Consider the following 57,671-nt stretch of genomic DNA (forward strand, 5'->3'; position numbering starts at 1 on the left):
ATCATCACCAACTACCAGAGCACGTACTTTTAAACCATCTAAAAGTATGTCTTGAATAAAAGCCTCAGGCTCCATTTCAGCAAGCGCTTGGTTAAAGTGCAAACAGGCAAATTGATCTAGCTGTAGACTTTGCAGATAAAGCAGTTTATCCCGCAGTGGTAAAATACGGCTTGGTGGCGGCTGACGTAAGTATTCAGCAGGGAGTGGTTCAAAGCTAATCACCGTGGACGCCAAGCCTAAATGTGTTGCCTTGTCTTGTACTTGCCGAATCACACTTTGATGACCTAAATGTAAACCGTCAAAGTTACCAATCGTGGCGATACAGGCTTGGCTGGAATGAGTCCACGCACGTAGCAATTTCATGGCTAACTTAAGCCTACAAAGTTTTGCTGACGCAAGGCTTCATACACAACTACTGCCACCGTATTTGACAAATTCAAGCTACGGCTATCCGGTAACATCGGAATCCGCAGCTTTAAATCTTCAGGCAAGCTGGCTAAGAGGATTTCCGGTAAGCCACGCGTTTCAGGGCCAAACAGCAAGACATCCTCATCTTGAAAAGCTGTTTCTGCATACGAGGTTTTAGCTTTGGTACTGCAAGCAAATACACGCTTACCGAGTATTGCTTTATTAAAAGCCGCAAAGCTTTCATGCTCTTGCACAGCAGCTAAATCTCGGTAGTCCATTCCCGCTCTTCGTACTTGCTTTTCATCCAAGGAAAACCCTAATGGATGAATTAAGTGTAAACGACAGCCCGTATTGGCACATAAACGCATAATATTCCCGGTATTCGGCGGAATTTCGGGTTCAAATAAAGCAACATGTAACATTGCTCAGTTAGCCTCCTGAGCTTGATAAACCGTGTGACCAGCCAACAAAGTACGTTGGACTTGGCCATTAAAACTCCAACCTGCAAACGGTGTATTTTTGCCTTGGCTGAGCATTTTTTCTAGGGTGAAGTCCCAAAGGACATCAGGTTTTAATAGCACTAAATCAGCCGGAGCACCGATCGCAATACAACCTGCTTGGCTACCAATAATGCGTGCTGGATTAAACGTAATCTTTCTTAAAGCCTGTAGCAGCGGCAGAACCCCCTCTTCCGCTAAGCGCAAAGTCAAAGGCACTAAAGTCTCTAAAGACGCAATCCCTGGCTCGGTTTGCTGGAAAGGTGCAAGCTTCGCATCCAATTCATGCGGCTGGTGATCGGAGCAAATTGCATCAATTGTCCCATCACTTAAACCTTGCAGCAGTGCATCACGATCCGCTTGGGCACGCAAAGGTGGGCGGACATGGCATAGTGGGTCGAAATCTAACACATTACGTTCAGTCAAATAGAGTTGATGGGCAGCCACATCCGCAGTGACTGCTAAACCATCCCGCTTCGCTTGGCGAATTAAACGCACACTACCCGCCGCAGATAAACGACAAAAATGCACACGGCTACCAGTTAATTCCATTAAAGCAATAATCTGTGCGACAGCAACTGTCTCAGCCGCTGCAGGAATCGCAGGTAAGCCTAAGCGGGTGGACACTTCGCCTTCATGCATCACCCCTCCGGCGGCTAAACCATGCTCTAAGGGATACATGAACACGGTTAGATCATGCGTAGAAGCATATTCCATCGCCCGCCGCATCACATTTAAGTTTTCAAAGGGTTGCCAAGCATTCGTGACACCGACACAGCCGACACGCCGCAAACCACCAATATTGCACAAGCGTTTGCCTTCTAACTTAAAGGTCATATTGCCGATGACTTCGACATTCGCTAGTTGCAAACCTTGGTTAATTTTGCGGATTAAATTCACTGCAGCTGAGTTATCAATACTAGTCGCTGGATCAGGTTGATAGCAGAGTGTGGTAACTCCACTTGCGGCAGCAGCGCGCGTTTCACTGGCTAAAGTGGCCTTGTGATCTAAACCCGGCTCACGTAACCAAGCGGCAAGATCAATAGCACCAGGCATTAGCCATAAACCGCTAGCATTCACCTTTTCGGCAGCATGGAAGTTGTCTAACGTGGTTGATTGGCCGCCGATGGCTACAATAGTGCCGTCTTGAATATAGACATTCGCAATTTGATCGGTGCGTGAGTTGGGGTCAAGAACACGGGCTTGTTGGATGATTAGATTCCTCATGCTGCACTCCCACCCATAATCATCGCCATCACCGCCATGCGCACGGCAATCCCATTAGTGACTTGCTCTAAAATCACTGAGCGCACTCCATCGGCTACTTCAGTATCAATTTCCACACCGCGATTAATCGGCCCTGGATGCATCACAATTGCATCTGGTTTGGTCAGTTCTAAGCGCTTTTCATTTAAGCCATATAGTTTGGCAAACTCACGTTCAGAGGGAAGTAAAGCCCCTGCCATCCGTTCACGCTGGAGACGCAACATGATCACCACATCCGTATCACGCAAACCTTCATCCATATCATGAAAAACCTTCACGCCCATACGTTCAATATTGGCAGGAATCAAGGTTTTCGGGCCAATCACGCGTACTTCACCTGTCAAAAGAGTGGTTAAGGCGTGAATTTGCGAACGTGCTACCCGTGAGTGCAAAACATCACCCACAATCGCAACTTTGAGTGGCTCAAAAGCACCTTTCTTTTGGCGGATGGTGAACATATCTAACATCGCCTGTGTGGGATGGGCGTGACGACCATCACCAGCATTCAGGACACTAATATGGGGTGCTGCATAGCGGGCAATGAATTGCGCAGTACCCGCATGTTCATGGCGTACCACGAACATATCTGCATTCATCGCCTCCAAATTGCGCACCGTATCCAGTAAGGTTTCACCTTTAGCCGTGGACGAAGTACGAATATCTAAGTTGATAACATCAGCGCCGAGGCGTTGGGCAGCAATCTCAAAGGTCACGCGGGTACGAGTCGAGTTCTCAAAGAACAAATTCATCACTGTTTTACCACGCAGCAGCGGTGCTTTTTTTTGCTGTTTGGCAGGTAAGGTCACGAACTGTTCGGCACGATCCATAATATCGTGCAGTAATTGATAAGGTAGCCCTTCAACCGTCAGGAAATGGTTTAATTTATTACCCGGCGCGAGCTGCATGCTCAAAGGCAAAGGGCCGGGCTTCAGATGAGGATGCATGAGGCATATTCGCTAGGTGACTAAGGTGGCAGTATTTTACAAGTTTGTGCCAGCCTGATAAACCCTTCACTTAGTCTTTCCTTACCAATTCCATGCGGAGTGGGTCTTGGGAAATATGATAGATATATTCTTTACCCGGCTCTTCACGCAATACACAGACTTGTGGCTCAATCGGTAGTTCACGCCCTTGGCGCGCTACAATCGCCGCTAAAGTAATACTTGCTGGGCGGCCATAGTCGAACAATTCATTCATCGCAGCGCGAATAGTACGACCAGTGTAAATAATGTCATCGACTAAAATAATATGCCGATCCTCTAAGCTCAAAGGCAAGCGTGAAGGTTCAGTCTGCACAGCTAGACCAGTGCGATTATAGTCATCGCGATAAAAGCTAATATTTAAACTACCCAAATCTTCAGTAATCTGCAGGCGTTCATGCAACACTTCTGCTAGCCAAACACCAGAGCGCTCAATACCCACTAAAACGGGGTTAGTGATTTGGTGTTCACTTAGATAAGTTTTTAATTGCTCAGCGAGTTGGGTGAGTAAATCGGGTAAATTATAGTTGTTGTTGGTGGGCATAATCGTGCATCCAATTCTCTAAAATAATCGCTGCCGCCAGTTGGTCGATTTCTTCCTTACGAATTTTACGCTTACGACCGGCTTGGCGTGCATTTTTCAAAAGCTGTTCTGCTTCCCGCGAGGATAACTGTTCGTTCGCAGTCTGCACAGGGAGCTTAGTACGCTTTTCGAGTTCGTGGCAAAATTTTAGGATGGTTTCTTGCATACTGCTATCAGTGCCATCTAATTTGCGCGGCATGCCCACCACTAAAAGCTTAGGGCGCCATAACTGAATTAAGCGTTCAATGCCGTCCCAATCAGGCTGATTATTTTGGGAATATAAAACTGCTTGTGGAGTGGCTAAACCCGTGAGTGTATTACCCACTGCAACGCCTGTACGATTCAGGCCAAAGTCAAACCCTAGAACTGTAATCGACATTAACCGTGCCCAGCTACCGTGCCTAACAGATTAACATCAATCCCTAAAGTAGAAGCTGCACCGCGCCAACGATGTGGATACGGCATATCGAAGAGAATTGAATTTTTGGCATCGCAGGTGAGCCAAGCATTTTCTTTGATTTCTTCTTCTAATTGCCCCGGACTCCAACCAGCACAACCTAAGACAAGCAGGAACTGATCAGGCCCATCACCAGCCGCAATATCTACTAGAATATCGCGTGAAGAGGTGATGGAGAGATTCTCCGCAATATGTAGAGTACTTTCCCATGAACGATTAGTGTTATGCAGCACAAAACCTTGCTCAGCTTGTACGGGGCCTCCACTCATAGCGACTCGGTTAGCCAGCCGCACATCATTCACTTCAATATCTAATTGAGCTAGTAATTCGCCAAAAGTCACTTCAAGTGGGCGATTAATAGTCACACCAAAAGCCCCTTGCTCGTCATGCTGGCAAATTAAGGTCACCGTGTGATCAAAGTTTGGATCGTCCATGCTGGGCATGGCAATCAGCAAATGGTTGCGTAAATTAGCAATAGCCTGCATAAGCTCTATTCTGTATTGAAAGTACCGCTATGGAAAATCCAAGTGCGGGTGATATTTAATTGATCCCATTTTTTACGAATTTCGGCGGGCAAAGGTGGATAAGGGGAAGCTAAGCGCACAATGCGTAAAGCAGCCTTATCCAGTACATTGAAGCCCGATGATACGTCAATTTGACTGTCGACCACACGACCTGCATGGTCAAGTGTCACATTCAAAATCAACTTACCACTCATATTGCGGCGAATAGCTTCTTCAGGGAAGTTAATATTACCAATTCGCTCAATCTTCTTGATCCAGCTATCAATATACTCCGCTTCTACTGCGCTTTTAGCACTCACCGCATCAATGAAATGAATCCGTGGACGCCGCGCATATTGGGCTTCGGCAGCATCTACTTCTGCTAATAATTGTGCAATTTCCTGTGCACTGTCTGCGGTTATATCAGCAATTAGATTATGTGTAGTATCAGGCTGATCAGGTTCTTTACTCAGCTCGGTAAAAGTGGTTGCTTTGCTAGTTAGAATTTGTGGATCAATTTTAGGCTGTAAGTCTTCGGTACTAGCTTCTGACTGAAGTGGTGACTCCCCGTCATTATCTTGCGGTAATAAAGAAGCTAAGGGACTGCGTGGCTTATTATCTTCATCCTCAGTCCCACTGGCTTCTTGATTCGCTTGTGCTAAAAAATTGACTTCTTTCGGTGTAGCTTCACTAGGTGTTTGCACAATCGTAATATCTAAAGCAGGCGGGATGGCTAAACGTGGTAGAATGACGGGCGCGAAGGATATGCCAAAAATAACAGCAGCATGCACAGCCAGTGCTAAGGGCAGTGTCTTCATCAAGGGAGAATGATTCGGTGCGTAGATCGCCTCGTTCATGTGCATCGTCTATCTAGGTAGCTAAATGATTCTATTATTTGAGCCGTAAACAGCCCTTGGTTATTTACCCTATTTGCTTTAATACTAACATTAGACGTTTTAGATAGGTAGCTTTCCTTCAGGGCTTATTTTCTTGGCGCAGCTGATGCGTCTAAAATCTTCGCTATTCGATAACCATCATTGGCATTTAACACATGTTGTCCTTCACTAAACATCGTTTCAGTATGTCCAGTTAAAGCAAACACATTCTGCATATTTTGGCTGTGTGGAGGGACTACAAAGTCACTTGATTCAGGGCGCTTACTGTTCCGCACAATTGACACATAACGAAGGGCCGGATGGCTTTGATGATTCAGCCAATATAAAAAGTTACCGGGGCGCTCTTCGCGTAATTCGGTATAGAGCTGACGCGAACGGGGTAAATCAATCCCCATGCCTGCAGCTAGGTCAGCTAAGGGTGTATTAATAGCAACCTCGGATAAATCAGCCCAAGGTGTACCTGTATGCGGGGTGGCAATCGTGATTAAGGTTTTCACTGGTACGGTGTTGAAAGCTACTAACCAATAACGTCCTACTAAACCACCTGCCGAGTGACCGACCAAACTTAGCGGTTCTCTACGTTTAGCCGAAAGCGCTTGTAGATACTGATCTAAAATCACTGCTTGCTGTGTAATGGATAGTTGATTAGGCAGTTCCAGGGTATAAAATGCTTGTTTGGGGCGCTTAGTCAGTACTGTGCTATTCACAATTCCACGTGGGGTTAAGACCAAATTGCCTCCATCGACCCATCCTGAGGACTGTAACGCTGAGGCCACATGCTGAAAGCGCCAAGCCATCCCTTGCTCTTGAAAGCCTGGAATGAGAACTAAAGTTTCTGCTTGAGTCAGTGTGCTAAATAAGCCTAATGTCAGTACAGCTAGGTGCTTAAACAACTTCATATTCTACCCTTATCGGTTAAAGCAGCTATTTACTGCTAGTATAGAGTTTTTCTTAGTTTGACTACTGCTAATGACGATTCGTTGTATTGCCTTTGATTTAGACGATACGCTTTGGGATTGCCAAAGCGTCATCGAACATGCCGAACAAACGATGTATCGTTGGTTGCAAGCTTACTATCCTGTTATTAGCCAACGCTATCCCAGCTTAGATAGCCTAGTAGCAAGCAGGATAGCTTATGTTGGTCAATATCCTGAACTACACCATGATTTGACTACCTTGCGTACTGGTTGGTTGCAACAGCTCTTAGTAGAAAGCGCTTATGATCCAGCTTATGCTGAGCAAGCTTTCCAAGTGTTTTGGCAAGCGCGCAATCAGGTAACATTCTTTCCAGAAGTTTTACCCAGTTTAGAGCGTTTAGCACAAAGTTATTCTTTGGGTGTGATTACTAATGGCAACGCGGATGTGCACCATATTGGTATTGGCCATCTATTTGAATTTGCTTTGAATTCTGCTGAAGCGGGTGTTGCCAAGCCTCATCCGGCTATCTTTCAGCAAGCTCTAAATAAACTTCAATTAGAACCACATCAAATGGTTTATGTGGGTGATGACCCAGAAAAAGATGTAATTGGCGCTCAACAAGTCGGTTTACGTACTATCTGGTTCAATGCTCAACAGCGGGAGCGACCTTTAGGACTAAAGCCAGATGCAATTATGACGAATTTTGCTGAAATAGAAGCACTACTTAAATTATTATAAATGCTTCTTAGGGCGTTCTTACTCACTAGAATAATTTATAACTGCCAATAGCTTCATGGATGAAGACGGACAGGATATTTCAGTATGCAACACAGCCAAACCGTCAACCCTAAATCACGTGACCTAGATACTTGGGTACAACGCTTATGGGTCTCTAACCAAGAGCGTGATTTAGACTTGCTGTATAAAGCGATCAAGCCTTTATTAGATCGTGGTGAATGTGAACCGCTTCAACCTTGCAGCTTAGATGTAGCCGAAAACCTGCGCTTGATTGAGGCGGAGCAACTGACTTTATTAGCTGCTTTGCTCTCTGATCCCTTGTATGCCCATGCTTTAAAGCAAGGTGAGATTGAACGGGAGTATGGCAGTCAAGTCAGTCGCGTTTGTTTTGGTATGTGGAGTTTACACACCTTCCGTGAAAATACCGCTGCTGCTGCTGATCCCACTCAAAAGGAACAAGCTGAATTAGTCCGCAATATGCTGCTCTCAATGGTTGGCGATATGCGGGCGGTATTGATTAAGTTGGCTTGGCAGCTGCAATATTTGCGTTTGTTGGCACGCGAGGACTTAGGCCCTGTTCATACGCATGCAGCGAATTTAACCATGATGCTGTTTGCACCCTTAGCCAATCGCTTAGGCATTAGCCAAATTAAATGGGAGCTAGAAGATTTATCTTTCCGCTTTTTAGAACCGCAACAATATAAAAGTATTGCCAAAGCTTTGGCTAATACGCGCCTGCAACGTGAAAACTATATTGATGAGTTTATTCAGGTTATTCGTGGGATATTAGCCGCAGCAAATATCAGAGCAACTGTCTATGGTCGGCCTAAACATATTTATAGCATTTGGAAAAAAATGCAGCGTAAGCAAGTACCAATTGACCAACTTTATGATTTACGTGCGATTCGGATTATTGTGGATGATAACGACATTTGTTATCAAGTACTAAGCCTAGTCCATGCCCGTTGGCCGCATATTCAGGAAGAGTTTGACAATTATATTGCGCATGCAAAATCCAATGGCTATCAATCGATTCATACCGTCGTGATTGGCCCTCAAGATCGTGCGGTAGAAATTCAAATTCGTACCCATGATATGCATCAGTTCGCAGAGCTGGGGGTTGCAGCACATTGGCGCTATAAAGAGGGTAGTCGCTATGATCGTAATTTAGAGCGGGTGATTAATTCCATGCGCCGCCTCTTGGATGCGGATATTGATGACAGCGAGTTACTTGAGGATTTTCAGGCTGAATTATTCTCAGATCGAGTTTTCGTTGTCACACCCAAAGGAAAAGTCATTGATTTAATCAAGGGTGCTACACCGATTGATTTTGCTTATGCGATTCACACGGATATTGGCCATCGTTGTCATAGTGCACGCGTGAATGGCCGACTCACTTCTCTCAATTACGAACTCAAAAACGGTGATAAGGTTGAGATTATCACGAATAAAGAGCCGCGACCAAAAATGAATTGGCTGAATAGTAGCCTCAATTTTATTAAAGCGCCTCGGACTCGCCAAAAAATTAATCATTGGTTCCGCCAACAGAATCACGAGCGTAATTATCAAGAAGGTATCTCGATTTTAGATCGCCAAAAGCATTTACTTAATTTTCCTAACCTCAAACCTAATGATTTATACCAGCAGTTTGGTCGCCAAAATGAACGTGATTTTCTAATTGCTTTAGGGCGGGGGGATATTACACCCAAGCAATTTGCAGATTCGCTGATTCGCTCGCGTTCCACTGAAATTCCTCTGCGCAAAATCAAAAAAGTAGCACCGACTAAGCAAGTAGGGGGGGTCAGTGTGCAGGGGGTTTCGGATTTAGTTACTCAAATCGCGCAATGTTGCCAACCTTTACAGGGTGAGGCGATTATAGGCTATATCACGATCGGTCGAGGGGTCTCCGTTCATCGCACGGATTGCAAAAATATCCTACATTTAAACGATGAACAGAAAAAACGTTTAGTCGATGTGAGTTGGCGAGGGGGAGCGATGGATTATGCAGTCGATATTCAAGTATCTGGGGAGAATAAACCTGGCCTAGTGCGTGATGTAGCGGATGTTTTAGTTCGCCTTAACATTAATATTCACGAGATTAATACGCTGCCCCGTGAAAATGATGAGGTATCGTTTATTAATTTAACGATTCAGATTCAAGATATAGAGCAATTATCTGAAGTGTTGGAGCGCCTGATGCAATTGCCCTCAGTGCGAGATGCACAACGGCGCTCTTAGAATGCTGAGTTAGAAACTTACACGTACTGAAGTGGTTTGCCCAGCGCGTAAAATAGTCAAATCGGCGCTGGCACTATTCATTAAGCCCTGCATAGCTTGTAAGCTAGACGAGTTGCTATTTAAGGGTGTTCCGTTTATACCAGTGACAATATCACCTGCTAGTAAGCCAGTTTGTCTAAATAAAGCTTCATTCTGCCCCGGTACAACCCTGAATCCTGTTAATTGACCTTTTTCAGAAACGGGGCTAGGACGAATGACTTCTAAAAGTTTTAAATTATTTTGTGCCACCTGCTGCCGAAAACTGCTTAAATCAGAAGAACGACCTGCATTTGCTTCAGGATCAACTTGTGGTTGAGGGGGTTGTGGAGGAACGGCTCCTGGTGCTAAAGGCGCTTTTGGCGTGCCACCATCATCCTCTAACTCTTCTTGTTGTATTTTTTGTTGTTCAAGTTGTTGCTGTTGTAGCATTAATTGATCAGGTACTACTTCAGGCTCTGGCTCAGGAATATATTCCTCAGTAGGAATTTGAGCTGCTTCACCAGCTGCTCCTGCAGACTCACTTAATTTAGGCATACCTAAAGTTTCAATTTTGCCTTGCCAGCTAATTTCTACTTTGTCAGGAAATACCTTTTCTAAAGTGGCTCCATTGCTTTCAGCAATTGCCTCACCTACGCCTACTACTTTTTGATTAGCGCCACCTACTTCGATAACAGCAACCCCACTTTTATTCGGAAGTGCATAAACACCCACTAGTTTTAGAGGGATACGAGGTGCTTCTGGAGTGGGAGCAGGGGCTGGCTCAGCAACAGGAGCTGCTACAGGGGCTTGAGGTGGCTGATAAACACCCAATAAATGATAGTTTGCTAATTCTTGGCCAATATCAGTAGCACTTGCATTAGCTGGAATGACTTCAACAGCGGGGGCAATTTCAGTTTGATTGGCTGCGGTAATGGCGGCAGGATCAGCGGGGAATAAAGTCCAGGTCAGGCGGGCTAGGAGAAAACCACTGAGTATGACTAATAAAAAGGTCACATGATCAGGAAGTTTTTCCAGCATACGATCCAACAGTTGTTGTTGCTTAAGCTTTTGCATAGATCAAACCTGTGCAGTCAAAAATCAACCTTATAATATGCACGATACCAGCTTATAAACCGACTTGTGCCTTCATTAACGGAAGTGCTAGGTCGATAGCCGACAGCCTTTACTAAATCCTCAACATCGGCAAAAGTGTCAGGGACATCGCCGGGTTGCAAGGGTAGAAGATTTAGCTGCGCTTTTCTACCTAAATGTGACTCCAGTGCAACAATATAATCAAGCAGCTCAATTGGTTGCTGTTGCCCTATATTATAGACTCGCCACGGCGCAGAACTACTACTTGGATCAGGTTTTTTGCCATTCCATGCGGTATTTTTTGTGGAAGGTTGATCTAAAACACGAATTACGCCCTCCACAATGTCATCGATATAAGTAAAATCACGCCGATGTTTGCCGTAATTATAAACATCAATGGTTTCGCCCGCTAAAATAGCCTTAGTAAATTTAATGGGAGCCATATCGGGTCGACCCCAAGGGCCATAAACGGTAAAAAAGCGTAAACCGGTAGTTGGCAATGCATATAGATGTGAATAAGCGTGTGCCATCAGTTCATTGGCCTTTTTAGATGCGGCATACAATGACAAAGGATGATCCACATTATCATGCACTGAATAAGGCATGGCCTCATTCGCGCCATAGACTGAGCTAGAGGACGCATAAACCAAATGTTTAATTTTCTGCTGGCGGCAGCCTTCGAGAATATGTGCAAAACCGACTAGATTACTGTCAATATAAGCGAGCGGATTTTCTAGAGAATAACGCACACCCGCTTGAGCGGCTAAATGGACAACGGTATCGAACTGCTGATCAGCAAATAACTGCGCGATACCTTCACGATCAGCTAGATCCATTTCTACGAATTGAAAACGCTGCTCGCTATCTTCTGTACGAATCTGTTGTAAACGATCCTGCTTTAACTGAACTGAATAGTAGTTGTTTAGATTATCTAGGCCAACGACACTATCGCCACGTTTTAACAGTGACAGGGCTACATGCATTCCAATGAAGCCGGCAGCACCTGTAACAAGCACATGCATTGCTAAAATTCCTCAGTTTGACTGGGTTAGCAGTGTAGCGACTTCCCTATACTTCTCGGCAGTTTTTGCGACAATCGCGCTAGGTAAGCTAGGGCCGGGATAAGTTTTGTCCCAATCGAGGGTTTCTAAGTAATCCCGCACGATTTGTTTATCAAACGAAGGTGGATTTTTACCAACTTGATACTCGTCTGCTGCCCAGAAACGCGAGGAGTCTGGCGTGAGAATCTCATCAATCAGTACCAATTGACCTTGCTCATCTAAACCAAACTCGAATTTGGTATCGGCAATAATAATTTTATGTTCTAAAGCATACGCAGCAGCACGTTGATACAGCTCAATACTCACCTTACGCATTTGTGCAGCTAATTCGTTACCGATCTTCTCTTCAACTTGAGCATAACTGATATTGATGTCGTGCAAGCCTACATCGGCTTTCGTCGAAGGGGTAAAAATCGGCTCAGGTAATTGCTGCGCCATTTTTAAGCCACGTGGTAAGGGCAAACCGCATACCGTGCCTGTTTGCTGGTAATCTTTCCAGCCCGAACCAATTAAGTAACCACGGACAATCGCTTCTACTGGCAAAGTTTTTAAGCGCTTAACCAACATACTGCGCCCAGTGAGCATTTGCTTTTCTTCAGCACTTAAAGGCAAATCATCTAGGGTCAAATTACTTAAATGATTGGGCACCACATCTTTAAGTTTTTCAAACCAGAACAAAGCCACTTGAGTGAGTATTTTGCCTTTGCCAGCGACCCCAGTCGGTAAAACCACATCAAAGGCGGAGAGGCGATCCGTGGCTACAATCAACATATGTTGATCATCAATCGCATAAATATCACGCACTTTACCCCGCGCTAGCAGGGGTAAGTTTTGTAGATGAGTTTCAAGCACAGGTGCGGGTAAATTTGAAGTACTGACAGATTGGCTCATTGCTGCATAAAGTAGTGAGAAATGGATTAAGCCGTTATACTATCAGATTTTTCGTTTCATAAGGGTAGCAAGATGATGCAACCACTCGTAGGGGTGGTCATGGGCAGCAATAGCGACTGGAAAGTCATGTCCAAGGCCGTTGAACTGCTAGAGCAGTTTGGGGTAGCGCACGAGTATAAAGTCGTGTCGGCACATCGTACACCCGACTTGCTGTTTGAGTATGCCAGCACCGCACAGGCTCGCGGTTTGCAATGCATTATTGCTGGAGCCGGTGGTGCCGCCCATTTACCAGGTATGCTAGCCGCTAAGACGCAGATTCCGGTATTAGGGGTTCCTGTACCTTCGCGCTATCTAAATGGACAAGATTCCCTGTATTCGATTGTGCAAATGCCTAAAGGCATTCCAGTTGCTACTTTTGCGATTGGTGAGGCGGGTGCGGCGAATGCGGCTTTATTCGCGATTGCACAACTAGCTATGCAGGATGCTGCTTTAGCTAAGCAATTAGCAACGTTCCGCGAAGCTCAGCGCGAGTTTGCTTTGAATATGCCTTTGCCGCCCCCTGCGGAATAGGCGCTAGTATTTAAACTTTTATCTATATCATTGAGTGGCAAGTTAATGCTTCTTCCCGGTTCGACGATTGGTATGCTCGGTGGTGGGCAATTGGGACGTATGTTTACGGTAGCAGCACGTACTTTAGGCTATAAAGTCATTGTGCTTGAGCCGGATCCTTTAAGTCCTGCAGGTCAGTTGGCTGATCAACACTTACGTGCAGCTTATGATGATGAACAGGCTTTGCGCCAGTTTGGTGAGCAATGTGCTGTAGTCACCACTGAGTTTGAGAATATTCCTGCCCAAACTTTAGAGTTTTTAACGCAATTTTGCCCCGTGCGTCCTTCGGCAACTGCCGTGCAAGTTGCGCAAGATCGGATGGTCGAAAAAGAGTTTGTGCGTAGTTGTGGCCTGTCTCCAGTTCCCTTTGCGCCGATTCGCCAACTGGCCGATATCCCGAGTGCTTGTAGCCAGATCAACTTTCCGGCGATTCTAAAAACGGCACGGTTCGGGTATGACGGTAAAGGTCAAATCACCGTCAATCATCCCAGCGAAGTTGAAGCGGCTTTTCTACAGCTCAAAACAGTCGAGTGTGTGCTCGAACAGCGTGTTGACTTAGCTAAAGAAATATCAGTGGTGTTAGCACGTAGTGTACACGGTGAGATGGACTGTTTCCCTGTTGCTGAAAATCTGCATCGTAACGGAATTTTGCATCAAACTATTGTACCTGCTCGAATTAATGAGGCTTTAGCTGAGCAAGCTAAACAAGCGGCGCAACGCATCGCTGCTAAATTGGAGTTCGTTGGTGTGATGGCGGTTGAGTTTTTCGTTACCCGTCAAGGTGAGCTGCTCATTAATGAAATGGCACCCCGTACCCATAATAGTGGGCACTACAGCTTAGATGCTTGTATCACCTCGCAATTCGAGCAGCAAGTGCGGATGGTTTGTGAGCTACCGTTTGGCGATACGCGCTTACATACGCCGGTAGTGATGATGAATCTGCTAGGTGACTTATGGGGTAGCAGCCAACCGATTTGGGATGAGTTACTACACAGTCCAAACAGCAAATTACATTTATATGGCAAGCATGAAGCGCGTGCAGGGCGGAAAATGGGGCATTTCTGCACCCTCCATCCTGATTTGAACGCAGCGATTGCTGAAGCCGATCGTATTTTCTCCACGTTACCACAGGTTTAAAGCATGACGGATAGCAACTATTTACGTGAGATTCGTCAGGATATTCGCTTTGAGACGGAACTGTGTGGCCATCGTTTTACGTTTCTCAGTACTTGGGGGATTTTTTCGCCACGTGAAATTGATGAAGGGACAGACTTGCTCCTGAAGTATTTAGAAATTAATCCCAGCGATGATTGTTTTGATTTAGGTTGTGGTTATGGTCCGGTTGGTTTAGCGATGGCAAAGCTAGCACCGCAGGGGAAAACCTTGCTGGTGGATAAGGATTTCATGGCGGTTGAATACAGCAATCGCAATGCGCAGTTGAATAAATTACCCAATGCTCAAGCCATGCTGAGTAATGGTTTTCAGCATATTGATCCCAGCTTACGTTTTGACGTGATTGCTTCGAATATTCCTGCCAAAGTCGGTAAAGAGATGATGACAATTCTACTGCATGATATGAAAAAGCATCTGAAGCCGAATGGGCGTATTTATTTAGTGACTATCAATGGCTTACGCGAGTATATGAAGCGCAATCTGCAAGAGGTGTTTGGTCATTACAGTAAGCTGAAACAAGGTAAAAATTATACTATTTCTTACAGTGAACGACGTTAAGTGGGTTTATCGTGCATTTTTTCCATTTCGTCCTGAAGTTTAAATTATTTGCTGAACAAAATAATCTATTAACAATGCCTGAACTATACTCAAGATAGTCCACGACTTAAGTAGTGGTGTTTATTGATTTTACAATGAGGAGTATCACATGGGTGTCGTTGAAATTCTAATCATGTTAGCTATTGGTGCGGTTGCTGGTTGGTTAGCAGGTAATCTGATCCGTGGTGGTGGTTTTGGCCTAATCGGCAATATTGTGGTCGGTTTAATTGGTTCCGTGATCGGGACTTTCGTAGGTGGCATCATCAGTGGCGCACTGAATTTGAATATTCCTGGGATTGTAGGCTCTATTATTTGGGCTACAGTGGGTGCGGCGTTACTCTTGTTCATTATCAGCTTGTTTAAACGAGCTTAGTTAGATTTTTAGCTGGGCAAGCGTTAATTAATTGACTGCTTGCTCAGTTCGAAGCATTCAGTGAAAAATTCTCCAAACTTCCTAATTCCTTAGAGATAAACTCAAGTTTCATACTTCTCTCTCTTGTCTGATCGGGTTAAAGTAAAAGGCTTTCCTTAATATCTTCACCGCAGGACTATCACAATGGCTGACGAATTATCCCAAGCTGCTTTGGATTATCACCGCTATCCAATGCCGGGCAAGTTGGAAGTAACCCCTACTAAGAACATGGTCAACCAACGCGATTTAGCCTTAGCTTATTCGCCTGGGGTGGCGGCGGCGAGCTTAGCCATTGCAGAGAATCCAGCTTGCGCAGCTGATTACACCACCCGTGGGAATCTAGTTGCGGTGATTTCTAATGGCACCGCAGTCTTAGGCTTAGGGTCGATTGGCGCTTTAGCTTCTAAACCTGTGATGGAAGGAAAAGCAGTGCTTTTCAAAAAATTTGCAGGCGTGAATGCTTTTGACATTGAAGTGGATACCCTTGATGTCGACCGCTTCGTGGATGCAGTAAGCCTATTAGAGCCAACATTTGGTGGGATTAATCTCGAAGATATTAAAGCGCCCGAATGCTTTGAAGTGGAAAAACGCTTAAAAGCAAAAATGAAAATCCCCGTTTTTCACGACGATCAACATGGCACCGCGATTTGCGTAGCAGCGGCCATTCGTAATGGTTTGAAAGTTGCCGGAAAAAATCTGGAAGATATTAAATTAGTCTGTTCAGGTGCAGGCGCTGCAGCCATTGCCTGTTTGAACCTACTCGTACAGATGGGCTTAAAGAAAGAAAACATCACGGTGAATGATCGTTTCGGCATCATTTATAAAGGCCGTGTAGATGAAATGAATCCTTACAACTCCGCTTACGCCATCGAGACTGAAGCTCGTACCCTCGATGATGTGATGGATGGGGTTGATGTGTTTTTAGGCTTATCCGCTCCCCGTGTCTTAAAACAGGAGCATGTGAAACGCATGGCTCCCAATCCTTTAATCTTAGCTTTAGCCAACCCAGAGCCTGAAATCCGCCCTGAGCTAGTGCATGAAGTACGTAATGATGCGATTGTGGCGACCGGACGCAGCGACTACCCAAATCAAGTCAATAATGTTTTATGTTTCCCCTTCTTGTTTCGCGGCGCTTTAGATGTGGGGGCGACTGAAATTAATGAAGCGATGAAGATTGCAGTGGTGGAGGCCATTGGTGATTTAGCCATGCGCGAGGCTTCAGACACCGTGGTGGCTGCTTATGGTGGTAAAGCCTTCAGTTTTGGGCGCGAATATTTAATTCCTAAGCCTTTCGATCCACGCTTAATGACTATTATCCCGCCACGTGTGGCTAAAGTAGCGATGGAAACCGGAGTAGCGACCCGGCCAATTACCGATTTCGAAACTTATCAGCGTCAATTGGAAGGATTCGTATTCCGCTCTGGCATGACCATGAAGCCGGTTTTTGAGCTGGCGAAAAGTAATCCGCAACGGATTGTATTTGCTGAAGGTGAATCACAACGTGTGATTAATGCAGTACAAATTTTGGTGGATGACGGCATTTGTAAGCCCATTCTCTTGGGTGATCCGGCTAGCATCCAGCAGAATATTGATAATTACGGTCTGCGCTTAAAAGTTGGCGAAAATATTGAAGTCATTGATCCGCGTAATAATCCGGAATATCAAAAGCATAAAGTGGCTTACTATGAGCTAATGTGCCGCAAAGGGATTACGCCCTCTTATTCTAAACGTGTGATTGCTACTCGTAACACGGCTCTTGCTGCCATCATGGTTCGTTCTGGCGATGCCGATGCGATGATTTGCGGGGTTGAAGGGAATTTCATTTCGCATTTGCGTTATGTTCGCGACTTGATTGGTGCGCGGGCAGGTTTGATCGATGTTGCAGCAGTCACCATGCTCATTCTCAAGCGGGGTACCTATTTCCTCACCGATACACATGTTAGTGTCAATCCGACGGCTGCACAAATAGCTGATAATACGGCTTTAGCAGCTGAATTAGTCAGTGGTTTTGGGATGGAACCCAAGGCAGCATTATTGTCACATTCTAATTTTGGTAGCCGCCAAAATGAACATTCCGAAAAAATGCGTCAAGCTTTACAAATTCTGCGTGATAAATATCCAGATTTATTAGCAGAAGGCGAAATGCATGCCGATGCGGCGCTATCTCAAGAAATCCGTGATCGGTTATTCAAGAATTCAGCCTTTACTGGTGAAGCCAATCTGTTGGTATGCCCGTCCTTAAATGCCGCGAATATTGCCTACAATATGACGAAAATGCTGGCAGATGGTTTGCCCGTAGGGCCAATGCTGGTCGGTACCAACTATCCAGCGCATATTTTGACTGAAAGTACTACGGTGCGTGGGATTGTGAACATGGCTGCCTTTGCCAGCCTCGATGCGATGAATCGGAAACGCTAAAGGCTTAAGGGATGCTTCGGTGCTGAAGCATCCCCTACTTCTCTACACTTGTTTTAGTTTTTACATAGCGTGCTAAAAATCGATCTAATTGATTAGCGAAGGCTTGGCGATCTTGTTGGTTTAAACTGGGAGGGCCACCGGTGATAGCGCCGCTGCTGCGCAACTCTTCCATTAAATTACGCATTCTTAAGCGTTCCCGCATATTTTCCGGTGTATAAAAATCCCCACGCGGATTGAGAGCATGGGCTTGGTGATCAATCACTTGAGCCGCTAAAGGAATATCGGCGGTAATGACCAAATCACCTTCTTTCACATGTTGAGCGATGTAATTGTCGGCGACATCAAAGCCAGCGCCCACTTGCTTAGTTTTGATAAAAGCCGAGCGTGGGATGCGTAAGGGCTGATTTGCGACCAAGATCAGTTCAATCTGTTGGCGCTCCGCTGCACGGTAGAGAATTTCCTTAATGACATTGGGACAAGCATCCGCATCTACCCAAATTTGCATAAAACTTCCTTGAATGATTCGACTTATCGCGAATAATAACGCTTAAAACCTGTAACTTACTATGCACTGCTAGACAGCTTAGTTGCATAACGTACAATTCAGGCATGGACATATCACCGATTCTTAATCCCCTGAATACACCGCAACGTGAAGCTGTCGGTGCTCCCCCAAAACCTATTCTCGTGTTAGCCGGTGCTGGGAGTGGCAAAACTAAAGTTTTAGTACACCGCATTGCTTGGCTTTTAGAGGTAGAAGGGGTTTCACCGTTTAGTATTTTAGCGGTTACTTTTACCAATAAAGCAGCCAATGAAATGCGTGGGCGGATTCAGGAGCTACTAAGAGTCAATATCGGTGGCTTATGGGTGGGGACTTTCCACGGTTTAGCGCATCGCTTATTACGTTTACATTGGCGCGAAGCAGGTTTACCACAAACTTTCCAAATCCTTGATTCGGAAGATCAACTGCGGATGCTAAAACGTATCCTCAAAGCTTTAGATTTAGATGAAACGCGTTGGCCACCACGCCAAGTAGCGGGCTTCATTAATAGCCGCAAAGATGAAGGTTCGCGTGCTCAGCATTTAGATGATCGTGGTGATCCAGTACAAGCGCAATTGATTCGTGTGTATAGCCTGTATGAGGAACAATGCCAGCGGAATGGGGTTGTGGATTTTGCCGAACTACTGCTACGTTCACTCGAAGTGCTGCGGGATAATCCGGCTTTACAAAGCCACTATCGCAATCGCTTTCGGCATGTCTTAGTGGATGAGTTCCAAGATACTAATGCACTACAATATGCTTGGCTGCGTTTAATCGCTGGGCAGAAAAATCCTATTTTTGCGGTGGGTGATGATGATCAATCGATTTACGGCTGGCGGGGGGCGAAGATTGAGAATATCCGCAATTTCACCCACGATTATCCCGACTGTGAAACGATTCGTTTAGAACAAAACTATCGTTCCACCGGCAATATTCTCCAAGCTGCAAATGCGCTGATTGATCATAATCGCGGGCGCTTAGGCAAAAACCTCTGGACAGATGGCAGCAATGGCACCCCGCTTGATTTATATGCGGCTTTCAATGAGTTGGATGAAGCGCGTTATATTGCCGGGCGCATTAAGCAATGGGTTGATCAAGGTGCGCGCCGTGAAGAAGTAGCGATTTTATATCGCTCGAATGCGCAGTCGCGGGTATTTGAAAGTGTATTTAATGAGCAGCGCATTCCCTATCGGGTCTATGGTGGTTTGCGCTTCTTTGAGCGGGCTGAGATTAAAGATGCACTTGCTTATTTACGCCTGACTTTAAATCATGCCGATGATCCATCCTTTGAGCGCATTGTCAATCATCCACCGCGTGGTATTGGTGAACGCACTGTGGATAATATCCGGCAGATTGCACGCTCTGAAGGTCGATCTATGTGGGAAGTGACCGAAGAGGCTGCACGTTCGGGCGAATTTACTCCACGTGCTGCTAATTCCTTACTGCAATTTATTCATTTAATTAAACAAATGGGTGAGGAAATTCAGCGTCTGCCGTTAGCAGAGCAAGTGGATACCGTGATTGCTTTAGCCAAATTAAAAGAGTATTTCCTCGCTAAAGAAAAAGGTGAAACAGGTCAGGCACGCGTGGATAACTTAAATGAGTTAATCACTGCCGCAGCAGGTTTCATTCAAGTGCAAACCGATGAATTACCCGAAATGGATGATTTATCCTCTTTCCTTGCGCATGCCGCTTTAGAGGCGGGTGAAGGCCAAGGTGAGGCGGGTGAAGACTGCGTGCAAATGATGACTTTGCATTCTGCCAAAGGTTTAGAGTTCCCCTTAGTGTTTCTCGCTGGATTAGAGGAGGGTTTATTCCCGCATCAAATGTCGGCAGATGATCCAGGACGCTTAGAGGAAGAGCGCCGCCTTTGTTATGTCGGAATCACCCGCGCTGAGCAGCAATTAGTTTTAAGCTATGCCGAGCAACGTCAATTACATGGGCAAACTCGCGCTAATCCACCCTCACGTTTTTTGCGTGAGCTGCCAGAGGAATTACTCAATGAAGTGCGCCCGAAAGTGCGGACTTATCAAACTAGTTACCGAGCGAGTGCCCCTGCTGCTTATAGTCAGCCAAGAGGAACTAAAACTGAAAGCGGCTACAGCATTGGTCAGCGCGTGAGCCATGTTAAATTCGGTGAAGGCATTATTACGAATTCGGAAGGTGCTGGCCAACATGCTCGAGTGGAAGTTAATTTCAGTGCAGTCGGGCGTAAATGGCTAGTCTTGGCTTATGCAAACTTAGAAAAGCTCTAAGTTTTAGCGGTAAATGCCTTGTTGAATACTCAAGAGGGCATTGACGGCAGCGGCTGCAAACATAATCCCCCCCCAACGGCCTTCAATGAGAATATATTCCACCCCTAATTCATCGTAGCTCTCTTGTAAAACTTCTTTGCCATATTCGGTATTCACAAAACCAGAAGGCATGGCAATAATCAAGGAAGGCTTTTCCACTTCGCCTGCTTTTAATAATTCTAATAAGCGACATAAGGCGGTACTGGAGTAGCCAAAAACTGTAATACTATTTTTTAAATAAGGTTTCCATAAATCCACTGCAGTCATAGCGCGAGTTTGTTTAGTGCTTTTTGCCATCGAAATAACAGAGGACTTATTAATAAAACAGAGCGGCTCTTGATACAGCAAACTACTATCTAAATTGCCGCCGAGCATGTCATGGTCATACAGCATATAGGCGTATTTTTTAATGGCTTTTTTGCCAGCTTCAATGGCATGTGGACTAAATTTCACTCGCTGTGCTAAGGAAGGCTCGCCGCAAGCGCGGATTAAATATAAAACAATTTGCTGCTGATCAAGGCTCAGATCTGAAAAATCACTCAGGTCACGGATACGATCCCAAATTTGTACCTCGATTTTTTCGGGGTCACGTATATATTGCATGATGGTGCTATTCTCTAGCTCGCTTTATTGGACGACAAAGTCGAAATATTGATGCGGATAAGGTTCGTGACGCAGCGTAAAATGCCACCACTCTAGATCGAAACCTTGAAAGCCATAGCGTTCCATGACTAACTTTAAAAGTAAACGATTTGCACGTTGGTCTGGGGTAAGCTTGGGATAATTGGGCGCAGATGCTTTGCCAAAGAAATCAAATTCAGTGCCCATATCCAGTTCTGGATGCGCAGGGTTTTGTAAATTGACTAAGCCTAAATCGACTGTACTGCCTCGCGTATGACTGGAGCGCTTAGCAATATAGCCCTGAGCGAATAGCTCAGATTTGCTCAGGTCAGGATGAAAGCGGGCTGCAATCGCCTGATCTTCTGGTTTATGTTCCCAGCGTAAAAAATGGGTTACAGCCCGTTGTGGGCGATAAGCATCAAAAATTTTTAAGCCTAAACCAAATTCTGCCAAAGCAGAATGTGCTTGGACTAAGGCTTTAGCGGCTGTAGTGGTGAGGATGGCTTCATTTTTCAAATAGCCATCAACGGTTTCCCCAAGAAAATTATTGCTCCCAAAATAACGTAGATCACGAAGAATATGAGGGGCGTAAGTGGATAAGCGTACAAAGCCAGTTGGCAATGAGGTTAGGGTCACTTTACTTTACTACCTAGTAAACCATCTGGGCGAATCAGGGAGCTAATATCTTCATAAGGAATGGTGAATTCGGTAGGACCCATTACATACGGAGCAACTTCATAACTATTGAAAATAAAGCTTAAACCGTCTTTATTGACTCCATAGTTGTCATTCAAGACAAAAGCATTATTTGCAAAAGTAAAGCCATCTTCTTCAAGACTAGAATGTTCAGCAAGCTGGCGGGCTTCACGGAAAGCCCGTTCACCTTCTACATTGAGGGCTGCTTCATAGCCAGGACTCATTAAATCATCCAAAGTTACTTGGTTGCCATTGGCTAGATTCAGCACAATGAAGCGACTGCCATTAAAGGGATGTGCGCCACCGGTAAAGCCAAATTCTTCAAAAAGTAAAGTAAGTAACGTATTGGTGTTGTAAACAACTTTTATCTTGCGTTCAATTTCCCAGCTGGAAAAATTATTTGAATCATTTTGATAGTCTTGAATAAAGCTATCTGCAAACGCTTCGACTGTTTGGGGCGTTGTGGTTTGACTCGGTGCACCCTCAATCGTATCTAAGAGTTGATGTTTAATTAGCTCATTCATTTTGCTAGCTAATTCAGGCTTAGTATCTGAACTAATTTCTGGATAGCTAAAGCGTACCGACGCACACAAGGCATCCTCGGGCTTAATTCGGGTAGTTGCGCTTGGACATTTAGCTCCTCCTTGGCGTTTGAACTCGCGCATTTGATAACTAATCCCTAAGGAAGAGGCATTTGCAGTGTCGTCTGCAACTTGATTGCCACTATCACAAGCAGATAGAACAGAGGCCAACAAAAGCATTGGCAAAAAAGACACTCGCATAAATATTCTCGCTTATAATGGTGCTGCGAGTGATCTAAGCACCCACAGATAGTCTAGGGTATCAAAGATACCTAGGCTTGCGAAGCTAAAAAATATCCTGAAATAGATTCTTCATCTAAGGGGATAGACGCTCAATTTGCCAACTATTTTGTTCTGTATTCCGCCGATATTCAAAGCGATCATGGAGGCGATTCGGGCGACCTTGCCAAAATTCTACTGCTTCTGGAATGATGCGAAAACCGCCCCAAAAATCAGGCAAAGGAATCTCCCCATTGCTAAATTTTTGCTTCATTTCTTCGAGTTTAGCTTCCAGTAATTTACGCGAACTAATAATGGAGCTTTGGGCGGAGACCCAAGCCCCTAGCTGGCTACCACGTGGGCGGCTAGTGAAGTATTTTAGAGACTCAAGCGTAGAGACCTTCTCAACGCGACCAGTGATTTCGACTTGACGCTCTAATTCTTTCCAAAAAAATAGTGCAGCAACTTGTGGATTTTCAGTGATTTGCTGTGCTTTCTGACTGTGATAATTGGTATAAAATACAAAGCCTTGTTCATCGAAAGCTTTCAATAAAACGGTGCGTAATGTCGGTTTGCCTTGAGCGGTTGAAGTCGCAATCTGCATGGCATTTACTTCAGCAATATTGGCTTGATTAGCTTGTTGAAACCAAGTTTCAAATTGTGAAAAAGGATTAGCTGCTAAGTTAGCCTTGCTGAGTCCTGCTTGAGTATATTCACGTCGTAAAGCTCCGATATCCATGCTGAGTCCCTTAAGCTTAAAGTCGGGCTTTATTATAACGACTAGTGTGGGTAAATAAAAAAGCCAGACACAAGGTCTGGCTAAAAAAGCGCAAAGGAAGGGCTAGAACCTTTGCGCCAATAGGAGTCCAGTCCGGACTCTAGGGGCTAACAACACGAGTAAAAGTCATAAACCATAAAAATCAGCAATATACTGTTGCTCTTGCATCGGCACGACCATCGGTGCAGATTGCGGTTGAAGCGCATTATTGCGTGCTACCGTATAAGCTTGTGTTGCCGAGCGTTGAGGTGCGACTTGCATCCCTGGCACAGCAACCGTTCTAAAAAAGTTTGGCACGACACCATCTGCGGGGCCTGGTAGGCTTACATGATAGGCGGCGTAAGCTTGTCGTTCCCAAGTTTGGTAAACCGGATTGCTCTGAATATTGGAGCAACCTGTTAATAGCTGTGTGGCCAACACTAGCAACATCAGCCGTTTTGACGGTCTTATTCTTATTGCTTTCATGATGTTTTGGGTTTGTTTGGGTTTGTATGAGCTTATGGTGGCAGAGAATTTTTTCTTATGCACACATCATTTGGATGAATGGATGATTCTTTGGATAATTGGTTTTAATTAAGAGATTAAGGGAGGTTTAAGCTCGAAATTTCGGTTACGCATATTGTTCTAAAGCCCATACAATATGTTCCCGCACTAAAAGACTAATAGGTTGCTCGAGTTTCGCTAGGAGGGCTTGATGAGTGCGAACCTGCCTAGGTGCATTGCCTAGAGCCACAGCTAGATTGCGTAGCCAGCGTTCATAGCCAATCCGGCGAATCGGGCTACCTTCCATTTTTTCTAAAAACTCTGCCTCATTCCAAGTAAATAATTCTATTAAATAAGCACTGTCTAATTGGTGACGGATTTTAAAATCAGTTTCATGACTAATTTTAGCAAAGCGATTCCACGGGCAAATTAATTGGCAATCATCGCAGCCATAAATACGATTACCAATTAAAGGGCGAAGCTCAAGTGGAATAGCGCCTGCATATTCAATCGTTAAATAAGAAATACAACGAGTAGCATCTAATAGATACGGTTGAATAATTGCTTGGGTAGGACAAATACTGATACAAGCAGTACATGAACCACAATGCTCGACAACAGCACCTGTTTCAACTAAAGGCAGGTCAGTATATAGTTCACCGAGAAAAAAATAAGAGCCACTCTCCCGATTCAGCAAATTTGTATGCTTACCTAGCCAGCCTAAACCTGCTTTTACTGCAATGGGCTTTTCTAATACGGGTGCACTATCTACAAACACTCGATAACGTAAACTGCCTAATTCAGCTTGTAAGCGTTGCGCCAGTTTTTCTAAGCGTTGGCGTAGAACTTTGTGATAATCACGTCCTAAAGCATAACGGGAAATATAAGCTAGTTCTGGATGATTCAAGATCATCTCTGCAGGTGCGCTATCTTCTGGCCAATAATTCATGCGCACGCTAATAATGGATAGAGTGCCTTCAACTAATTCTTCAGGGCGGCTGCGTTTCGTGCCATGCCGCTGCATCCAAGCCATTTCGCCGTGATAACCTTGTTCTAGCCAAGTCCAAAGCTTTTGTTCAGCACTCGACAAGTCAATTGAGCTGATTCCCACTGCATCCAAGCCGAGTTCTGCTCCCCATACAGGTAATTTGGCGCTAATATCAGCGATTAAGGCAGCTTTTTTAGGATTATCCACAGGCATGATGCTTAGCAGTTTTTCTGACAAACTCCCAGTTTACACGATTGAGCAAGTACGCGAATTAGATCGTATTGCGATTCAAGAGCAAGGCATTCCGGGTTACGAGCTGATGCAGCGTGCTGCTAATGCTTTATTCGCAGCTATTCTTCAGTACTACCCGCAAACACGCTCAGTTTGTATTGTCTGTGGTACAGGCAATAATGCGGGTGATGGTTATGTGTTAGCAGGGTTGGCACGAGCAGCGGGCTGGAGAGTATCTGTATTAGCTGTTAGTACGCCTGTGCAATTACAAAATGATGCACAAACTGCCTACCAAGATTATTTGGCGGTTGGTGGGCAAGTTGATGTATTCACAGGCGATTTGCCATGGGCTGATTTAGTGGTAGATGCTTTATTTGGCACAGGTTTAACGCGCCCCTTACAAGCTGAATTCGCTGCAGCAGTTGAGGCCATTAATGCTTATCCGAAACCAGTTATTGCGGTCGATATTCCTTCTGGTTTAAATGGCAATACGGGTCAGCCGCTGGGCTTAGCGGTGAAAGCAGCTTTGACTGTGACTTTTATTGGTCTGAAACAAGGTTTATTAACCGGGCAAGCACGTGATTATGTAGGCGATTTAGTGTTGGCTGATTTAGCTTTGCCAGCCAATGTCCTGCAACAAATACCTACACAGACCTATACACTTTCAACAAACTTATTAACTCAGTTACTACCCAAGCGTTCGCGTTGTGCGCATAAAGGTAAATTTGGGCATGTGTTGCTAATCGGTGGGCAGGCTGGCATGGCCGGTGCGATTCGTTTAGCCGGTGAAGCGGCTTTACGTACAGGCAGTGGATTGGTCACAGTCGGTACTGATCCTAGTCATGCTGCTTGGTTGAATCTCACTCGCCCTGAATTGATGGTTACAGCTTTACAAGCTAATGAGTTAAATGAGTTATTAGCTGGAAAAACAATCATCGGTTTGGGGCCAGGTTTAGGTCAAACGGCTGTAGCTCAAGCCATTTGGGCAAATACGCTAAAAACTAATTTACCCTTAGTGTTAGATGCTGATGCTTTAAATTTGCTAGCCCAAGCTCCACAACAACGTTCTAACTGGATCTTAACTCCACATCCTGCTGAAGCAGCGCGCCTATTAGCGGGTAGTACGCAAGAAATTGAGCAAGATCGCTTTGCAGCTATTCGAGCCTTGCAGCAAAAATATGGTGGCGTGATTGTGCTCAAAGGTGCAGGTAGTTTGATTGCAGACGATGAGCAAATAGCGCTTTGTTTAGCGGGCAATCCGGGGATGTCTACTGCAGGTATGGGGGATGTTCTAACTGGGATTATTGCTAGTTTGCTTGGCCAAGGTTTAAGTTTATGGGAAGCAGCGTGTGCCGGTGTTCTGATCCATGCTTTAGCAGGGGATAAAGCGGCAAAACAAGGTGAACGCGGTATGCTGGCGAGTGATCTAATTAATAATTTGCGGGAATGGGTGAATCCATGACTCAATCAGAAGTTTATTTGCCTGATGAAATGGCTACCCTCGCTTTAGGTGCGCACATTGCACATCAATTTTCTACCGGTGGCATTATTAAATTGCAAGGTGATTTAGGGGCTGGAAAAACGACTTTTGTGCGTGGCTTATTAAGGGAACTTGGGTATGAAGGAACAGTCAAAAGCCCTACTTATACCTTGGTTGAGCCTTATCATCTAATAAATCAAACAATCTATCACTTTGATTTATATAGGCTCGCTGATCCGGAAGAGTTAGAATACATGGGGATTCGGGATTATTTAGATAAAGATGCACTCTGCATCCTCGAATGGCCTGACAAGGGCGGGGTCTATATTCCGAAGGCTAATTTACAAATTACTATTCAACAGCACTTAGCGGGACGAGTTGCTTATTTAGAATACAATTAATTTAATATTTTCAATTACTTATAAAGTATTCATAAAAAAATACTTGAAAAAATTTCGTTGCAGGTTAGTATGTGAGCATACCGTAATCTCTACTCTGCGACGGATTGTCTATTCCTCAGTGATAATTCGAAGGCTGGCTGGGTCTAAAAATCATGCAAAACCAACATTTGACACGTCGAAATTTTATTTTAAAGCTTGCAGTCGCTTCGGGCGTACTGAGCAGTAGCTTGGTGACCGGTCAATTATGGGCAGCTCCACGCGGTCGCTTAGTGGGTGCAAAATTATCGGGTAATGCCAATGCATTAAATATCTCTTTACTTCTAAGTGCTCCAGTTAAATACAAAATCTTTACTCTGAGCAATCCTGAGCGCGTCGTTATTGATCTCTATCAAACTGATTTAGATGGCAACCTCAAGCAAGGCCGCCATGACCGTCCACCTTTACAGGCCATTCGTTATGCGGTGCGTGATGATGGTAAGTTGCGGGTTGTGCTAGATATGGCAAACACGGTCAGTGTTGATGCCAATATGAGCAGTTCAGGTGGCGATAATGTCTTAACTCTCACTGTGACGAATAAAGCAGGTGGCACTAATAACCGTCGTCGTCGTCAAGCTGAGAAAGCAAGTAGCCAGGATGTAGTTCCTGATGATGAAGGCCCTGCACCCTCTAGTCGGGCAAATTTCGTGGTAGCTATTGATCCAGGTCATGGTGGGCATGATCCGGGGGCAATTGGACGTGAAGGTACTCAGGAAAAAGATGTAGTTTTAGCAGTTGCTAAGAAGCTGAAAGCACGGATTAATGGTGCTCCTGGGATGCGTGCTGTATTGACACGCAGTGATGACCGCTATGTAGATTTGCGTGAGCGCACAGAAATTGCGCGGCGTAACAATGCTGATTTGTTTATTTCTATCCATGCTGATGCAAATAATCGTGCGAATTTGCATGGGTCATCTGTATATATTCTTTCCGAGCATGGTGCTTCCAGTGAAGCTGCACGCTTATTAGCGGATAGTGAAAACTCTTATGAGTTGCGCTTGGGTAATGTACGTTTAGCTGGTAATAGCGACAAAATTGCCTCAATCCTATTAGATCTAAGCCAAAATGCTACGATGGATCGGAGTTTGTCTTTAGCAAAACGTACTCTGCGAGAGTTATCTTCGGTGAGTAATCCGCTGCGTCCACAAGTAGAGAGTGCTAGTTTCGTGGTCTTGAAAGCACCAGATATTCCGTCGATGTTGGTAGAAACAGCCTTCATTAGTAACCCAGCGGAAGAGCAGCGTTTGCGTAATCCAGACTATCAACATCAATTAGCGGATGCGATTTTTAAAGGCGTTCGCAGCTACCAACATGCTTATCATCCAAACAGCCGTCGCAGTAGTTATTCAGCAGATGCGGACACCGATGATTATGCGCAAGGGGATGAGCCTTTAGGTTAAGTGATTTTCACAAGCAAGCTGCAAAGCCAAGGCTTGCTTGGATCTCATGTTGAGGGTCCTAGTTCAGTACCTGATATCTGAACACAGAGGATCTATTTTTAGCCAGACACTGCTCTGGCTTTTTTTATGGCCGAAGATGTTCTGCTACAAAGTCCTCTCGATAAGGCAGGTGCTCATAGACGCTTTGCATATATTCAGCCACTGAGCGCTGTTCGTATAAAGTATGTTGGCGCACCGCTTGCTGGAAAGCAGGGCTGGCAAGCCAATGGCTAGAACGGGTTAAAGTCGGAATAAAGCCGCGCGGTACTTTATGTTCCCCCTGCGCACCTGGCTCAAAAACCTGTAAGTGATGCTGAATACAGTACTCAATCCCTTGGTAGTAACAGGCTTCAAAATGCAGGCTATCGAAGTATTCTGTACAGCCCCAATGCCTGCCATACAGTCGCGTATCACTGCGGAACATTAAGGAGCCGGCAATACATTCTCCATTTTTATCGGCCATCACCAGAATAACTTGATCAGGTAGCTTAGCAGCGACTTCTTTGAAAAAGCCTTCATTTAAAGTCGGAATGCCCCATTTACTTTCAAAGGTATGCTGATAAAAGAACGCAAAGCGCTCCCAATCAGTGGCTGTCGCGCTATACCCATCTAGGACACGCAATTCAACCCCAGCGTCTTTGACTTTGCGGCGTTCTTGTTTGACGTTTTTGCGCTTTTTCGAGCTGAAGGTTTCTAGGAAATCATCAAAGCTTTGATAACCAAAGTTTCGCCAATGGAATTGGCAATCATGGCGCGTAAAGAGCTGCTGTTGGCTGAGCCAATCTTGCTCTTCACCTAAAGGAAACAGCCAATGTACGCCACTCGCTTGCAAGGTTTCAGCGAGCTGCAATGCGCTTTCTAATAAGACGGGATAAATTTCCGTTTCTTGCCCTGACTTCACTAATAAGCGCTGTCCACTTGCCGGTGTATACGGAATCGCTGAAACTAATTTCGGGTAATAACGTAGCTTGTGCTGCTTATAAGCTTCCGCCCAAGCATGATCAAATACAAACTCGCCATAGGAGTTGTATTTTTCATATAAAGGCATTGCACCGAGCAATTCCTCACCTTCATAGACCGCAATATGCCGTGGTAACCAGCCAAATTGCTTACTCACACACTGGTGATGCTCTAAGGCAGCCAAAAACTCATGACGCACGAAAGGATTATTATCCTGCACTAAAGCATTCCATGCGCTGCGAGAAACTTGATCTAAATTAGAAATGATTTGAATATGCATGGTGACATTGTGCCAATTGCTGCTAGCCTCGCCAATGTCTGCGGAAAAAGTAATACAATTAAACTTGCGCCGCTCTTAAAATGAGGAGAATAAATTCATGCCCATCGCGCCTGCTCTCTTAACAAACTTTCCTACTGACTTACGCCCTAGTGCTGAACTAGCCTTGAATGCCAGCCCTTATTTGCAGGAACAATTAACCCGTTTCCCGCAATGGGTGGATGAATTATTGAGTAGTCAGGCTTATCAGCAGGGTGAATTAGTCGAGAAAGTTTCTGCAGAGATAGCAGCCATTGTTGATGAGACGAGTTTATTAAAAGCAGTACGCCAAATTCGTCATCGGGAAACGGTGCGGATTGCTTGGCGAGATTTAACCGCTGCTGCCGATTTGATAGAAACGCTCCAAACCACCTCTGATCTGGCCGATGCTTTAGTCAGTAGCGTTTTGGATTGGTGGCATAAAGAGTTGGTATCTAAGCACGGTCAACCCTTCAGTCGGGCTGGTGTATCACAGCGGATGCTGGTTTTAGGGATGGGAAAATTGGGTGGGCGTGAACTGAATTTCTCTTCCGATATTGATTTGATTTTTGCTTTCCCTGAGTCTGGTGAAACCGATGGTCGGCGGAGTTTAGATAACCAAACCTTTTTCACCCGTGTTGGGCAAAAGCTAATTAATAGCTTAGGGCAAGTGACAGGGGATGGCTTTGCCTATCGGGTGGATATGCGTTTACGCCCTTTTGGTGAGGTCGGGGCTTTAGCTTTGTCCTTTGATGCAATGGAGCATTATTACCAAACACATGGGCGCGAATGGGAGCGCTATGCAATGGTCAAAGCGCGAGTCATGGCAGGTGATCTGCAAGAAGGTCAAGAGTTGATGCAGCGCCTACGTCCTTTTGTCTATCGCCGCTATTTAGATTACGGCTCGGTTGAACAATTGCGCGAAATGAAGCTCATGATTAATCGGGAAGCTTTGCGTAAAGGCAAGCAAAACGATGTTAAGTTGGGCAAAGGTGGCATTCGTGAAATTGAATTTACTGCTCAAGTTTTTCAATTAATGCGCGGTGGGCGCGAGCGTGCTTTACAAGAACGGAATCTATTAAAAACCTTAGATATTTTAGAGCAACAGACCTTATTAAGTGCTGAAGATGCCAGCATTTTACGAGAGGCTTATCACTTCTTACGTCGGGCTGAAAATCGGGTGCAAATGTGGAAAGACGAGCAAGCACATGCTTTGCCGACTGAGCCTGAGCAGCAACAGTTCATGGCAGGATCTTTAGGGTTTGCGGATTGGCCGAGCTTCATGCAGGTTTTGGATGCCCATCGCGAACAAGTGAGCCTAATCTTTAAGCGCATCTTTGCGGTGGAAGGTGAAGAGGATAAGCCCGATGAAGACCCGAATCAGGAGCTAATCCAACTCTGGCAAGGGAATATGGATGAGGATCATGCCTGCAATCTTTTGCTGTCTTGGGGTTTAAAGCCAGAAACCGAATGTTGGCAGCAGATTCAAACCTTACGCGAAAGTCGTTTATATAAATCACTGACTGAATTAGCACGCACCCGCTTAGATCGCTTAATGCCTGAACTTTTAGCCGTCTGTGCGACCCAAGCCCATCCAGCCCAAGCGCTCACGCGTAGCTTACAAGTGATTCATGCGATTGCACGGCGTTCAGGCTACATTGTCATGCTAGTCGACCATCCAGGGGCCTTAGAACAATTTGTGAAGCTGGTGCATGCGAGTGTATGGATTACTGTTCAGCTCACGCAGCATCCGATCTTGCTGGATGCGCTCCTCGATACTCGGCAATTGTATCGCCCACTTAATCGGCAGGAGTTAGGTACGGCGCTTAAGCAAGTCTTGGGTAGTGTTGACCCTGAAGATACGGGTTTAGTCATGGAACGTTTACGCCAGTTTAAACAAGCTCAAGTGTTGCGGGTAGCTGCTGCGGATATTACCGGCAAATTGCCTTTGATGATTGTGTCTGATCAGCTCACTTGGATTGCGGAAGCGATTCTGGAGGAGACTACACAGAATGTTTGGCAAACCATGACCGCTAAGTCAGGCATTCCCGAGTATGTGGTCAATGGCATAAAGCGTGATGCGAGTATTGCAATTGTGGGCTATGGCAAATTAGGCGGTATTGAACTGGGTTACGGTTCAGATTTAGATATTGTATTTTTGCATGATAGTTGTGGCGAGCAACAAGTCACAAATGGGGAGAAACCACTAGAAAGCCCTGTATTTTTCGCACGTTTAGCCCAGAAAATTATCAATGCCCTTGCTACTTTTACCCACGATGGGCGCTTGTATGAAACCGATACGCGCTTGCGCCCTAGTGGTGCTTCCGGTTTACTGGTGTCTAGTGCTGAAGCCTTCCGCCAGTATCAATTAGAAAAAGCGTGGATTTGGGAGCATCAAGCCTTATTGCGGGCGCGGATGATTACCGGTAGCCCAGAGTTGCGTCAGCAATTTGAAGCCATTCGCTATGAAATTCTCTGCCAACCCCGCGACACTGAACAACTGCGCCAAGAAGTCGTGAATATGCGCCAAAAGATGTGGGATGCTTTAGGCAGCAAAGACCAAAAAGTTTTCAATGTGAAGAAAGATCCGGGTGGTATCACCGATATTGAATTCATTGTGCAATATTTGATTCTTGCCCATGCTCATCAACAGCCTGCTTTGGTCGAATGGAGCGATAATATTCGCCAGTTAGACTCACTGCGCACTGCCAATATCCTAAGTGCAGAGGAAGTAAGCCGCTTGCAGGATATTTATCGCAGCCTACGCAATCACACCCACAAGCTAGCCTTACAAGAGGAGTCCACCGCAATCAGTGCTGAGGACTTCGTTGAGGAACGCGACTATATTAAAGCAATCTGGCTGAAATATTTGGGAGCTGAGGCTCATTGATCGCCTCTGCTCGTACACAAGCCACCTGCGCGCCCTTCAATTCACGCAAAGCAGGAACTTCTTTGCGACAACTGTCTTGCACATAAGCGCAGCGCGGGCCAAACGGACAACCCTGTGGCGGACGCAAAGGCGAAGGTGGCTCGCCTTGTAGGTGAATACGCTCACGTTTTTCGCCAACTTCGGCTACCGGAGTCGCAGAAAATAAGGCTTTGGTATAAGGGTGCTGAGGGGTACTGAAAATGGTTGCTGCATCCGCATACTCCACCGCCCGCCCGAAATACATCACCATGACATAATCCGCAATACGCTGTACCACAGATAAATCATGCGAAATAAAGACATAGGCTAAACCTAAATCTTGTTGTAATTCGGTGAGGAGATTGAGGATTTGTGCGCGTACTGATAAATCGAGGGCAGAGACGGGTTCATCTAACACCACCACTTGCGGCTTGAGCATCAAGGCGCGGGCAATGGCAATCCGCTGGCGCTGTCCGCCAGAAAACATATGTGGATAGCGTTCAGCAAATTCAGGACGTAAACCAACGCGGGACATCATATCCGCAACCGCAGCACGACGTGCTTCAGATGATAGTTTAGTATTGAGCAGCAGCGGTTCTTCCAGCATTTGCTGAATAGTTTTGCGCGGGTTGAGTGAGCCATAAGGGTTTTGAAACACCATTTGTACGCGTTGGCGTAGGGCTGCATCGGGTTTATTCGCGGTATTCACTTTCTCACCCGCCAGCCATAATTCACCCGCTGATGGTGTTTCAATTAAGGTTAAGGAGCGCGCTAAAGTCGATTTGCCACAGCCTGATTCCCCCACCACCGCTAAAGTCTCGCCTGCGTTTAAGCTGAAGCTCACGCCATTCAAAGCACGTACATAGAGTGGTTTTTGGAACATGCCTTGGCGCGCGCTGTACTCCTGCTGCAAATTGACTGCACGTAAGACTTCACTCATCGCAGCACCTCAACTGTATTCAAAGGGTAATGGCAACGCAGCCATTGCTCACTATTACGTACTAATGCGGGTTGTTGTTCATGGCATAACGCTTGGGCATGCGTGCAGCGTGGTGAGAATAGGCAACCCGTCGGACGATCTTTTTGCCCCGGCACAATGCCTTGAATGGTTGGCAAGAAATCACCCGCAGGCGCGCGCTCGGGTAAAGCATCCAACAAAGCTGCTGTATATGGATGATGTGGCTGATTAAATAAACCAAACACCGGCTGCTTCTCAACTTGTTGCCCTGCATATTGCACTACCACTTGTTGTGCGGTTTCTGCGACGACACCCATATCGTGAGTGATTAGGATTAAGCCCATCCCTTGAGTTTGTTGCAGTTTTAACAGCAGCTCCAAAATTTGCGCTTGTACCGTCACATCCAACGCAGTGGTCGGTTCATCAGCAATCAATAATTTGGGATTGGCTGCTAACGCCATCGCAATCATGGCGCGCTGGCTCATCCCACCAGACATTTGATGCGGATAAGCTTTATACCGCCGTCGTGGATCAGGGATACCCACGATTTCCAGCAAATGCAGTACGCGCTCAGTACGTTCTTTTTTCGAGCCACCTAAATGAATGCGAATAGCCTCGTCGATTTGATAGCCGACGGTAAAGCACGGGTTGAGGCTAGACATGGGCTCTTGGAAAATCATCGCTATCGTGCCGCCATTGAGCTTGCGACGTTGTTTGGCAGGCATAGCGAGTAAGTCTTGCCCCTCTATTTTGAGTTCATCGCAAGTAATGCGTGCGGTCGGTGGCAAGAGATTCATCACTGCCATCATGGCCACCGACTTGCCAGAACCCGACTCGCCTACAATCGCTAAAATATCGCCTGCATTAACGTCTAAATGAATGCCTTCAACGGCTTGGAACCAGCCATGTTGGGTTGGGAACGCCACTGATAAATTGCGAACGCTTAATAGACTCATGAGCGGCGCATCCTTGGGTCAAGGGCATCGCGCAATGCATCACCCACTAAGTTAATCGAAAGTACCGTCAATAGAATCGCAAGCCCCGGAAAAGTCACAACCCACCACGCACGGCTAATGAACTCACGCGCCTCGGCTAGCATCGCCCCCCATTCAGGAATCGGAGGTTGTGCGCCCATCCCGAGGAAACCTAAAGCTGCCGCATCTAAAATCGCATTGGAGAAGGAGAGCGTTGCTTGCACAATTAAAGGTGCCATGCAGTTTGGTAAAATGCTATTGAACATTAAGCGCCAATTACTTGCGCCAACGATGCGACTAGCGACCACATAATCACGGTTCTTTTCACTCAAAACATTCGCACGCGTCAGGCGTACAAAGTGTGGCAACATGACTAAGGCAATCGCATACATGGCATTAACTAAGCCAGGGCCTAGCACTGCCACTAAACCGAGGGCGAGCAATAAACTTGGGAAAGCTAGAATCACATCCATGAGGCGCATGATGATGGTATCGACCCAACCTTGATAATAGCCTGCGAGTAAGCCGAGTAGCGTGCCTGCAATTACAGCTAAAGACACGACGACAAAGCCAATAAACATCGAATAGCGTGCGCCATAAATCAGTCGCGATAACATATCGCGCCCCACCGCATCGGTACCTAAAATATACGGCCAATGACCCGCTTCCGTCCAAATCGGGGGGAGTAATAAAGCGTCACGGTTTTGTAAGCTGGGGTCAAAGGGAGCAATCACATCTGCGAAAATCACGCAAATCATCACTAAACCTAAGAAGCCTAAGCCCCATAAACCACCTTTGCTTTCTTTGAAATAATTCCACGTAGTACGCCAAGCATCATCCGCGAACAGTTTCATTTGCCGTCCCTCACACGCGGATTAATCCAGCCATACATCAGATCCACGATCAAATTGACCAACATGACCAGCATGGAAATAAATAATAGGCCACCTTGTACCGCTGGATAGTCACGATGCGAAATCGCATCAATCATCCATTTACCCACCCCCGGCCACGAGAAAATCGTTTCAGTTAATACAGCACCCGCAATCAACGTGCCGACCTGCAAACCAATAACGGTCACTACGGTAATCATGGCATTACGCAAGGCATGAATTCCAATCACGCGCCAAGTCGGTAAGCCTTTTGCATAGGCAGTACGAATATAATCTTCACCCAAGACCTCCAGCATGGCTGAGCGCGTTTGACGGGCAATCACGGCCATCGGAATAGTGGAGAGCACTACACTGGGCAAAATCAAATGATGCAGTGCGGACTTCACCGCGCCTTCTTGCCCCGATAGCCAAGCATCTACGGTCATAAAGCCAGTTACCGGTTCAAAATAGTAATTAATAATATCCAAGCGCCCTGACACAGGCGTCCAACCCAAGGTAGTGGAAAACAACATAATCAGCAGCAAACCCCACCAGAAAATCGGCATCGAGTAGCCCGTCAATGCGCTACCCATCAAGACATGATCCGGCCAGCGTCCACGTTTCACCGCTGCAATAATTCCTGCAGGAACACCGATTAAGACAGCAATTAAAATGGCAAAAAAAGCCAATTCCATGGTGGCAGGTAGGCGCTCAAAAAACTCCTCTACCACAGGGCGATGGGTCGAGATGGACTGACCAAAATCGCCTTGTAAAAGGTTTTTGAGATAAGAGAAATATTGCACAATGACCGGTTTATCTAACCCGAATTGGGCGATCATTTCAGCACGGCGCTCGTCTGAAATACCCCGCTCACCCGATAAGATCGTAACTGGATCACCCGGCAAGAGGCGTACAAATAAGAAAGCCGCTAGGGTAATCCCTAAAAAAGTGGGGATCAGCAGCGCGATTTTGCTAAGAATAAACTTGAACAAGTTGTGGCTCCTTGTGTGAAATGAGAGCTACCTGGTGGCAGCTCTCACTCAAGCGATTATTCAGCTAAATCAACGTTTTTGAATTGGTGTAAACCAAACGGAGATTGTTTATAACCCGTGACATTTTTGCGTGCCACTTCATACACTACCGAGTGCGCAATCGTCGCCCACGGTGCTTCTTTCTTGAATACTTCTTGTGCCTGCTCATACAGCTTGGTGCGTTCGCCTTGATCATTCAAGGTTTTAGCTTTTTGTACTAAATCGTTGAATTCTTTGTTGCACCAGAACGCCCGATTCGAACCATCCTTCACCGCATCACAACCGAGCAAGACTGCTAAGAAATTATCAGGGTCACCATTGTCGCCCGTCCATCCCATCAGCAAAGTATCGTGTTCGCCTTTCTTGGAGCGCTCTAAATATTCTGCCCACTCATAACTAACAATTTGCGCATCCACACCCACCGCTTTCCAGTCAGCCTGAATCATTTCCGCCATACGTTTCGCATTCGGGTTATACGGACGCTGTACGGGCATCGCCCAAATATTAGTTTTTAGGTCTTTTACACCCGCTTCGGCTAATAATTTTTTCGCAGCTTCCACATCGTAAGGATCATCCACGACTTTATCGTTATAGCTCCACATGGTCGGTGGAATTGGGTTCTTCGCAACTTTGCCCGCCCCTTGATAGACCGCATCCAAGATCGCTGGCTTATTAATTGCCATATTCAGCGCTTTACGCACTCGCGCATCATCGAAAGGTTTTTTGGTGGTGTTATACGCAAAATAACCGATATTCAAACCCTCTTGGCTTAATAAGGTAACATCTTTGTTTTCTTGCATCGCCTTTAAGTCGGCTGTATTTGGGAAAGGCATTAAATGACATTCACCCGCTTGTAACTTTTGCCAGCGCACCGCATTGTCTTTGGTAATCGCGAATACCAAGTTATCAATTTTTGGCTTGCCTTCCCAATAATTTTCATTGGCCTTATAGCGAATCATGGCGTCTTTTTGATAAGCCACTAATTGGAAAGGCCCAGTGCCAACCGGATCGGTATCGACCTTTTCCGGTGTTTTCGCCTTCATCATGGCATCGGCATATTCTGCTGAAAGGATCGAAGCAAAATCCATCGCTAAGTTCGCTAGCATGGGGGCTTCAGGGCGCTTCAGGGTGAATTTGACGGTGTAATCGTCAACTTTTTCAATCGTGTTCAATACATCCGGCATCGACATGCCAGTGAAGTATTCGTAGTTACCATTGGAGACTTTGTGATAAGGATTATCATCTTTCCACTGACGATTGAAAGAGAACAGCACATCGTCCGCATTAAAATCACGAGTAGGTGTAAAGTCTTTGGTGGTCTGGAATTTAACGCCTTTGCGCAATTTGAAGGTATACGTTAAGCCATCAGGACTGACTTCCCATGATTCCGCAAGCGCTGGAGAAATACTGGTTTCGCCCGGCTTAAACTGCACTAAACGGTCATAAATGGCTTGACCTGCCGCATCGAAAGTCGTGCCATCAGTATAAAATTGGGGGTTAAAACCAGAAGGAGCGCCTTCCGAACAATAGACAAAGGTTTTCGGGGCGGCGTAGGCTTGGGGTGCTAAACAAACAGCACTTAGAATGGATAACGCAATTAAATGCTTCTTCATGGCTAACTCCTCGTTATAGATTTGATCTTGCAAGCAAAAGTGTAAGCTCTTATGTACTCAGAATATGCTCTTTTCCAGTTTGCTTCGTCAAGACCAAAGGCAATTAACCTAGCGTAGTATTTTAAATTTAAAGTAAATTAACTAGGATAGGGGCAAGTCCTTAAGTAGCCTAAGCCTGTGTGACTGCTGGTCTAGGTTGCGCCCGTGCAATGATAATAATTCCAAGCAGGGACACTAGCAGGCCAAGCATCATCGCCCATGACAAAGGCTCATCAAACATAACCCAAGCCCAAAGCATCGTGACTGGCGGGCTGAGGTATAAAATAGCCGTGACACGGGTCGCAGACGATTTTTTCAAAGCCAGATAATACAAACCCCAAGCACCAAAAGTCGCAATAAACACCAACCAGAGAATTCCACCAATAAAGTTAAGCTCCATCACTGGCATTACGCCGCCTTCATTCCAAGCAAATAGTGCAAAAATAGCGGCGGCGGACAGGCATTGAATACATAAGCTTTGATGCACTGGCAAGGTATTCGCGCGGCTACGCTTTTGTAGCAAAGTCGCTAGTGCTAGTGACGTGGTGCCAAGGATTGGTAGGATATAAGCCCAGATGGGAACATTACCCATTTGTACCGACCAACCTGAGGCAATCAACACACCGACTAAACCAAGCGCTGAACCTAGCCATTGCTGCGCCGTTAAAGCTTGCCCTAGCATCGGCCAAGATAATAAGGCGACCACTAAAGGCAACATATCAGTAATCAGCGCCACTAAACCTGTTGGTACACCCAAGGAAATAGCGAGTGCAAAACCTGCTAAATAGCCCGACATAGCCAAAATACCTAAACCGATTTGCGGCAGAATATCTTCCCACTTCAAGCGCGGGCCAATCAGTAGCGCAAAGGGCAAGAGAATCAAACCAGAAACCAAACTCCGCCACAGTAAAATCAGAAAGATTGGTGCATGATCACTAGCAAAGCGTACACCAATAAAACCTCCACTCCATGAAACAATTAACACAAGCTCCAAAAGCATTAACGAAGCAAGCGCCCACAAACTAGTGTTATGTCTGGATAGATGAGTAGCTGAATTATTCATTGATTTTTTACTATTGGCTTGCGTGGGAAAGATGTGTGGGTTTGGACAAGTTTACTTGATGAAACTTGATCGGCTGAATTGAGTTAGTATACCTGTGCTTAATGTAGAAATTTACTTCATTTTAGCGTCTTAGTACTGTCTAAAATAAAACACAGCTTGTATAGTGCCAGCTTATGAATCACTCAAAACTACTTTCAATTTTAGCGAATCGTTGGCTACTTCTCTGCGTAACTACACAGAGCAGCTAGTTTTGTCTTTATTAATAGCTGCGGGATTACCCTCAGCTCATTAGCACCCATCCCGCGGCCTCATACGGAGCGCATCATGCGGGCACAAATCAGTAGTTATTCAGAGCAGCGCAATTTTCGGCTGGGTTTATTTTTTGCTTTTGGTGGCACGGCGCTGTTTGCGCTGAAATCCATTTTTATTAAGCTCGCTTATACACAAGGCGTTGATACAGTCACTTTACTGACCTTACGTATGCTAGTGGCAGCCCCTTTTTATCTAGCAGTTCTCTTATGGCTAGTCTATAAAACCAAAGTCACGCGCCCTGCTAAGCAAGACTTACTAGCTATTATTGCACTTGGTTCGATTAGTTATTACGCCTCTGCTTATTTTGATATGCAGGGACTAAATTACATTTCAGCGCAACTTGAGCGCTTGATGCTGTATACCTATCCGCTTATGACAGCGGTTTTGGGGTGGTTATTATTCAAAGAGGCGATTACCCCAAGGATTGTACTTGCTTTAGTGTTGACCTATAGCGGAGTGCTGTTGCTCTATGCTTTTGAAGCTAAATTAGGCGGAAGCAATGTGGGCTTAGGAGTGGTGCTGGTCACTATTTCTGCGCTAATCTTTGCAGTCTATTTAGTTTATAGCAAGCGCGTGTTGAATCGGGTGGATAGTATGCTATTTACCAGTATTGCTATGCTTTCCGCCACTGCCTTTGTCTTTATCCACTTTCTATTGACGCATCCACTCAGTGCAATCTGGGTGAACTCCACCGCTTGGTCTTATGCACTGCTACTCGGCTTTTTTAGTACCGTGTTACCGAGCTTTATGCTCACCGAAGCCGTTGCGCGGATTGGTGCAGCGCGCGCTAGTATTATGGGTACTGCAGGCCCCATTATTACCATTATCTTAGCAGTGATTTTCCTCGGTGAGCCGTTTGGTTGGGCGCATTTAGTGGGGATGCTGTTAGTGATGCTTGGGGTCAGTTTATTGAGTAAAAAGTAAACTTTAATTTCGGCGTAATAGCAGCAGTTTAGCGAAGCTACGGCTATTGATCATTTCAACTAGGCTAAACCCACTACCTGCAAACAGGCTTTGCCATTCACTCAAGGTGCGTTCACGCCCTTGAGTCCCCATCAGCATTTGCATATCAAAGCTAGCGATTGTGCTATCCAGTTGTGATTCTGCAGCGACCACTTCACCAATTAAAACCCAAGGCCGATGCTGAGCGCAGGCTATTTTTAAATTCGCCAATACTTGTTGGCTTTGCGCCTCACTGAGTGCATGAAAAATCGCAAAAAAGACATATAAATCCTGATCCGTTTCTGCAGGAGGTAAACTTGTGAACATATCTCCGCCTTGAAGACTCATACGGGCTAGCACTTCAGCGGGGAAAATGCCTTGCCAATTAGCTTGGGCAATCACTTGAGGTCGGTCAAAAACTAAGGCAGTTAGCTGTGGATGAGCTTGTAAAATACTCAAGGTTTTATGCCCAGTTGAGCCACCAATATCAATTAAATGGCTAAAAGCACTCCAGTTAAAGTCCTGCAAAAATGCAGTACCTGTCAAATGTTCTACTGAACTCATGGCATTTGCGAAAAGCTGAGCAAAATCTGGATGTGTATCCAGATAGGCAAATAAATCAGCTCCATATTGTTGCTTAAAAGGAATCTTACCAGTGCGTAGACTATCTTCTAAAGCTTCAAACCAAGGTACACTCATTTCCGGTGAGTTATGCAGCAGAATCATCGCGCGAATAGATTGAGGGTGGTCTGCTCGCAAATAATGCGAAGTCTTGGAGTTTGTAAAACTTCGCGCAGTCGTTTCCTGAAAAATCCCAAAAGCAGCTAACATCCGTAATAGTCGGTATAAGTGATCCTCGTGCAAGTTTAGTTGTTTAGCTAAATCCTCTGTCGTCAAGCTGTTCTCAGCTAAAGTCTCTGCGATTTGTAAGCGAGTTGCCACATATAAAGCCCGCGACTGCCAAAAGGCTGAACTCATTTGTAGCAAGCGAAAGGGGGGCGGTGTAAGTTGCGTGGGTAGGGTTTGGATTTTATTCGCAAGCTTGAGGGCTATTTGATAAAGGCGAACTTTAAAACGGTTGGCTTGAAAGCTTGACATATTTATTCCCCTGTTAACTGAGTAGTTGTAGGTGGTATCAAACCTTGCACCAGTAAGTGTCCATTGAAAGCGGCCAGTTTATTTAGAAAAGCCTCATCCATTGGTCGCCCTAATTGTTGCTCGAAAATCTCTTTTAAGAGCATCGGCGTCATGGCTAAGCTCACAAAAGCCATGCGTAGTATATCGGCATCAAGCTCGGGGAGTGCTTGGCCGCTAGCTTTAAATTCAGCTAGTTTGCGGGTACTACGTGTACGCCCGCGTTCTAGTAGTTGATGAATAAAGCGTTTGCCAGGGCCTTGATTCAAGGCCAACACTTTCAAAATTAGCTTAGGAAAAGCAGGCTGATGACTCATGCTCTGGTAATACAGGTGTAGGAAATCTACCAAACCTTGTGGGGATGCGAGGGTTTGCCCGTCTAATACATCTAATAAAGGCTGCAAGGTTTCACGGATCATTTCTTCATATAAACCTTCTTTATTACCAAAGTAATAGCGAATCATCGCGATATTGGCGTCAGCTTTTTCGGCAATTAACCGAGTCGTTACGTGGTGATATTCATCAGCTAAAAAGCAATCGAGGGCTGCTTTGAGTAAACGCTCGCGTACAGTGATTTCAGCAGAAGGAGATGTTGTTTCCATAGTGGATAACCTGTTCTATCAATAAAATCAGGTTAGCACTGCAGGCCAAGTAGGTTGTAGCAGTTTAGTTAATCAAGATTAGCGGTTTGATTGAGCGCTTGAAGGGGATAAATAGAATGGCATGAACGAATATTAAGGCTAGAGAAGCAAAGCTCCGTCCTTGGAGGTTGCGTTCCCTACACGTATTAAACCATTAATTCATAGGAACACCCAAGCCTTGAGTAATATATTTTTGCAAGCGTTGGGTACGAGTTTGCGTTAAAGCAGCTAATTCCCCATAGCGTAGCATCGGCTCCATACTTCCCCAGCAGTTCATTTCTTGATTATCACAAGCGAACATCGCCTCAATTTCGGCATCGCGAAACACAATCCAAGCTTTCTGCGCGGCTTTGAGTTTGCTAGTCGCTGTTTTGTCGGACTTGAACTTGGTTAGCAGTTTTTTCCAAGTGTCATTTAGCTTTTTATCAGCAGCTTGATAATCGTCAAAAGCACATTGATTCAACTCTGCTTGATTACCAGCTGGATTGCATTTGAACGGTGAGTTGCTAGCTGCATAAGCTGCTGAGCTACCCAGCAGCAAAGCGATTACAAACAGTGATTTCATGCGGTTTCCCTCTACTTAGTGGCTTATCATGCTTCAGTAGTCATTTATTTTTTTAAATTGACTAAAACTTGAAATCCACCGTAAGCCATGCGCTTAAAATCAAAAGGTGGCTCATCCATATCACCACATTCTTCTAAGCGTGGATCTTCATAGACTTTGGTATTGACTTCATCCCGATGTTCACGTGATTCAAATTCAATGAAAGCAAAAATCACTTTTTCATTAGCACTAGCGTTCACCGCTTTAGGAAAGGAATCACTCGACCATTCTGAACTAAGGTCATCGCCTAAGCATTCTTTATAGGAAAGTGCGCCATGCTCAATCCAAATTTGCCCTGCACATTGCGCCATTGCCCGATAAGCCTCTACGTTCTCAGCAGGTAGTGGCAGGATATAACCGTCAACATAACTCATCACTTGGCTCCTTAATTAAGCAGCTAACTGGAGCAGCTGCTTAAGGATTAAAAGGCTAATACTTATACTTTCGCGCTACGCCACTGACGCAGGCTCAATACAATTAAGCCTAAAGCAGTTAAGGGTAAAGCGCCATACAACATCAGTTTGCTGAAGGTATCTAAGGACGGATTACTTGTAGCAACTAGGACTAAATAGACTGTATAAGCAATATAGTAAGCCAAGAATAAACTGCCTTCAGAGCGGCTAATGGCTTGTCCGGTAAAGAAAATGGGTAAACAAGCTAAGGCCACACCAATCATGACAGGAATATCAAAGCGTACAGTAGAAGCTTCGACTGGAATACCTGTTGGAGCCACAATGCTGGCTATCCCTAACACAGCCATAATATTGAAGATATTGCTGCCAACTACATTTCCTACGGCAATATCCCGTTCGCCCCGAATTGCTGCGATGATGGAAGTCACGACTTCCGGCAAGGAAGTTCCAGCCGCGACAATCGTTAAACCAATCACGACTTCACTGACACCTAAGTATTTAGCGAAGATTACCGCCGTATCGACTAACCAACGTGAACCCAATACGAGTAGGACTAAGCCAATCACAATAAAGCAAATATTTTTAGCCCAAGCTTGTTTCTCGCTAGGATCACCCAGTAAGTCAGCGACTTCTGGATCAATGGCTTCAGCCGCTTTGCGGCTATCTCGGCGGCTTGTATAAATAAGAAAGGCGACATAAGCGAATAAACCACTCAGCCAAATAATCCCTTCAGTACGGCTAAACTGCCCATCAAGTGCAAATAATAAAACACTCACAGAGAGAAATATCATTAAAGGCACATCAAACTTAATTAGCTGTTTGGAGACTACTAACGGAATAATTAACGCGGAAATACCAAGAATAAATAAAACATTAAAGATATTACTGCCGACGACATTGCCCACCGCAATACCTGCTTGACCGTCTAAGGCGGCTTTGACGCTGACTGCTAGTTCTGGTGCGCTTGTACCAAAGGCAACGACAGTTAAACCAATGATTAAAGGAGAGATTCCTAAGGCCGCTGCTAAACGCGAGGCACCACGTACCAATAATTCAGCTCCGACCACTAAAAAGACGAGTCCGACTATGAAATAAACAAGGGTCATCGTTGAGCTACCTTTAAAGATCAAATAAAACTTAAAAATAAGCTTAGTTGGGTGGAAAGGAAAGGTAAGCCTAAAGAACTTAGGGATTAAGAACGCTAGCCTAAACTTCTTGAGTAAAAGTTTAGGCTAGTGATGAGGAGTGTAAGTAAATTTTTATTTAGCACTGTCCAATTTAGCCATTAGGTGGCGCAAAGCACGCATTTCGGCGACAAACTCCAACTCAACTCGGTCTAACTCAGCCAAAATATGTTTCTTCAACTCCTCTTTAGAAGTCTTAGCATCGACAATGATGTCGAGTTCATAAATTGCTTTGGAAAGCACAGGGGAAATTTCATAAATCTCGCCAGTGGTTGCCGTCCCGCTATCAATCATGCGAGTTTGTACAGCACGGCCAATGTTATAGCTGCGCGTGATGGGTAGCAGTGAACCTTTTGGGCGTTGGTATTTTATCTTCAGTACATCGGTCGCAGGGGCGATGTGCGAAAGCGTATAGCCAATAATTTCTTGCGGATTTTGCACGCCCATCTGGGCTAAGTTTGGATATTGAGTCGTCATTGTCATTAACCTATTGTTCTGTGGTGGAATGCAAACTATAACACTCGGGAAATCAAGAAGAAATCTGAACTCAAAGCGCTTTGGATGAGATTATTTTACCTTTTTGGGTACAAATATCGAACTGACTAACGCTTCACGCTAAACTAGCCAGCCCTTGGAATTATATTATTAAAACTAAAGTGAACACGCCGACCCCCATTAATAACAACCAACTTCGCAAACAGCTAAACACCGTCATGGGTGCAGATCGGTTTCGCTTGCGGCGTGAGTTTCAGCAATTAGAACGCAAACCCGACGCAGCCCGTGCAGTGCGCTTACAAGCGAAAATCGAAGCAAGTAGTCAACGTCGTGCTTTACGCATTCAAAATAAACCCCAGCCTGATTACCCGGAAGATTTGCCCGTTGCACAGCGCCGCGAGGAAATTATCAAGGCAATTCAAGAACATCAAGTGGTGGTCATTTGTGGGGAAACTGGCTCGGGGAAAACCACGCAGTTGCCGAAAATGTGTTTGGATGCAGGCCGTGGAGTTGATGGTTTTATTGGGCATACTCAACCACGCCGGATTGCAGCGCGCAGTGTCGCCGACCGGATTGCTGAAGAATTAAAAACTCAGCTGGGGCAGCAAGTCGGCTATAAAGTGCGTTTCACCGATAAAACCCATCAAGATAGCTATATCAAGCTAATGACCGATGGGATTCTGCTGGCAGAAATTCAGCAGGATCGGTATTTGAATGATTATGACACCCTAATTATTGATGAGGCGCACGAGCGCAGTCTGAATATTGATTTCCTGCTAGGCTATTTGAAATGGCTACTGCCCAAACGGCGGGATTTAAAAATTATCATTACTTCCGCGACGATTGATCCACAGCGTTTTGCTGAGCATTTCAATGGTGCACCGATTATTGAAGTTTCAGGGCGCACTTATCCGGTGGAGCTGCGCTATCGGCCTTTGGTAGATATTGAGGGCGAGGATGAGCGCGATTTAACCGATGCGATTTTAGATGCAGTCGATGAATTGGGAGCGGTCGGCAGCGGGGATATTTTAGTCTTCCTACCCGGCGAGCGCGAGATTCGTGAAACAGCAGAGGCGTTACGCAAACATCACCCACCTTCCACAGAAATTTTGCCGTTATATGCGCGCTTGTCTGCAGAAGAGCAGCATCGAGTCTTTGAAGCACATGGGCGGCGGCGCGTTGTCTTATCCACCAATGTGGCGGAAACCTCACTCACTGTACCGGGGATTCGTTATGTGGTCGATGCAGGTTTAGCGCGGATTTCGCGTTATTCATGGCGCGCTGGGGTGCAACGCTTACCGATTGAAAAAGTGTCGCAAGCCTCCGCTAATCAGCGTTCTGGTCGTTGTGGGCGGGTAGCTGCGGGCGTGGCGATTCGTTTATATAGCGAAGAGGATTACAACAGCCGTCCACTGTTTACCGAACCGGAAATTCTGCGTACCAATCTCGCCTCCGTCATTCTGCAAATGGAAACCATGCAGCTGGGCGATATTGAGAAATTCCCCTTTGTCGAAGCGCCTGATCTCCGCTTGATTCGGGATGGCTATAAGCTGTTATTTGAAATTGGTGCAGTGGATGCTGATTTTAATCTCACGCCTAGCGGTCATGCTTTAGCCAAATTTCCGGTGGATCCGCGCCTAGGCAAAATGCTCCTGACCGCTGAAAAAGAGGGGGCTTTAAAAGAGGTTTTAGTGATTGCGGCAGCTTTAGCGATTCAAGATCCGCGCGAACGTCCAATGGATAAGCAGCAAGCCGCCGATGAAAAACATGCACGTTTTAAGGCAGAAAACTCTGATTTCTTAAGCTTATTGGCGCTTTGGGAGTATTTTCATCAGCAGCGTAAAGAGCTTTCCAAAAGCCAATTCCGCAGAATGTGTCTGAAAGAGTTCTTATCATGGACGCGCTTGCAAGAATGGCATGATATTCACCAGCAAATTCGTAGCACCTTGCTTGAAGGGGGAGTGAAGGAAAACGAAAAGCCTGCAGAATATAGTGGGATTCATCGCAGTTTATTGTCCGGTTTGCTTGGTAATATTGGCCTGAAAGATGAAGATTTAGAATATCAAAGTGCGAATGGCCGCAAATTCCTGATTTTCCCCGGATCGAATCTGCGTAAGAAAGCGCCGCAATGGGTAATGGCCGCCGAGTTGGTGGAAACTAGCAAGCTCTATGCCCGTACGGTCGCAAAGATTGAACCCGAATGGATTGAAGAATTCGGCGCGCATCTGCTCAAACGTCATTATACCGAGCCGCATTGGGAGCAAAACTCGGCGAATGTGTCGGCTTTCGAGCGGACTTCTTTGTATGGGATTACCGTCACACCCAAGCGGCGTGTGAGCTATGGACGGATTGATCCGTTGATTAGCCGTGAGATTTTCATTCGCCACGCCTTAGTCTATGGCGAATATAAAACCAATGCCGCTTTCTTCCGTCACAATGGCGAATTAATCGCGCAAATTGAAGAACTAGAAGCTAAAGGGAGACGGCGCGATATTTTAGCTGATGAAAAACTGTTATATGACTTTTTTAATCCGCTGGTTCCAGCGAATGTCGTCAATGGGGCTTCTTTTGAAAAATGGCGCAAACAGGCTGAGCAGAAGCACTCCAAACTTCTCTATCTGACACATGATTATTTAATGCAGCGCGATGCGGGGCATGAGCGTAGTGGTCAATTTCCCGACAGTATTGCTGTGCAAAGTATGATTTTGCCGTTGCGCTATCATTTTGAGCCGAATGCAGAGGATGATGGCGTGACAGTACGTTTGCCGCTGTTAGCGCTCAATCAGCTTTCACCGACTCGCTTTGAGTATCTAGTGCCTGGGATGCTGGAGGAAAAACTAACCGCTATGATTCGAGCTTTGCCGAAGCAAATTCGCAAGCAATTTGTACCTGCGCCGGATTATGCGCGTGCCTGTTTAGAAGCGATTGAGCCTAGTGAAAAAGTGTCTTTATCTGAGGCTTTAGGCCAGCAGCTATTGCGCATGAGCGGTACACGGATTGATAGTGAGGCTTGGGAGCAGATGGAGTTGCCGGAGCATTTATTGATGCGCTTTGAAGTAGTGGACGATAGCGGGGTAGTGGTGAAAGCGGGGCGCGATTTATTAGTGCTACGCAATAAAGTCGGTCAGCAAGCGAAGCAAGAACTGATTCGCCAACCCACTCAGCATATTGAGCGCCAAGGTTTAACTGAGTGGAATTTTGGCGATCTGCCGTCTACGCATTTGCTCGATATGGGCGGCATGAAATTGCATGCTTGGCCAGCTTTAACGGTGGCTAGCCCACAAAGTAGCTCGGTGGATATTAAGCTATTTGATAATGAGGCCGAAGCACAACGCCAACATCGTTTAGCAGTATTGCGCTTATTTATGTTAGCTTTGCCTACAGAAGCACGCGATGTACCAAGGCAAACTCCACAAATGCAGCAACTCTGCTTGCATTTTGCTGCCAGTGGCAAGTGTGATGAACTCAAAGAGAGTATTACTCGTTATGCTTTCCGCCAAGCCTTTGCTGAGTTTTTGGATCTACGTAAACAAGCTAGTTTCGCCGCTGCGATACCTGTGGGGCGGAAACGTATTTTTGCTCAAGCGCAAGATTTAGCACGTATGCTTGCTCCTGCTTTAGCGGCTTATCATGAGATTCGTAAGCTGTTAAAAGGCAAAGTGAATCCTGCTTGGCTCGAAACTTTGAATGATGTGAATGACCAACTCGCGCATTTAATTTATCCGAATTTCTTGGATGAAATGCAACCGGATGAAATCCGGCACTTGCCACGTTATTTAAAAGGCATTCAACGCCGCTTGGAGAAAATGCTCGAAGCACCCACTAAAGATCGAGCCTTGCGTGTCCAAGTGCAGCCTTATTGGGATCGCTATAAAGAACGCCTGCATAAAAATCGCAGCCAAATGAACGCCAAGCAAGATGCGGCTTTGCATGAGTACCGCTGGATGGTCGAAGAGTTTCGGATTTCTTTATTTGCGCAGGAATTGGGAACGGCTAAGCCCGTGTCAGCGAAGCGTTTGGATAAGGTTTGGGAGGAGGTTTAAACGGGTTCAATCTAGCTGTGGTTTAGTTTTTAAAACAGATTTTTCAAGGTAGAGGCACACATGGCTCATCAATACATCGCTGAGATTATTTGGCAGCGTGGCAATCAGACGTTTCTCGATAATCGCTATAGCCGCAAGCATTTATTAAAATTTGATGGCGTTGAAGTCGTTGGCTCCTCTTCAGCGCTAGTAGTGCCTTTGCCTTATTCAGAGTCGCAAGCACTAGATCCCGAAGAGGCTTTTGTAGCGTCCATTTCCAGTTGCCATATGTTGTGGTTTTTATCGATTGCTGCGAAACAGGGTTTCATCGTCGATAGCTATCACGATACCGCAGTCGGTGTAATGACATTGAATGAGCAGAAAAAGTATTGGGTTTCAGCGGTGACTTTAGAACCTAAGATTCTGTTTTCTGGCGATAAAACTCCTACCGCTGAACAGCTAGAGCAGTTGCATCATGAGGCGCATGAGGAGTGCTTTATTGCTAATTCGGTGAAAACGCAGATTACTGTTAAGCCTTAGCATCAATAGCTGCCCGTGCAGATTTCTGCTATTATCCTTAAAATGCGGATTTTAAGGATAATTCATGAAAACGATTAATGCTACCGAAGCACAAAAGCAATTTGGCTCATTGATTGATGCCGCTATTCATGCCCCTATTAGCATTACCAAACATAGTCGCGAAGTCGTCGTTATGGTCTCAGCACAACGCTTTTATCAATTGGTTGAACTAGCTAAAACCAATTTAGAGGCAGCTACTAATGCGCCACCTACACACGCTTTGCTAGGTTTATTGGGTGCAGGTAAGGAGATTAGAGCTTTCGATTCGCCCGCTGAGATTGATACTTGGCTACAGGCTGAACGTGAGCAATGGTCGCCTGCGGCATGATTGCTAGCCGCAAAATCTATCTAGATAGCAATATTTTTATGTATGCGCTGGAAGGGCATGAATTATATGCCGGAGTCTTGCAGCAGCTTTTTCACTATATTGCTAGTGAGCAAATTGCTGTTTATACAAGTGATTTGACCCTAGCTGAGTGTTTAGTGATGCCGCTTAAATTGGCGAATCAACCGCTAGCTGATTTATATAAAATGCATCTTACTAGCCATGCAGGTTTAGAGTGCTTAGCGCTTTCGCGTGAAGTGCTTATGCAAGCAGCACAGTTACGGGCGGATCTAAATATTAAATTACCGGATGCGATTCATGTGGCTAGTGCGCTCTTATCTGAATGTGACAGTCTGCTTACCAATGATCGCGGCCTGCGTGCACCTGCCCATTTAAAGACTTTACAGTTAAACGACTTTTTATCCGGTTAAGTGACTAGCACAACTTGCTTAGTATTTAATAAGGTCTATGCAAACTAACCTTCACATTCAAGCCGACACCCTCTACCGCTTCATTCAACTCCATCCGCGCTTGATGATTCTGACTGGTGCGGGGGTCAGCTTAGCTTCAGGTATTCCGACTTATCGAGATGAAAATGGAGTCTGGTTGCGGGGTGCGCCTTTACAACATTACGACTTTATTCAAAAAGAGTCCGTGCGTAAGCGTTACTGGGTGCGTTCTTTTGTGGGCTGGCCGACTATTTCGCAAGCTCAACCGAATCGAACTCATCAAGCTTTAGCCAAATTAGAGTCTTTTGGGCTAGTGGAGCTATTAGTAACGCAGAATGTGGATAATTTGCATCAGTCCGCAGGGCAACAAGCAGTCGTTGATTTACATGGGAATTTACAGCGGGTTGTGTGCTTACAGTGCGGCAATAAAACCACACGGCTTGAGCAGCAGGAGCGTTTAGCAGAGCACAATCCACTCTTAAAAAGCCTCCAAGCTGAAATTCGCCCAGATGGTGATGCAGCCTTGTCGGATGATTATTTTGAGCAATTAGAGTTACCCGCTTGTTTGGTATGTGGTGGTGTTTTAATGCCCGATGTCGTGTTTTTTGGCGGTACCATTCCAGTCCCTAGAGTAGAGCAATGTTTAGGCGCTTTGGAACAAGCAGATGCCTTATTAGTGGTAGGTAGCTCTTTAAAGGTCTATTCAGGCTATCGTTTTTGCTTACGAGCTAAAGAGTGGGGTAAACCGATCATTTTGCTGAATCCGGGTAACACACGTGCAGATGAACTAGCACAGCTCCATATTCGGACGGATGCTGGGGATGTGTTAAGCGAATTAGTTGAATGTTTCTTCTCGCAGCTCCAGTGTAACTGCGAGGATTAAACGACTAAAAAGTATTCATTAAGAGCTACTAGAACCGCTCTTACCGCCGAAAATATTGAAAGTATCCATCCAGCGTTTAGCAAAATCAGCGTTGCTCATAATGGAGGATTGGAAAAAGCCCATGGGATCATAGCCATCAGCTCCAGAAGTTAGGCGCTCCAGCATTTTATCCATGACTTGTTTATTGAATTCCTGTACATCGGGTAGGCCGACTAAACGGCGCATTTCTTCCGGTGTGACCTCAACATCGATTTTTATATTCATCGCCTTCTCTCCTCAACAGAACGAATTTTATTTTAAGTATGAAATGGATAGCCGTTTAAGTGTGTTTCCAATAATACGGCTGCTTGATTCGGATCATCTGCATCAGTCACTAATAGTAAATGCACACTATTTCCCTCAACTTTGGCAGAGACACCTTCGATTTTGTAACGATTATCCAACACCGTCAAATTAACTAATTCACCTTGGGTATTAATCACACCCAAGGCTGCTGCCATTAATTCACCATCGGCATAACTATTATCGGTAGCCTCAGCCGCCGCAGAAAATATCCAACTGCCATCAGGTAAGGTAGTGGCATCAGTGAAGCATAAAGGCACCCCCGCCACTGCGCCTAAATCATAAGAGTGAATCGCAAGCACTAGCTCAGAACCCAAACTTTGCCGCTCTGTGAGCGCGGTCAACGCTTGCGCTAGATCCAAACGAATACAAGCATTTTGGCTATCAACGGCTTTATTGCCCCGTTGCAGTAAGTTCAGATAAGCATCAACGAAAGCACCTTCTATATTCAGATCAGCAAAGTGCTCAGCCAATTTTTCATACAAAGGACTTAAATCAATGATCAGTGGTGATGTATTAATGGCACCATCAGCCGCTAAACCCAAAAGCACACCTCGGTGGCGGTGTTTTTTTGAGCCAGACCCGAGCGCTAATAAAGCACCATTAGGATAATGGCCAAAAGTAGGCAATAGGGTTAAAACTTCAAAATCAGGTTTATGCGCTTTACGTTCTTTGGGATGGTCTGGCAAATCACCTTTCAGTAAGCGAAATAAACGCCCAGGTGTGGGCTGATTGCGTAAGAAAATGCCTAAATGATTTTCATCGTCGGCAACTACATATAAGTAATCGCCAATACTAACTAAGCCGCTCGCCGCTGCTAAAAATAGCGGGCGGCCAGCTTCTGTAGGTTCAAGCAAATCTAAATGACGTAGACGATTTAGCTGCAAGATAAGCTACCTTATTCTAAACCTTGGCTAGTCAAGTATTCATCATACGTACCACGATAATCCACTATCGAGCCATCGCCCTTTACATCGAAAATGCGGGTGGCTAAGGAGCTGACGAATTCACGGTCATGGGAGACAAAAATCAAGGTGCCATCATAACGTGCCAAAGCACCGTTTAAGGATTCAATCGATTCCATATCCAAGTGGTTGGTGGGTTCATCCATCAGCATCACATTGGTACGAGACAGCATCATCCGCCCGAAAATCATCCGGCCTTTCTCACCACCGGATAAGACTTTTACTGCTTTCTTTACCGTGTCACCACCAAAAAGCAAACGACCTAAAGTGCCGCGAATTTGGGTTTCCGCATCTTCACCTTCATAGCCTTCCTTACGCACATATTCAGCGATCCAATCGGTGAGGGCGCGGTCACTTTTGAATTCATCCTCATGATCTTGATCGTAAGTAGAAATCCGCACTTTCTCCGCCCATTTAATCGTACCTTTTTGTGGCTGTAACTGACCCAATAACAGCTTCATTAAGGTGGTTTTACCTACACCATTTTCCCCGATCACAGCGACTTTCTCACCGGCTTCCACGGTGAAACTGAAGTTTTTAAGCAGTGGTTTTTCCATGCCTTCATAGCCGAAGGTGAGGTTTTCCACTTCTACGGCAAAGCGATGCAAACGCTCTTTTTCATCGTATTCAAAGCGAATCCACGGATATTGACGGCTGGATGGCTTTATATCTTCTGGCTTAAGCTTCTCAATCAGTTTGCGGCGGCTGGTGGCTTGTTTGGCTTTGGATTTATTCGCCGAGAAGCGGCGCACGAAATCTTGCAACTCCAAAATCCGCTCTTTAGCCTTGGCATTTGCATTAGCTTGACGCTCACGCGCCATCGTAGCGGCTTCCATAAATTCGTCGTAATTGCCTGGATAAACCTGAATTTTACCGTAGTCTAAGTCAGCCGTATGGGTGCACACTTGGTTGAGGAAATGGCGGTCATGCGAGATGATAATCATGGTGGATTCACGATTATTCAGGGTATCTTCTAGCCAGCGAATCGTGTTGATATCGAGGTTATTGGTTGGTTCGTCTAAGAGCAGAATATCAGGGTTCGCAAACAATGCTTGGCACAAAAGCACCCGTAATTTCCAACCGGGAGCGACTTCACGCATTGGGCCATTGTGTTGTTCGACTGGAATACCAACTGCGAGTAATAATTCACCGGCACGTGCTTCAGCCGTATAGCCGTCAATTTCGGCGAATTGGCCTTCAAGCTCAGCCGCGCGCATGTAGTCATCTTCAGTGGCTTCAGGATTTGCGTAAATTGCATCCTTCTCTGACATGATTTTCCACATGTCCTCGTGCCCCATCATCACCACATCCAAGACGCGCCTATCTTCATAGGCGAATTGATCTTGGCGCAGATAAGCCATGCGCTCGTTAGTATCTTTAGAGACGTTACCGTGCGTGGGTTCTTGCTGTCCACACAGGATTTTCATAAAAGTCGATTTACCCGCTCCATTCGCACCAATCAGGCCGTAGCGGTTACCGTCCCCGAACTTCACGGAAACGTTATCAAATAAGGGTTTTGCACCAAACTGCATGGTGACATTAGCTGCAACTAGCACAGGGTATCCTCGTGAACAAAACTGGATGTGTTAATGAGGTGCTACTTTAGCAGTTTTGTGCTGTGCACGCAGCGAAACTAAGCGTTAAATTAAGGTGGACTCACACAACGCTGATAACGGGTATTTACAGTGTTTGCGAACTTAGCTGTGGTGAGAATGCGTGAAGATTTTTCGCTGTGTAATTCAATCCCGGGTAGTTGTGCATAAAGAGGGGCTTTACCCGTTTCTTGCTGGTAAGTTTTTAAGACGGCTTGGTAAGTTGGCGTACTGTTAAACGCGAGCTGCTTTTCTTTTAATAAGTCCCGCCGAACTTGATAATCTTTAAAGCCCAAATGGTATTTCTGTACCACATTACGTACCGCTTGTTCAGTACCGCTGACGGTCATTTCCACATCCCCATCCGCTTGGTAAATCAACAAGTCGCCATCAGTAGCAATCTCCTTAGCGATGAGTTTGCCAATCATGGTTTGGAAGGCTGCATTACGACTGCTATAGCGGCCAGCATTAAAATCAGCAAAGCGGTAGATTTTCTTGTCATAGCCACTTTCATAACCTAATAGCAACAAAGTACCGTAGTAAAGCCCACCTTTGCGCGTATAGAGTCGATCACGGATTTGATAGGTTTCTTCTAGGCTTAAAGTTTTGCCATTGCGCCGTTCACGCTCGAATTGCACCGCGAAACTGACTGCCACTTGCATAGAACCAATCGTATTAATTTCATTATTGCCCTCAATAAAGCTATTCGCGAAGCGATTGTCTACCAGCCAGTTGAGTTTATATTGCTGAGCATATTGTTTAAGACCGCCAATTAAATCACGATAGGCTAAATCTAAATCACGCTCAGTTTTAGCTTTTCGAATGCGTTGCATAAAGCTGTCATTCGCAGTCGGAAATTTATTCAGAAATAACACAGCTCCATCACCAAGCAGTGAAAACTTTTTTAGTTTATTAATCACTGCTTGCTCAGAGATTTTTCCTAAATTGGCAATGCTTGGATTAGCCACAAATCCTGACTCTTGATCAGCGATTGCAATGACGGCACAAATATTTTCACGACTTTGGTTAAGGCCATGTTCTTTTAATACAGCCAATAAGTCGGTAGCCCACGCCCGGGGTTCACGAGCATTTGGCTCTGCGGTTTTAATCAGTTGTGTGGTTTGTTCCAGACTTAGGGACGGGAGCACAGGTTTGGCTTCCGTGGCTGTTTTGGTTTCGCTCAGTTGGGCTTTGATGACAGGATAGAACCAAATGCCTAAACCAATAGTGCCTAAGCCGCCTAGCCAGAGCAGGAGGGTTTGGAGTTTTTCTAAGAGCCAGTCAATCATTTTTGAGCATTTTATCTGTGCTTATTAATGTACTCTAGCAAGCTATGAATAGCAGGACAAATTCTTAAGATTTGTTTTAATATCCGTTAGTCGGCGTTTGATGAGTGTTCAACGGCATGTACGACATTTTCCTCAGCTATTCCAGCAAAGACCTTGAGCGAGTGCGCCCCTTATTTGAGGCTTTAACCTCTCAAGGTTGGGTGGTTTTTTGGGATCATCTATCCATTAGGGCTGGGTCTAACTGGCGCTCTAAGATTAATAAGGAAATTCATGACAGCCGTTGTGTCATTGTTGTCTGGTCAAAAGATTCCATCAAATCAGAGTATGTGATTGAAGAGGCCGAAATTGCGGTAAGGCGTAAAGTTCTTGTCCCTATTTCATTGGATAATGTAAGCCCACCCTTTGGCTTTACCCAAAGACAAACGATCAGTTTTAAATCTCTACAGCCAAAAGCAAATACTATAGCGTATGAAAAATTATTAGGTTCAGTTCAGTATTTGGCTGGATCACCTGAAAGAGTTCCTTTTTCTTCAAAAAATCCTGAAGGTGGTTTTAAGAGTTATACGATATTTATTTTATTACTGCTACTAATACTCCTTGTAGGCTTATATCAGCTTTTTCCATTGTTTTTTTCTAAAGAAAGAACGCTAAATGAAATTAGAGATAGTGGCGAACTTATTATTGCTACACGTGATACCTTACCCCCTATGGGATTTAGGCAGGATGGAAAACTAGTTGGGATTGACATTGAATTGGCGGTTAATTTAGCAAATTCATTGAATGTAAAGCCAAAATGGGTTTTCTTTGAGGATATTAATCAAAGAGAAGAATTGCTCGTTAAAAATAAAGTTGATGTGGTTATTTCGTCTTATTCAATAACAGAAGAGCGTGAGAAAAAAATAAAATTCTCGATTCCTTATTTCGATAGTGCTTCAGTCATCATGGTTCGTAAGGAACAGGCAAATAGTATAAAAAGTTATAAAGACCTAGCCTATAAAAAAGTGGCGGTACTTCGCGAGAGTTTGAACGCCGATACTATTCGTGCTTTAGCGCCTACTGCTGAGCAAATAGAAATTGATGGTAGTATGATGCAAGGTTATCGAAAATTAGAAGAAAAGGAAGTAGATGCAGTTGTTTACGATAAGCCAATGATTGAATATTTTATCGCTAATCATCCATCTAAAGAGTTTTCAGTTATTAGTGGGCCACCCTTGGATCCTAATAATTATGCGATTGGGGTTAACTTGTTAGAGGGTAAGTTGCTGGAGCATATTAATGCTTTCTTAGAAAGTTCAAAAAAAAATGGTTTTTTGGATCAATTATCTGCCAAATATGCCACCTCTAGTATAGTTGTAGAGGTCAATCAGCAAGTCGATGCCTTTACAGAATATACGATTAAAAAGGGGGATACCTTGAGTAAAATTGCCTTTAGTGTTTATGGTGATCCCAGTTTATGGGAAGGAATTTATGCTTATAATCATAAACTGGGTTTAATTGAGTTTGCGGGTTTAATTCGATCTGGGCAGAAAATTAAAATTCCGGTGCAAAGTAGCTTGAAATAGCGGATTTTGATAAGACTCAGATTGCTTTTAGGGGCTGCGTAGTTTATTACCTACCAGCAGTCTTTCTACAAGATGTCTAGCTGTAGCTTGTATAAGTCCTTAAAATAGGCTGCTACTTCTAGTTGCTACTTTAGACACAATATATGAAATATCTAAAAATCCCTGTGACGCCCTTTCAGCAAAATTGCAGCCTCATCTGGTGTGAGCAAACCAAAGAATGCGTATTGGTTGATCCAGGTGGTGAAGTACCTAAGTTGATGGCGGCAATTGAAAAAGAGGGCTTGAAACCCATCGCTGTCTGGCTCACACACGGGCATTTAGATCATGTTGGGGGGACTATGCCAATTGCTGAGCATTATCAAGTCCCGGTGATTGGCCCGCATAAGGGCGATGCCTATTGGCTGGATGGCTTGCCGATTCAATCTCGCCAATTTGGTTTTCCTCCACATGAGGCTTTTCGCCCTACTCAATGGTTACAGCACGGCGATACCTTAAGTGTTGGAACCGAGAGCTTTGAGGTTTACCACACCCCCGGTCATACACCCGGCCATGTTGTATTATTCAATCGTCAAGCCCATATTGTCTTTGTAGGAGATGTGCTATTCGATGGGGGCGTAGGCCGTACTGATTTTCCCGGCGGTAATCACCAGCAGCTAATGAACTCCATTAAGCAACAGCTTTG

56 protein-coding genes (2 of these 56 only partly in view) are annotated in these 57,671 nt (G+C 45.3%); 20 read left to right on the forward strand and 36 right to left on the reverse strand.

The window, feature by feature from the left end; all coding sequences use genetic code 11:
• The 9 genes from ribF to Q0230_RS10150 all read right to left on the reverse strand — a co-directional run.
• On the reverse strand, window positions 1–363 hold the beginning of the coding sequence (gene ribF, locus Q0230_RS10110) for a bifunctional riboflavin kinase/FAD synthetase (RefSeq protein ID WP_298609867.1). Its footprint begins 549 nt before the window's first position; 363 of the gene's 912 nt are visible here — the first part of the coding sequence; the start codon lies at window positions 361–363; the stop codon falls past the left edge of the window.
• 2 nt (window positions 364–365) lie between these two features.
• Entirely contained in the window at window positions 366–830 is a 465-nt protein-coding gene (locus Q0230_RS10115; protein WP_298609868.1) for a tRNA (cytidine(34)-2'-O)-methyltransferase, read from the reverse strand.
• A 3-nt stretch (window positions 831–833) separates the two neighbouring features.
• Window positions 834–2,132, reverse strand: coding sequence for a dihydroorotase (locus tag Q0230_RS10120; RefSeq protein WP_298609869.1), 1,299 nt, complete (start codon window positions 2,130–2,132; stop codon window positions 834–836).
• Window positions 2,129–3,076, reverse strand: a complete 948-nt coding sequence (locus tag Q0230_RS10125) for an aspartate carbamoyltransferase catalytic subunit (RefSeq protein WP_367274134.1) — start codon at window positions 3,074–3,076, stop codon at window positions 2,129–2,131. The genes Q0230_RS10120 and Q0230_RS10125 overlap by 4 nt, the downstream gene beginning before the upstream one ends.
• A 109-nt stretch (window positions 3,077–3,185) precedes the next feature.
• On the reverse strand, window positions 3,186–3,695 hold the full coding sequence (gene pyrR, locus Q0230_RS10130) for a bifunctional pyr operon transcriptional regulator/uracil phosphoribosyltransferase PyrR (protein WP_298609871.1): 510 nt from the start codon (window positions 3,693–3,695) through the stop codon (window positions 3,186–3,188).
• Window positions 3,673–4,113, reverse strand: coding sequence for a Holliday junction resolvase RuvX (ruvX, locus tag Q0230_RS10135; protein WP_298609872.1), 441 nt, complete (start codon window positions 4,111–4,113; stop codon window positions 3,673–3,675). Before ruvX ends, pyrR begins: the two co-directional genes overlap by 23 nt.
• Window positions 4,113–4,676 (reverse strand): YqgE/AlgH family protein, encoded by a 564-nt coding sequence (locus tag Q0230_RS10140; RefSeq protein WP_298609874.1) that lies wholly within the window; start codon window positions 4,674–4,676, stop codon window positions 4,113–4,115. Before Q0230_RS10140 ends, ruvX begins: the two co-directional genes overlap by 1 nt.
• Window positions 4,677–4,681: 5 nt before the next feature.
• Entirely contained in the window at window positions 4,682–5,551 is an 870-nt protein-coding gene (locus Q0230_RS10145) for an energy transducer TonB (protein WP_298609876.1), read from the reverse strand.
• Window positions 5,552–5,676: 125 nt separating this feature from the next.
• Window positions 5,677–6,489 (reverse strand): hypothetical protein, encoded by an 813-nt coding sequence (locus Q0230_RS10150; protein WP_298609878.1) that lies wholly within the window; start codon window positions 6,487–6,489, stop codon window positions 5,677–5,679.
• 70 nt (window positions 6,490–6,559) lie between these two features.
• Here Q0230_RS10150 and Q0230_RS10155 point away from each other — a divergent pair, with 70 nt between their 5' ends.
• Window positions 6,560–7,246, forward strand: a complete 687-nt coding sequence (locus Q0230_RS10155) for an HAD family hydrolase (protein ID WP_298609880.1) — start codon at window positions 6,560–6,562, stop codon at window positions 7,244–7,246.
• A gap of 84 nt (window positions 7,247–7,330) precedes the next feature.
• On the forward strand, window positions 7,331–9,484 hold the full coding sequence (locus Q0230_RS10160; protein WP_298609882.1) for a bifunctional (p)ppGpp synthetase/guanosine-3',5'-bis(diphosphate) 3'-pyrophosphohydrolase: 2,154 nt from the start codon (window positions 7,331–7,333) through the stop codon (window positions 9,482–9,484).
• 9 nt (window positions 9,485–9,493) lie between these two features.
• Here Q0230_RS10160 and Q0230_RS10165 read toward each other — a convergent pair whose 3' ends face one another.
• Genes Q0230_RS10165 through Q0230_RS10175 form a run of 3 tightly spaced genes read right to left on the reverse strand, consistent with a single transcriptional unit; the run spans window position 9,494 to window position 12,546 of the window.
• Window positions 9,494–10,576, reverse strand: coding sequence for a type II secretion system protein N (locus Q0230_RS10165; RefSeq protein WP_298609884.1), 1,083 nt, complete (start codon window positions 10,574–10,576; stop codon window positions 9,494–9,496).
• 17 nt (window positions 10,577–10,593) lie between these two features.
• Window positions 10,594–11,616, reverse strand: coding sequence for an NAD-dependent epimerase (locus tag Q0230_RS10170; protein ID WP_298609886.1), 1,023 nt, complete (start codon window positions 11,614–11,616; stop codon window positions 10,594–10,596).
• A gap of 12 nt (window positions 11,617–11,628) precedes the next feature.
• Window positions 11,629–12,546: a phosphoribosylaminoimidazolesuccinocarboxamide synthase gene (locus Q0230_RS10175; protein ID WP_298609888.1), complete on the reverse strand. Its 918-nt coding sequence runs from the start codon at window positions 12,544–12,546 to the stop codon at window positions 11,629–11,631.
• A gap of 72 nt (window positions 12,547–12,618) precedes the next feature.
• On the opposite strand from Q0230_RS10175, the gene purE reads away from it, so the two are divergent.
• From purE to Q0230_RS10200, 5 genes are all read left to right on the forward strand, one after another.
• Window positions 12,619–13,116 (forward strand): 5-(carboxyamino)imidazole ribonucleotide mutase, encoded by a 498-nt coding sequence (gene purE, locus Q0230_RS10180; protein ID WP_298609890.1) that lies wholly within the window; start codon window positions 12,619–12,621, stop codon window positions 13,114–13,116.
• 45 nt (window positions 13,117–13,161) lie between these two features.
• On the forward strand, window positions 13,162–14,292 hold the full coding sequence (locus Q0230_RS10185; RefSeq protein WP_298609891.1) for a 5-(carboxyamino)imidazole ribonucleotide synthase: 1,131 nt from the start codon (window positions 13,162–13,164) through the stop codon (window positions 14,290–14,292).
• A gap of 3 nt (window positions 14,293–14,295) precedes the next feature.
• Window positions 14,296–14,886 carry a methyltransferase gene (locus Q0230_RS10190; RefSeq protein ID WP_298609892.1) on the forward strand — a complete coding sequence of 197 codons (591 nt, stop codon included), beginning with the start codon at window positions 14,296–14,298 and terminating at the stop codon, window positions 14,884–14,886.
• 148 nt (window positions 14,887–15,034) lie between these two features.
• A complete protein-coding gene (locus Q0230_RS10195) occupies window positions 15,035–15,298 on the forward strand; it encodes a GlsB/YeaQ/YmgE family stress response membrane protein (RefSeq protein WP_298609893.1) in 264 nt (87 codons plus the stop codon).
• Between the two features lie 183 nt (window positions 15,299–15,481).
• Entirely contained in the window at window positions 15,482–17,755 is a 2,274-nt protein-coding gene (locus Q0230_RS10200) for an NADP-dependent malic enzyme (protein ID WP_298609894.1), read from the forward strand.
• Window positions 17,756–17,789: 34 nt separating this feature from the next.
• Here Q0230_RS10200 and Q0230_RS10205 read toward each other — a convergent pair whose 3' ends face one another.
• Window positions 17,790–18,260: a YaiI/YqxD family protein gene (locus Q0230_RS10205; RefSeq protein WP_298609896.1), complete on the reverse strand. Its 471-nt coding sequence runs from the start codon at window positions 18,258–18,260 to the stop codon at window positions 17,790–17,792.
• A gap of 104 nt (window positions 18,261–18,364) precedes the next feature.
• Between Q0230_RS10205 and uvrD the strand changes: the two genes are divergently transcribed.
• Window positions 18,365–20,551, forward strand: coding sequence for a DNA helicase II (gene uvrD, locus Q0230_RS10210; protein ID WP_298609898.1), 2,187 nt, complete (start codon window positions 18,365–18,367; stop codon window positions 20,549–20,551).
• 3 nt (window positions 20,552–20,554) lie between these two features.
• On the opposite strand, the gene Q0230_RS10215 is transcribed toward uvrD, so the two are convergent.
• The 6 genes from Q0230_RS10215 to queG all read right to left on the reverse strand — a co-directional run bounded on the left by Q0230_RS10215 (window position 20,555) and on the right by queG (window position 25,163).
• Window positions 20,555–21,193, reverse strand: coding sequence for a precorrin-8X methylmutase (locus tag Q0230_RS10215; RefSeq protein ID WP_298609899.1), 639 nt, complete (start codon window positions 21,191–21,193; stop codon window positions 20,555–20,557).
• A gap of 24 nt (window positions 21,194–21,217) precedes the next feature.
• Entirely contained in the window at window positions 21,218–21,847 is a 630-nt protein-coding gene (locus Q0230_RS10220) for a M15 family metallopeptidase (protein ID WP_298609900.1), read from the reverse strand.
• Window positions 21,844–22,689: a DUF3298 and DUF4163 domain-containing protein gene (locus Q0230_RS10225; protein WP_298609901.1), complete on the reverse strand. Its 846-nt coding sequence runs from the start codon at window positions 22,687–22,689 to the stop codon at window positions 21,844–21,846. The genes Q0230_RS10220 and Q0230_RS10225 overlap by 4 nt, the downstream gene beginning before the upstream one ends.
• Before the next feature lie 115 nt (window positions 22,690–22,804).
• On the reverse strand, window positions 22,805–23,446 hold the full coding sequence (gene pdxH, locus Q0230_RS10230; protein ID WP_298609902.1) for a pyridoxamine 5'-phosphate oxidase: 642 nt from the start codon (window positions 23,444–23,446) through the stop codon (window positions 22,805–22,807).
• Window positions 23,447–23,611: 165 nt separating this feature from the next.
• The gene (locus Q0230_RS10235) at window positions 23,612–23,902 is read right to left on the reverse strand and encodes a hypothetical protein (protein ID WP_298609903.1); all 291 of its coding nucleotides are present in this window, start codon (window positions 23,900–23,902) and stop codon (window positions 23,612–23,614) included.
• A 193-nt stretch (window positions 23,903–24,095) separates the two neighbouring features.
• Window positions 24,096–25,163 carry a tRNA epoxyqueuosine(34) reductase QueG gene (queG, locus tag Q0230_RS10240; RefSeq protein WP_298609904.1) on the reverse strand — a complete coding sequence of 356 codons (1,068 nt, stop codon included), beginning with the start codon at window positions 25,161–25,163 and terminating at the stop codon, window positions 24,096–24,098.
• Between the two features lie 4 nt (window positions 25,164–25,167).
• Here queG and Q0230_RS10245 point away from each other — a divergent pair, with 4 nt between their 5' ends.
• From Q0230_RS10245 to Q0230_RS10255, 3 genes are all read left to right on the forward strand, one after another.
• Window positions 25,168–26,649, forward strand: coding sequence for an NAD(P)H-hydrate dehydratase (locus tag Q0230_RS10245; RefSeq protein WP_298609905.1), 1,482 nt, complete (start codon window positions 25,168–25,170; stop codon window positions 26,647–26,649).
• A gap of 29 nt (window positions 26,650–26,678) precedes the next feature.
• Window positions 26,679–27,068 (forward strand): tRNA (adenosine(37)-N6)-threonylcarbamoyltransferase complex ATPase subunit type 1 TsaE, encoded by a 390-nt coding sequence (tsaE, locus tag Q0230_RS10250; protein ID WP_298609978.1) that lies wholly within the window; start codon window positions 26,679–26,681, stop codon window positions 27,066–27,068.
• 152 nt (window positions 27,069–27,220) lie between these two features.
• The gene (locus Q0230_RS10255) at window positions 27,221–28,504 is read left to right on the forward strand and encodes an N-acetylmuramoyl-L-alanine amidase (RefSeq protein ID WP_298609906.1); all 1,284 of its coding nucleotides are present in this window, start codon (window positions 27,221–27,223) and stop codon (window positions 28,502–28,504) included.
• A 124-nt stretch (window positions 28,505–28,628) separates the two neighbouring features.
• Here the strand turns inward: Q0230_RS10255 and Q0230_RS10260 are convergent, their stop codons facing one another.
• Window positions 28,629–29,783 (reverse strand): GNAT family N-acetyltransferase, encoded by a 1,155-nt coding sequence (locus tag Q0230_RS10260; RefSeq protein WP_298609907.1) that lies wholly within the window; start codon window positions 29,781–29,783, stop codon window positions 28,629–28,631.
• A 97-nt stretch (window positions 29,784–29,880) separates the two neighbouring features.
• Here Q0230_RS10260 and glnE point away from each other — a divergent pair, with 97 nt between their 5' ends.
• Window positions 29,881–32,688: a bifunctional [glutamate--ammonia ligase]-adenylyl-L-tyrosine phosphorylase/[glutamate--ammonia-ligase] adenylyltransferase gene (gene glnE / locus Q0230_RS10265; protein WP_298609908.1), complete on the forward strand. Its 2,808-nt coding sequence runs from the start codon at window positions 29,881–29,883 to the stop codon at window positions 32,686–32,688.
• On the opposite strand, the gene Q0230_RS10270 is transcribed toward glnE, so the two are convergent.
• From Q0230_RS10270 to Q0230_RS10295, 6 genes are all read right to left on the reverse strand, one after another.
• Entirely contained in the window at window positions 32,645–33,646 is a 1,002-nt protein-coding gene (locus Q0230_RS10270) for a dipeptide ABC transporter ATP-binding protein (RefSeq protein WP_298609910.1), read from the reverse strand. The genes glnE and Q0230_RS10270 overlap by 44 nt on opposite strands.
• Window positions 33,643–34,620 carry an ABC transporter ATP-binding protein gene (locus Q0230_RS10275; RefSeq protein WP_298609911.1) on the reverse strand — a complete coding sequence of 326 codons (978 nt, stop codon included), beginning with the start codon at window positions 34,618–34,620 and terminating at the stop codon, window positions 33,643–33,645. Before Q0230_RS10275 ends, Q0230_RS10270 begins: the two co-directional genes overlap by 4 nt.
• Window positions 34,617–35,492 carry an ABC transporter permease subunit gene (locus Q0230_RS10280; protein WP_298609912.1) on the reverse strand — a complete coding sequence of 292 codons (876 nt, stop codon included), beginning with the start codon at window positions 35,490–35,492 and terminating at the stop codon, window positions 34,617–34,619. The genes Q0230_RS10275 and Q0230_RS10280 overlap by 4 nt, the downstream gene beginning before the upstream one ends.
• Window positions 35,489–36,502 (reverse strand): ABC transporter permease, encoded by a 1,014-nt coding sequence (locus Q0230_RS10285; protein WP_298609913.1) that lies wholly within the window; start codon window positions 36,500–36,502, stop codon window positions 35,489–35,491. Before Q0230_RS10285 ends, Q0230_RS10280 begins: the two co-directional genes overlap by 4 nt.
• Before the next feature lie 56 nt (window positions 36,503–36,558).
• The gene (locus Q0230_RS10290) at window positions 36,559–38,154 is read right to left on the reverse strand and encodes an ABC transporter substrate-binding protein (protein WP_298609914.1); all 1,596 of its coding nucleotides are present in this window, start codon (window positions 38,152–38,154) and stop codon (window positions 36,559–36,561) included.
• A 169-nt stretch (window positions 38,155–38,323) separates the two neighbouring features.
• Window positions 38,324–39,256 carry a DMT family transporter gene (locus Q0230_RS10295; RefSeq protein WP_298609915.1) on the reverse strand — a complete coding sequence of 311 codons (933 nt, stop codon included), beginning with the start codon at window positions 39,254–39,256 and terminating at the stop codon, window positions 38,324–38,326.
• Window positions 39,257–39,580: 324 nt separating this feature from the next.
• On the opposite strand from Q0230_RS10295, the gene Q0230_RS10300 reads away from it, so the two are divergent.
• Window positions 39,581–40,492 carry a DMT family transporter gene (locus tag Q0230_RS10300; protein WP_298609916.1) on the forward strand — a complete coding sequence of 304 codons (912 nt, stop codon included), beginning with the start codon at window positions 39,581–39,583 and terminating at the stop codon, window positions 40,490–40,492.
• Window positions 40,493–40,495: 3 nt separating this feature from the next.
• Here the strand turns inward: Q0230_RS10300 and Q0230_RS10305 are convergent, their stop codons facing one another.
• From Q0230_RS10305 to Q0230_RS10330, 6 genes are all read right to left on the reverse strand, one after another.
• Window positions 40,496–41,608, reverse strand: a complete 1,113-nt coding sequence (locus tag Q0230_RS10305; protein WP_298609917.1) for a methyltransferase — start codon at window positions 41,606–41,608, stop codon at window positions 40,496–40,498.
• 2 nt (window positions 41,609–41,610) lie between these two features.
• On the reverse strand, window positions 41,611–42,246 hold the full coding sequence (locus Q0230_RS10310) for a TetR/AcrR family transcriptional regulator (protein WP_298609918.1): 636 nt from the start codon (window positions 42,244–42,246) through the stop codon (window positions 41,611–41,613).
• 193 nt (window positions 42,247–42,439) lie between these two features.
• Window positions 42,440–42,850 carry a lysozyme inhibitor LprI family protein gene (locus tag Q0230_RS10315; protein WP_298609919.1) on the reverse strand — a complete coding sequence of 137 codons (411 nt, stop codon included), beginning with the start codon at window positions 42,848–42,850 and terminating at the stop codon, window positions 42,440–42,442.
• 44 nt (window positions 42,851–42,894) lie between these two features.
• Complete coding sequence (locus Q0230_RS10320) at window positions 42,895–43,263, reverse strand: DUF1428 domain-containing protein (protein ID WP_298609920.1); 369 nt, start codon at window positions 43,261–43,263, stop codon at window positions 42,895–42,897.
• 62 nt (window positions 43,264–43,325) lie between these two features.
• On the reverse strand, window positions 43,326–44,408 hold the full coding sequence (locus tag Q0230_RS10325; protein ID WP_298609921.1) for a calcium/sodium antiporter: 1,083 nt from the start codon (window positions 44,406–44,408) through the stop codon (window positions 43,326–43,328).
• Window positions 44,409–44,561: 153 nt separating this feature from the next.
• Complete coding sequence (locus tag Q0230_RS10330) at window positions 44,562–44,963, reverse strand: DUF3461 family protein (RefSeq protein ID WP_298609922.1); 402 nt, start codon at window positions 44,961–44,963, stop codon at window positions 44,562–44,564.
• Window positions 44,964–45,142: 179 nt separating this feature from the next.
• On the opposite strand from Q0230_RS10330, the gene hrpA reads away from it, so the two are divergent.
• The 5 genes from hrpA (at window position 45,143) to Q0230_RS10355 (ending at window position 51,239) form a co-directional block, all read left to right on the forward strand.
• A complete protein-coding gene (gene hrpA, locus Q0230_RS10335; protein ID WP_298609923.1) occupies window positions 45,143–49,024 on the forward strand; it encodes an ATP-dependent RNA helicase HrpA in 3,882 nt (1,293 codons plus the stop codon).
• A 60-nt stretch (window positions 49,025–49,084) separates the two neighbouring features.
• The gene (locus Q0230_RS10340) at window positions 49,085–49,543 is read left to right on the forward strand and encodes an OsmC family protein (RefSeq protein WP_298609924.1); all 459 of its coding nucleotides are present in this window, start codon (window positions 49,085–49,087) and stop codon (window positions 49,541–49,543) included.
• A 64-nt stretch (window positions 49,544–49,607) separates the two neighbouring features.
• The gene (locus Q0230_RS10345; RefSeq protein WP_298609925.1) at window positions 49,608–49,910 is read left to right on the forward strand and encodes a type II toxin-antitoxin system Phd/YefM family antitoxin; all 303 of its coding nucleotides are present in this window, start codon (window positions 49,608–49,610) and stop codon (window positions 49,908–49,910) included.
• Window positions 49,907–50,338: a PIN domain-containing protein gene (locus Q0230_RS10350; RefSeq protein ID WP_298609926.1), complete on the forward strand. Its 432-nt coding sequence runs from the start codon at window positions 49,907–49,909 to the stop codon at window positions 50,336–50,338. The genes Q0230_RS10345 and Q0230_RS10350 overlap by 4 nt, the downstream gene beginning before the upstream one ends.
• A gap of 37 nt (window positions 50,339–50,375) precedes the next feature.
• The gene (locus tag Q0230_RS10355) at window positions 50,376–51,239 is read left to right on the forward strand and encodes an NAD-dependent protein deacetylase (RefSeq protein WP_298609927.1); all 864 of its coding nucleotides are present in this window, start codon (window positions 50,376–50,378) and stop codon (window positions 51,237–51,239) included.
• An 18-nt stretch (window positions 51,240–51,257) separates the two neighbouring features.
• On the opposite strand, the gene Q0230_RS10360 is transcribed toward Q0230_RS10355, so the two are convergent.
• The 4 genes from Q0230_RS10360 to Q0230_RS10375 form a co-directional block, all read right to left on the reverse strand.
• Window positions 51,258–51,503, reverse strand: coding sequence for a DUF6489 family protein (locus Q0230_RS10360; protein WP_298609928.1), 246 nt, complete (start codon window positions 51,501–51,503; stop codon window positions 51,258–51,260).
• A gap of 32 nt (window positions 51,504–51,535) precedes the next feature.
• Window positions 51,536–52,468: a hypothetical protein gene (locus Q0230_RS10365; protein WP_298609929.1), complete on the reverse strand. Its 933-nt coding sequence runs from the start codon at window positions 52,466–52,468 to the stop codon at window positions 51,536–51,538.
• Window positions 52,469–52,479: 11 nt separating this feature from the next.
• Window positions 52,480–54,102, reverse strand: a complete 1,623-nt coding sequence (locus tag Q0230_RS10370) for an ABC-F family ATPase (protein ID WP_298609930.1) — start codon at window positions 54,100–54,102, stop codon at window positions 52,480–52,482.
• A gap of 89 nt (window positions 54,103–54,191) precedes the next feature.
• Window positions 54,192–55,427, reverse strand: a complete 1,236-nt coding sequence (locus Q0230_RS10375) for a DUF1615 family protein (RefSeq protein WP_298609931.1) — start codon at window positions 55,425–55,427, stop codon at window positions 54,192–54,194.
• A gap of 116 nt (window positions 55,428–55,543) precedes the next feature.
• Between Q0230_RS10375 and Q0230_RS10380 the strand changes: the two genes are divergently transcribed.
• Window positions 55,544–56,989: a transporter substrate-binding domain-containing protein gene (locus Q0230_RS10380; protein WP_298609932.1), complete on the forward strand. Its 1,446-nt coding sequence runs from the start codon at window positions 55,544–55,546 to the stop codon at window positions 56,987–56,989.
• A gap of 143 nt (window positions 56,990–57,132) precedes the next feature.
• Window positions 57,133–57,671, forward strand: partial view of an MBL fold metallo-hydrolase gene (locus Q0230_RS10385; RefSeq protein ID WP_298609933.1) — the 5' portion only. The gene runs 91 nt beyond the window's last position; only the first 539 of its 630 coding nucleotides appear in the window; its start codon is at window positions 57,133–57,135; the stop codon falls past the right edge of the window.

The sequence above is a fragment of the uncultured Thiothrix sp. genome, from assembly GCF_937876535.1.
Lineage (GTDB): Bacteria > Pseudomonadota > Gammaproteobacteria > Thiotrichales > Thiotrichaceae > Thiolinea.

Bases quoted from the DNA above. Each gene is read 5' to 3' on its own strand.
- pyrR (WP_298609871.1), bottom strand. From the start codon at position 3,695: ATGCCCACCAACAACAACTATAATTTACCCGATTTACTCACCCAACTC.
- Q0230_RS10350 (WP_298609926.1), top strand. From the start codon at position 49,907: ATGATTGCTAGCCGCAAAATCTATCTAGATAGCAATATTTTTATGTAT.
- Q0230_RS10280 (WP_298609912.1), bottom strand. From the start codon at position 35,492: ATGAAACTGTTCGCGGATGATGCTTGGCGTACTACGTGGAATTATTTC.
- glnE (WP_298609908.1), top strand. From the start codon at position 29,881: ATGCCCATCGCGCCTGCTCTCTTAACAAACTTTCCTACTGACTTACGC.
- Q0230_RS10120 (WP_298609869.1), bottom strand. From the start codon at position 2,132: ATGAGGAATCTAATCATCCAACAAGCCCGTGTTCTTGACCCCAACTCA.
- Q0230_RS10340 (WP_298609924.1), top strand. From the start codon at position 49,085: ATGGCTCATCAATACATCGCTGAGATTATTTGGCAGCGTGGCAATCAG.
- Q0230_RS10150 (WP_298609878.1), bottom strand. From the start codon at position 6,489: ATGAAGTTGTTTAAGCACCTAGCTGTACTGACATTAGGCTTATTTAGC.
- Q0230_RS10290 (WP_298609914.1), bottom strand. From the start codon at position 38,154: ATGAAGAAGCATTTAATTGCGTTATCCATTCTAAGTGCTGTTTGTTTA.
- Q0230_RS10275 (WP_298609911.1), bottom strand. From the start codon at position 34,620: ATGAGTCTATTAAGCGTTCGCAATTTATCAGTGGCGTTCCCAACCCAA.
- Q0230_RS10380 (WP_298609932.1), top strand. From the start codon at position 55,544: ATGTACGACATTTTCCTCAGCTATTCCAGCAAAGACCTTGAGCGAGTG.
- Q0230_RS10225 (WP_298609901.1), bottom strand. From the start codon at position 22,689: ATGCGAGTGTCTTTTTTGCCAATGCTTTTGTTGGCCTCTGTTCTATCT.
- Q0230_RS10300 (WP_298609916.1), top strand. From the start codon at position 39,581: ATGCGGGCACAAATCAGTAGTTATTCAGAGCAGCGCAATTTTCGGCTG.
- Q0230_RS10355 (WP_298609927.1), top strand. From the start codon at position 50,376: ATGCAAACTAACCTTCACATTCAAGCCGACACCCTCTACCGCTTCATT.
- Q0230_RS10205 (WP_298609896.1), bottom strand. From the start codon at position 18,260: ATGCAAATTTGGGTAGATGCGGATGCTTGTCCCAATGTCATTAAGGAA.
- Q0230_RS10245 (WP_298609905.1), top strand. From the start codon at position 25,168: ATGATGCTTAGCAGTTTTTCTGACAAACTCCCAGTTTACACGATTGAG.
- Q0230_RS10360 (WP_298609928.1), bottom strand. From the start codon at position 51,503: ATGAATATAAAAATCGATGTTGAGGTCACACCGGAAGAAATGCGCCGT.
- ruvX (WP_298609872.1), bottom strand. From the start codon at position 4,113: ATGTCGATTACAGTTCTAGGGTTTGACTTTGGCCTGAATCGTACAGGC.
- Q0230_RS10115 (WP_298609868.1), bottom strand. From the start codon at position 830: ATGTTACATGTTGCTTTATTTGAACCCGAAATTCCGCCGAATACCGGG.
- pdxH (WP_298609902.1), bottom strand. From the start codon at position 23,446: ATGGATATCGGAGCTTTACGACGTGAATATACTCAAGCAGGACTCAGC.
- Q0230_RS10145 (WP_298609876.1), bottom strand. From the start codon at position 5,551: ATGAACGAGGCGATCTACGCACCGAATCATTCTCCCTTGATGAAGACA.
- Q0230_RS10325 (WP_298609921.1), bottom strand. From the start codon at position 44,408: ATGACCCTTGTTTATTTCATAGTCGGACTCGTCTTTTTAGTGGTCGGA.
- Q0230_RS10255 (WP_298609906.1), top strand. From the start codon at position 27,221: ATGCAAAACCAACATTTGACACGTCGAAATTTTATTTTAAAGCTTGCA.
- Q0230_RS10200 (WP_298609894.1), top strand. From the start codon at position 15,482: ATGGCTGACGAATTATCCCAAGCTGCTTTGGATTATCACCGCTATCCA.
- uvrD (WP_298609898.1), top strand. From the start codon at position 18,365: ATGGACATATCACCGATTCTTAATCCCCTGAATACACCGCAACGTGAA.
- Q0230_RS10315 (WP_298609919.1), bottom strand. From the start codon at position 42,850: ATGAAATCACTGTTTGTAATCGCTTTGCTGCTGGGTAGCTCAGCAGCT.
- Q0230_RS10330 (WP_298609922.1), bottom strand. From the start codon at position 44,963: ATGACGACTCAATATCCAAACTTAGCCCAGATGGGCGTGCAAAATCCG.
- Q0230_RS10260 (WP_298609907.1), bottom strand. From the start codon at position 29,783: ATGCATATTCAAATCATTTCTAATTTAGATCAAGTTTCTCGCAGCGCA.
- Q0230_RS10345 (WP_298609925.1), top strand. From the start codon at position 49,608: ATGAAAACGATTAATGCTACCGAAGCACAAAAGCAATTTGGCTCATTG.
- Q0230_RS10185 (WP_298609891.1), top strand. From the start codon at position 13,162: ATGCTTCTTCCCGGTTCGACGATTGGTATGCTCGGTGGTGGGCAATTG.
- Q0230_RS10170 (WP_298609886.1), bottom strand. From the start codon at position 11,616: ATGCATGTGCTTGTTACAGGTGCTGCCGGCTTCATTGGAATGCATGTA.
- purE (WP_298609890.1), top strand. From the start codon at position 12,619: ATGATGCAACCACTCGTAGGGGTGGTCATGGGCAGCAATAGCGACTGG.
- Q0230_RS10305 (WP_298609917.1), bottom strand. From the start codon at position 41,608: ATGTCAAGCTTTCAAGCCAACCGTTTTAAAGTTCGCCTTTATCAAATA.
- Q0230_RS10310 (WP_298609918.1), bottom strand. From the start codon at position 42,246: ATGGAAACAACATCTCCTTCTGCTGAAATCACTGTACGCGAGCGTTTA.
- Q0230_RS10155 (WP_298609880.1), top strand. From the start codon at position 6,560: ATGACGATTCGTTGTATTGCCTTTGATTTAGACGATACGCTTTGGGAT.
- Q0230_RS10125 (WP_367274134.1), bottom strand. From the start codon at position 3,076: ATGCAGCTCGCGCCGGGTAATAAATTAAACCATTTCCTGACGGTTGAA.
- Q0230_RS10165 (WP_298609884.1), bottom strand. From the start codon at position 10,576: ATGCAAAAGCTTAAGCAACAACAACTGTTGGATCGTATGCTGGAAAAA.
- Q0230_RS10175 (WP_298609888.1), bottom strand. From the start codon at position 12,546: ATGAGCCAATCTGTCAGTACTTCAAATTTACCCGCACCTGTGCTTGAA.
- Q0230_RS10270 (WP_298609910.1), bottom strand. From the start codon at position 33,646: ATGAGTGAAGTCTTACGTGCAGTCAATTTGCAGCAGGAGTACAGCGCG.
- Q0230_RS10195 (WP_298609893.1), top strand. From the start codon at position 15,035: ATGGGTGTCGTTGAAATTCTAATCATGTTAGCTATTGGTGCGGTTGCT.
- Q0230_RS10160 (WP_298609882.1), top strand. From the start codon at position 7,331: ATGCAACACAGCCAAACCGTCAACCCTAAATCACGTGACCTAGATACT.
- Q0230_RS10190 (WP_298609892.1), top strand. From the start codon at position 14,296: ATGACGGATAGCAACTATTTACGTGAGATTCGTCAGGATATTCGCTTT.
- Q0230_RS10215 (WP_298609899.1), bottom strand. From the start codon at position 21,193: ATGCAATATATACGTGACCCCGAAAAAATCGAGGTACAAATTTGGGAT.
- Q0230_RS10375 (WP_298609931.1), bottom strand. From the start codon at position 55,427: ATGATTGACTGGCTCTTAGAAAAACTCCAAACCCTCCTGCTCTGGCTA.
- Q0230_RS10320 (WP_298609920.1), bottom strand. From the start codon at position 43,263: ATGAGTTATGTTGACGGTTATATCCTGCCACTACCTGCTGAGAACGTA.
- tsaE (WP_298609978.1), top strand. From the start codon at position 26,679: ATGGCTACCCTCGCTTTAGGTGCGCACATTGCACATCAATTTTCTACC.
- Q0230_RS10295 (WP_298609915.1), bottom strand. From the start codon at position 39,256: ATGAATAATTCAGCTACTCATCTATCCAGACATAACACTAGTTTGTGG.
- Q0230_RS10140 (WP_298609874.1), bottom strand. From the start codon at position 4,676: ATGCAGGCTATTGCTAATTTACGCAACCATTTGCTGATTGCCATGCCC.